Here is a 47,801-nt window from a genome sequence, read left to right on the forward strand (position 1 = left end):
CGATCGGATATGGCCTGAGCGCTGCGTTGGCACGATTGCCGCAGATCCTGGGCTGGGCTTTGTTGTCGGCGACGATCGGTTTGATCCTAAAACGCATTGAAGAGCGGTTACCGCTGGCCGGAAAAATCGTGATCGGCCTGATTGGCATGGCGTGGGCCGCGGTGACGTTCATGGTGGTGCCGATTCTGGCCGCTGAGAAGTTGGGACCGATCGCGGCCGTAAAGCGATCGGCCGGTATTCTGCGGAAGACGTGGGGCGAATCGCTCGTCGGCCAGGTATCGTTGGGCGCGGTGCAGTTCCTGTTCATGTTGCCCGCGTTTCTGGCGGTAGTGGCGGCCGGTTTTGCAACGGCCGGCACGCACAGCTTTTGGCCGCTGTTGATCGTGGGCGCGGCCGTCGCGCTGTATTTGATCGTGCTGGCGATTGCGTTCAGCACGCTGCAGCAGATTTTCCTGGCGGCCGTGTATCAATACGCGGCTCAGGGCACCGTGCCCGCCGGCTTCTCGGCGGAGCTGATCGAATCGGCCTTCCGGTCGAAGGAAAAGAAGTAAGCGGTCGACCGACGTTACAATGCGATAGCGTTTAGTTTGCCTTCGGCATCACGCGCGCCAGCCCAAGCGCGGCCCACGAGCTGGTCGCGCAATGGATCGGCGTCATTAGTTTCGAGCTGCCGGGCGAGCCGTCGGGGGTCGAACGCGAGATCATCGGCCAGGTGCCGTCGGGCAACTGCGTGGCGACCAGAAAATCGATCGCTCGTTTGATCTCAGGACGCTCGGCGGTGAATCCGGCGAGTGAGAGAACGTACAGCGTTTGACCAGTCGCGTAAGCGTCGCTCTTGGGCTCAGGGACGGTCTGGCTCCAACCGGCGTCGGGGCGTTGCAGGGCCAGCAACTGGTCGACCGTGGGTTGCAACGCTTCGCGTGGTTTGCCGGCACGCAGGCCCAACAGCACCTGGAACACTTTTTCCTGGTGCAGATCGGTTTGCCCAGCGGCGTCGAGCCAGGCGACGGCCTTCGTCAGCGCCGTGCGCTGCGGCTCGGGCGAAGCGTCGCTGGTTTCCGCCGCCAGCGCCATGATGATCCAGGCCGCGTCTGTGGCCTGGCTTTCGTTGATCGGCGGTCGCCGTAGCCCGGCGAAGAACTCCCACGATCCATCCGGCTGTTGCTTCGACACGATTTCGTCGGCGATCAATTGCAGGCTTTGCTTTTGCCCATTGGTCAGCTCAGAGAACGCACGGGCGGCGACAGCCAGAAACGGCAGTCCCATGTTCAGCCCACGCCCCTGCGGACGCGAATCGGGAGGATCGGCCGGGTTTGGGAAAATTCGCGAGGCGAGCAGCTTCTCTTTGCTTCCCAGCAACGACTCGACGGTGTCTGCAGCGAATTTCTTGTCGATCGGATAGCCGTCGCGTTCTGCTTCGGCAAGTGCCCACAGCGCGAGTGGGGCATGGTGGCAGGCGGCACACTTACGTGTGCTGAGCCAAGAGGCACTTTCGGCCTGGATATAACCGATCGCGCGCTCGACGGTCTGGTGAACTTGCTCTGCGGTCGCAGAAGGAATCGTAGCGGGAGTCTCGGCAGTAAGATTCACCACCGGAGGAGTTGCGGCCGAAGCAGTAGCGCTTGTATCCTCGGCGCAGGCAAACCGCGCAAAGCTCAGCCCGACGAGTAAGACCGTGATTGGTAATGTGCGCGCCATCGATCAAGCTCCTGCAGGCAAAGTGATCGTCCGCCCAGGCACTTGGATTCTAAACCAGGAGGGGCCATCCCGCCACGACCAGCTATCCTACACCGCCCGACGACGGATCTAGTAAGAAGTTTAGCCATCGAGCACACCGAGGCCACAGAGCGGATATTTATTGAAATCAATGGGATAGCGTTGGTTTTTGAATCTATCATGATCCCTTCTCAGTGATCTCTGTGCCCTCGGTGGCTAATTTCAATAAGAGGAAGGCCGGCCACGGAGTTCACCGAGGCCACAGAGATTTGTGGGGAAGTGATTTCGGAGGTTAAGTGTTATGCGGTGTGTCGTCTGCGTTGCGGCGATGGTCTTCGTGGCTTTGCTGGTCTCGTCGGGACTCGCGGCGGATCCTCTCCCTTCCTGGAACGAGGGATCGAAGAAGCAGGCCATCTTGGAATTCGTCGCGAAGGTTACGCGCGAAGATGGCCCCGACTTCGTCCCGAAGCCGGAGCGAATTGCCACGTTCGACAATGACGGCACGCTTTGGTGCGAGCAGCCGGTTTATTTTCAGGAATTGTTCGCCTTCGACCGTATCAAGGCGCTTGCGCCGCAGCATCCAGACTGGAAAGAGAAGGAACCGTTCAAATCCATTATCAACGACGATCGGCGTGTGCTTGCTGACGGTGGCGAGAAGCTATTGCTGGATGTCGTGGCCGTCACGCATTCCGGCATGACGACCGTCGAATTCAACGATATCGTCCGCGCGTGGCTGCGCACGGCCCGGCATCCCCGATTCGACGTGCCGTACACAAGCTGCGTCTATCAACCGATGCTGGAATTGCTGGCCTACTTGCGGGCCAACGATTTCAAGACGTTTATCGTCTCAGGAGGCGGCGCGGAATTCATGCGCAACTTTGCCGACCAGACCTATGGCATCCCGCCCGAGCAAGTAATCGGCACTACCGGCGTCGTGGAATTTGAAATGCGCGACGGTCGGCCGGTGCTCGTCCGTCTGCCGAAGTTGCGATTTGTGGATGACGGTCCCGGCAAGCCGGTGGGGATCAACACCGTGATCGGCCGCCGGCCCGTAATCGCGTTCGGCAACTCGGATGGTGATTTGGAAATGCTCCAGTACACGACCGGCGGTGACGGGCCGCGCTTTGGCCTGCTGGTGCATCACACCGATGGCGTGCGGGAATATGCGTATGACCATCCGTCGTTGGTGGGCCAGCTCGATAAGGCACTTGCCGCGGCGCCGAAGAATGGCTGGACCGTCGTCAGCATGAAGTCCGATTGGAAGGTCATCTTTCCGTTCGAGCTGGAGAAGCCTGCAGGAAACAAGTAGCGCCAAGCGGCATGTGCGCTTATTTCGCACGTAATCGGCAGCGATCTACTTCGCCATTTCCTGAACGCCCGCGATGGCGCCGGTGACGATCGTGTCCCCCAGCGTCTCGCCGTAGAAGCTGACGCTCGATTCGTAGCCGCCGCGGCGGTATTCATCGGCCGGGAGCATGTAGCTGATCCACTGGTCGGCCAGCCCACCGATCACCGGGTTTTTTGCACCGGTGATGCGGCCTGCTTCGCTCTTGATTTTCATGCCCAGCGACGCGGCCATCTCGCCCGGGACCCCCACGATCAGCAAATCCCCCAAGCGCAGCGCGATGCTATCGGCGTTGTCGGGGAATAGCACAGGGAGCATTTCCTTGAACAGTTTTTCGGTCAGGCCGTATTCCGCGCCGCCGGTTTTCATGAAGTCGGGATGCCAGGTGCGCGCGGGGAGCGGGATGGTGTGCGCGTGATAGGCGAACCGCACATCGGGCGAGGCTTTCGTCGTTTGCCATTGTTTCCAGGCGACGATGCCCAGCTCGCGGCCGTAACGCTCGGCCCGTTCCCACCGGCTGGTTCCGTCCTCCGCGCGACCGATAGGAGCCTGATCCCCTTCGGCGCCGTTGTAGTACATCACGGTAGCGCCCTCGCCGATGAGCGATTCGATGGTGCGCTGCAGATGGCCTGGCCAATCGCCCGAGAATAGCATGTCCTGCTCGTTCATGAATGTCGGATGCGCCGTGAAGTTGACTAATACCGCCAGCGGCTTTCCCTGCTTCGTATCGATGCGGGTGACGGTCAGATCACGATCCGTGACTGTGCCGCCACGACGGTTGCGATTCCATCCCTCGATCGACACCGTGGACGTACCGACCGAGACATCAACCGGCTGTTGCTCGGCTTGGTGAATTAGTTCGACGAGTCTGTCGAGCACGAACTTGTGGACGCGCGCGTTGTAGATGCCGATTTGCGGCACCTGAAATGTATTGCGCGGGTTGATCGCGTTCATCTCGATGCTGGTGTGCGAATGGCTGGGAAGGAGCATGATCTGCTCGGCGGACCAGCCGGCCCCCAACCGCTCGAGCAGCTCGGGCTTCAAGGTCGGCGGCAGGCCGACAATGTCGATCGAGACGAGCGCGAACTTCTGCTGCCCCGCGGTCAGTACAATCGCCTTGGCGAAAATGCGATCGTGGATGCCCTGCGCGGGGCGGTTCATCCGTTCGCCATAACCCCCCAGCGGCACATTGAACTCCAGCGGCGGCGTCAGATCGACGCGCGCCACGCCGGCCTTAAGCTCAGCGGCGCGGCCGACGGCAACATTACCGCAGAGCAAGACGAGACACGCCGAGGCCATCCAGAAGAATCGCGCCGCCGTTGAGATCATTTGCGCACCATTTTGGCGTGGAGATGGATTTCGAGCATTGATTCTACTTCGCGTCGTTCGCAGCGTAGCCTTGCCATAGCCATTGCAGCGCCTTGGGCAATGTCTGTTGCTTGACGCCGCCGTCGCAGTGGACGGCGTTGCGGGCGAAGACGAACTGGTAGTGGTAGCCCTTGTCGGCCAGGACTTTCGCCATGTTCTCGTTGGCCAAGACCCAATCGTGCATGTCGTCGCGCATCGAGTTGGGATTCAGCAGGTCGCGGTCGCTGATCTCGAGCCACAGACGCAGTGGTTTCGCCGGACTACTGGGAATTAGTTCTTTGTGGAATCCCCACGCGCCGTGTGGCGTCTCGGGGTTGTACGGCCATTGCTGGTTCACGTACGTGCCTGAGTAGGTGAGCACACGGTGATAAAGGTCCGGCCGGTACCAAGCCATGGCCAGCGCGCAGGAACCGCCCGAGCTACAACCCATCGTGGCCCGAGCGTCGGGATCTTTTGTGAGCTTCACGTTGCATTGCTTCTCGACCAGCGGCAGGACTTCGCTTTCGACGAATTCGGCATACAGGCCGGACATGGTGTCGTATTCCAGGCCCCGCTGGCTGCCTTGCGCGTCGCCGCTGCCGTTGCCGATCGAGATGGCGATCATCACAGGGACCTTTTTCTGTGCGATCAAATTGTCGAGCGCCGTGAACAACAGCTTGTCGGGCCCGTCCGCGCCGACAATGAACGGCGCGACCGTGCCGGACTGATATTGCTGCGGCACATAGACCGCGACGCGACGCGTGTAAGGAGCCGGGTGGCTGGTGGACACGATCATCCGCGCCGGATTGTCAGGGTCGGGCATGCCTGAGGTGTTCTTTTCGCGGGCGATGCCGGGATAGATTTTGCTATCGGTCGAGTTCATCGTCAGGTTGTGTACGGTCCCTTGCGGCACGTGGAGCTGCACGACCATTTCCGGCGCCGGCTTGTGCGTCGCCCCGATGATGAAGTTTCCTTCGGCATCGATCGGCGGCACTTCGCCATCAGGCAGCTCCTTGGCTTGGACGAAGCCAGGCGTATGCGGGTCGCGCGCGGGCGGAGTTGGCCGCTGGGCCAGGGCATGGCGACCGGTGGCGAATGTGCAGCAGATTAGCAATGCCAGGTTCAGCAGATGTCGATGCATGAGAAGCTCGTTCGGCGTGGCAGATATTAATGAAAGAAACGAAGTCCGATCTTGCGCGCGTGTTGCAGCGAAGGATAATTATTTACCCTCGAGCTTCTTGAGTTCTGCCAGCACGGCATCGTCGTGGCCATCGACCGAGACCTTTTTCCAAATCCTGGCGATCTTGCCTTCGGCGTCGATCAAGTACGTCGAGCGTTGGATGCCCATCGACTTCTTACCGTACATGTTTTTTTCGCGCCAGGCGCCGAACTTTTCGGACACCTTGTGGTCGACGTCAGCCAGCAGGGGGAAGTTCAGCTCGTACTTGTCGCGAAATTTCTCATGGCTGGCCACGTCGTCGGTGCTGACGCCCAGAACATGCGCGCCGAGCTTGGCGAGTTCTTTCTTGCGATCGCGGAAGGCGCACGCCTCCTTGGTGCAGCCCGGCGTGTCATCGCGCGGATAGAAATAGAGAACGACCGGCTGGCCGCGGAGGGCCTTGAGGCTCACTTTTCTGCCATCGTCAGCCGCAAGGGTGAAGTCTGGCGCCGCTTTCCCCTCTTCGAGCCACTCGCCCATGAAAGATTTCCTTTGCTGCAATGAAGTTTAGACCCGCCCGACACGCGCGTGATCGCGGCGTGCGGCGTCGCCGATTGTTATGGTCCTGTTTCGTCGGTCAGGCAAGACCCTGGCTGGCCGGTCAAGGGGGGATTCTCGCGGCACGCCGCCTTCCGATTCCAACGCCGGGTTTGGTCCGAGAAAGTGCGGCTGTTCGCCGTGGCGGGTGGGGTGATTTCGGCGCCCCATTCCGTAAGCTACACTCGTTTGCAGTCAGGCGGCTGTTCCAGCCGTGGCCGGCCCTAAGAATGTTGGACCGAGCATTTTGTCGCGCCGGCACTCGCGGCCGTGATCGTTCGCAGCTCTACAGTCGAAAAAGGACAAAGTTACATGGCTGGAAAAGCGCCAAGCCCGAAACGAAGCGCCGCGAAGAGCGCGGCAGTTAAGCCAGCGCCAGCAAAACAATCGTCTGCGAAGTCGGCCCCTACCAAAACAGCGTCCGCCAAGAGCGTGGCTGCGAAGGTCCCGACCGTGAACGACAACGCGAAGTCCGCGCCTGCGAAAAAGGAAGGCAAGTCCGCGAAGCCAATCGCGGCTGCGAAACCGGCTGCGAAGAAGGGGCCCATCGCGCTGCGCACTCCCGCGGCGCGCAAGAGTACGCCGGGCGGCGACTCCGGCACCTATTACATCGTGGTCGAACACGATGACTTGCGCATTTCGACCGAGAAGCCGAAAACCAATGGCCGCCTGGAGACGGCCGAGAGTTTCATCGAAGCCAAGGAAAAGGCCGTCGATCGATTGATCGATTTGATCGATAGCTTCGAGCGCCGGCTGTGGCAGGTGAAGCAATCCAACGATCACCAATCGCTGGTCGGTGGTGAATAGGCCTTGGCCTCTTCGTGCGCGGCCTATTTGTGGTCCGCGCCGGCCGGTCGACACGGACAGTAGCGCTGCCTATCATGGAATTTCCTGCGCCCGGCATCACTACGCCGGGGGTGGCTGCTCGCACGCCGGGTGCTTGTCTTCGCGTATCCCGTTCCGCGCCTTCGCGCTTCGGTCCAGTTCGCACGCTCGATGAAGAAAAAGCCTTCTCAGAGTCAGGTTTCGTCGCGACTATTCTGGCTGGCGTCGTTGATGTTCTTTCTGTCGGGCGGCACGGGCCTGGCCTATCAGGTGATCTGGTTCAAGCGCTTCGCCCATGTGTGGGGCAGTTCGAGCCTGGCGTTTGCGGCCGTCGGCGGGTCGTTTCTTTTCGGGCTTGGGCTGGGCGCTTACCTGGCGGGACGGCTGGCCGATCGCATCCTCCGGCCGTTGCGCTGGTATGGGGCGTGCGAAGTGGCGATCGGCCTGGTAGCGCTTCTGATTCCGTATCAGATTCAGTGGCTGATTCACGTTTCGGCCGGATTTTATTCGCACTTGCCGGATGAGCCGCTGGCGCGATTCCTCGTGCAGTTTGTCGTTACGCTGCTGGTCGTCGGTCCGCCGTGTGTGTTGATGGGAGCGACGCTGCCGCTGTTGACGCGCGAGCTGACGGCGCGCGACGGAGCGCTCGACCAGGTAACGGGCTGGCTGTACGCCCTCAATACATTTGGCGCCGCCGCGGGCTGTTTCTTGACCGGCTTCCAGCTTCTGCCGGCCTGGGGACTGCTGCCCACGAACAACGCGACGGCGATGCTGAACCTGGCGATCGGCGCCGCCGCACTACTTGTCAGCCGATCTGTGACGGTTCGGTCCGCAACGAGCACACCGCCGCGGCCGACGGAAACCGGCACGGATGTTCAGCAGGAGCGCCCGATCTCGCTGGCAGGGCTGTACCTGGCCGTGGCTTTGACCGGCCTGGGCGCGTTGATTCTTGAAATGACCTGGAGCCGGCAGTTGGCGCTCGTGCTGGGGGGCTCGACGTATGCTTATAGCGCGACCTTGTTTGTCGTGCTGGTCGGCATTGCGACGGGCAGTTTGCTGTTTCACTTGCGCGTGCGCGGCGTAGTCGCCGATCGCATGTTGCCGATCTTTGTGATCTTCGGTTTGGCGGTGACCTGTTTCGCGGGCAAGTTATTTCTGCCCTGGTTATCGGCCTACGCCGGCGACCACCGCGCGATGCGAGAGACTTTGATGGGCAATGCCGGCCTGTGCATCTTAGTGGCCGCGATCGTCGAGTTTTTGCCGTCGGTGGCGATGGGAATTTTGTTTCCGCTGTTTGTCGATTTGACGCACGAACGTGCTGCTCACGTCGGGCGCGCGGTCGGCAATGTCTATGCTTGGAATACGTTCGGTTCGATTGCCGGAGCAACGCTGACCGCCGTAGTGCTGTTTCCCAGAATCGGCACGGCCGGCGCGATGGGCCTGGCGATGGCGTCGTACCTGGTGGCGCTGCTGCTCGTGCTGCCCTTGGGCACCGGCCGCGAGCGAATGACCGCGGCAGGCTCGGCACTGGCGCTATCCGTGATAGTGTTCGGCATCTCGCTTCCGCTGGACCCGCTGCGCACGAATCTGGGTCTGTACATGTACGGCAGCCAGGAGGGGGCGATCGACATCATCGATTGCCCGTATTTCGTCGAAGGGCCCTCGAGCAGTGTGGCGGTCGTAACCTATGGAAGCAATGTCAGCCTGCGGGTGAATGGCAAAGTCGACGCCGGCGATCTGTCGGACATGGTCACCCAGTTGGGGCTGGCCTACATTCCGCGCATCTTTCAACCAGAAGCGCGCGACGTGCTGGTGATCGGCTTTGGCAGCGGCACGACGTCGGGCACCAGCCTGCTGTTCCCCGACACCCGCGTGACGACTTGCGAAATCGAACCGGCGGTCATTGGCGCGGAACCGTTTTTCGAACGGGTCAATCATCGTCCGCTGGCCCGCACGCGCGGCCACCTGGAGCAGCAGAACGCGACATTATCCCCGGAACGCCGCCGTAGCGAAGAGCAAATCACGGCCGAAGCCGTGTACCGCGTCGTGCTCGGTGACGGGCGAGGCCAGTTACAGGGAGGCATCGCCGAGTACGACCTGATTATTTCCGAGCCATCGAATCCGTGGCTGGCCGGCGTGTCGAACTTGTTTACGGAAGAGTTTTTTGCGGCCGCCAAGGCGCGATTGCGCCCGGGGGGTGTGCTCGCCCAGTGGATTCAGACCTATAACATCGCGCTTTCCGACTACTTGATGATCGTGCGCACGATGCGAACGGTGTTTCCGCATTGCGGATTGATAACGCTGACGTCCGGGGCGGATACGATCCTGCTGGCTTCGGACCGGCCGCTGGCGCCGGATACGGCACAGCTCGATGCCTTGCAACAGCAGATCGATACATCGGCCGATATCAGCTTCGATTGGCAGCAATGGTTCAACACCAACGATGTGCGAACGCTGCTCTTGGCGCGGTACACGATCGATCAGGAGATGCTGGATCAAATGGTGAAGAAGGACAGTTCGCAAAAGATCAACACAGATCTGAACCTGGCGCTCGAGTTCAACGCCCCGTTGCATCTGTTCAAAGAACTGCCCGACGCATTGAGTGCTCGCGTGCGACTGATGCGCTTGCCACATGCGAAGTGGAGCGCGCGGCTGGGCGAGCTGATCGGCGCGCCGCCGGAAAGCGGTCCCTACCAGGTGGCCCTGGCGCTCGAGCAATATGACTTCGAAAACTACGAGCCCGCCATCAAGCTATTGCAAGACGCGATCGCCAAAGATCCGAGCTTATCGCAGGCTTATCGCGCTCTGGCGAACGTGTACCTCAAAATGAATAAGGCGAACGAGGCGGTGCGCGTGCTCGAGGGCTGGATCAACGAACAACCACAACGCGTCGACTCGCGCGTGGCGCTGTTCAATTGCTACAAGTCACTGGGACGCAGTGCTGATGCGGTGGCCATCTTTCGTCCGGCAGTCGAGATCGATCCCAAGAACTCGCTGTTCCGCACAATTTTGGGGAGGGAATTACTGGCGCTGCATCGCAACAGTGAGGCCGCGCCCCAACTGCGCAAGGCATTAGAGCTCTCGCCCGGATTGGCTGACGCGCCGCGGAACCGCGATTGGATCAACAGCTACGCCCGGATTTTGGCGACCAGCCCCGTCGATGCCGACCGCGATGGTCAAGAGGCGTTGCGCTGGGCAATGCAACTGGCGCAAGGGGTCGATTACGATCAATGGAGCCTGATCGACACGCTGGCCGCCGCACTTGCCGAGACCGCAAACTTTGCCGAGGCCGTGAAGCAAATGCAGCACGTTTTGCGGCGGGCCGAGGCTGACCGTAACAGCACCGCCGCCGACATCGCGCGCCAGCGGCTCACGCTGTATCAGGCCGGCAAGCCGCTGCGCGAGCAGGCAGAGCCGGCGGTCTTCTCCCCCGAACCGCCGAAGGAATAGTTCCCAACTGCCCCGCGTTTTCTAAGGGACCTCCCGGCAAACTCTTTGCCGAGGTTGCGGCGATTGGCTCTTTCGACCGCTCTCACTAGCTCCGCTAAATGCCCCAGATTTCAGCCTGTACCCTCGGGCGAAGTGCGACTAGAGTATCGCCCCCCGAGTTGGAACAGATTCCTTTTTTTCTCCGCCGGTCGCGAACATCTGGGGCCCGCAATTGCGGTCGAATGTTCGCCGGCTGGCAAGCTGAGCCAGTAAGCGTTTTGTCTACCATCCACTCGTCCGATCCTGAAACGTCTTCGTCGACGCTGGCGCTCACGGCGCGCATGCTCCGGCTTGCGTGGCGCCATCGCTGGGGATGCTGCACGCTGCTTGCGCAGCAGATCGCGCTGTTGGCGCTGGCCCTGGCGGGGCTAGGGCTGACGGGACTGGCGATCGATGTCATTCGTCACGAGGTGGACACGACCAGCCCGGCGCCCGATTGGCCTCGCTGGCTTTCGCAGCCCGTGGGTTGGTCGGCGCTCGCGCAAGTCTTGGGTCTGGCGGGCCTGGTGCTGCTGTTGGCAAGTCTGCGCGCGGTGTTGAATTACTTTCATGCCGTGGCCTCGGCGCGGCTGGTGCAGCAGCAGATCGTGGTCGAACTGCGAGCCGCGATTTATGAAAAGCTGCACGACCTGAGCAGCCGCTTCTTTCGCACGAACTCGACGACCTCGATCATCAATCGCGTTACGAGCGATGCGCAATCGGTGCGGCAGTTCGTCGAGGGGATGGTCCTGCAACTGGTCATCCTGCTGCTGTCGTTGACGGTCTATCTGACCTACATGCTGCGGATTCATGCCGGCCTTTCGTTGGCCTGTCTGGCCACCATGCCGGTGTTGTGGTTCGTGGCCGCGACGTTCTGCCGCGTCGTGCGACCAGCCTACGATCACAATCGGACCTTGATGGACCGGTTGATCCAGGTTCTTTCCGAGAACGTGCGCGGGATGCGCGTGGTGCGCGGCTTCGCGCGCGAGGCGGATCAGATCCAGCGCTTTCGCCGCGCCAACGACGACGTCCAGGCACAGCAGAAATACATCTTCTGGCGGCTAAGCCTGTTCACGCCGACGAGTGAATTCCTGTCGACTTTGAACCTGGCGGTGCTGCTGGGCTACGGCGGATATCTGGTCACTACGGACGGATTGCCGTTAGGCGCCGGGCTGATTGTTTTCTCCGGATTGCTGCAGCAGTTCTCGGGACAGGTCAGCAAGATGGTGAACGTGCTGAATAGCATGCAGCAGAGCCTGGCCGGTGCGAGGCGCGTGTTCGAGGTGCTGGATGCGCCGGTCGAGATTCATTCGCCGCCGTTTCCGCGCCGGCTGCCCACGCCGCGCGGTTCGATCACTTTCGAAAACGTGTCGTTTCATTATCAGGCGGGCGAGCCCGTCTTGTCCGACGTCGACCTGCGCATCCGGCCGGGACAGCGCGTTGCCATCCTCGGCGCGACCGGTTGCGGCAAGAGCTCGCTATTGCACCTGGTACCGCGGTTTTGCGATCCTGGCGAGGGACGCGTGCTGGTCGATGGAATCGACGTGCGGGCATTGGCGCTCGAAGATTTGCGCCGCGCCGTAGGGTTGGTTTTTCAAGAGACGTTCTTGTTCAGCGATACCGTGGCGGCCAACATCGCGTTTGGCCATCCGCAGGCGACGCGCGAGCAAATCGAACGCGCTGCCAAAATTGCCGCCGCCGATCAATTCATTCGCCAACTGCCCGACGGTTACGACACCTGGCTCGCCGAGGAAGGGAGCAATCTGTCCGGCGGCCAGCGGCAACGTCTAGCGATTGCCCGGGCCGTGCTGCTCGAGCCGCCAATCCTGCTGTTGGACGATCCCACGGCCGCTGTCGATGCGCAAACCGAACACGAGATCCTGGAGGCCATTGATCGGGCCATGCAGGGGCGCACGTCGATCATCGTTACGCACCGCCCGGCTGTTTTGCAACGGGCCGACCTGGTGCTGGTCATGGACCAGGGGTGCATTGTCGAAGCCGGATCACACGACGAGCTGTCGCGCTGTGCAGGACATTATTGCCAGGTCACGCGACTGCACGCCGAACAAGCCGCGTGCTACGCCTGAAAACACTGCGACGATCACGCGCGGCGCATTCGATTGACAAATCCTTCACCTCGAACAGCAACGAACCCCACACGAATCATGTCGACAACCGCGTTAGGGCGCGAAAAACTAAAGCGGAGACACTGCCCAACACTCCCCGCTCTTGCGGGCGATGATGAGTACGATTCAGCGCCCCCTCCCGGCCTGAAAACGATGCGCTGGCTGTATGGCTTCACCGGGCCCTACGCCCGCAAGCGCAACACGCTGTTGGTGCTGGTTGTGATTCGCTCGATGCAATTAGCGGCGCTCGCCTGGGTGACCGGCTATGTGGTCAGTGGTCCGATCGCAAGGCATTCGTTGAATGGATTAGCGATCGGCGTAGCGACATACGTCGTTCTAGCGGCTGCGACGAATATCTGCTTTCACTTTCGCCAGCGCTTGGCTCTAGAGCTGGGGGAATGCGTCGTCCACGACTTGCGTGAGGCGATTTTCCTGCATCTGCAGCAGATGACCTCCAGCTTTTTCAATCGCACGAAGCTGGGAAGCGTGATCAGCCGCATGACGTCCGATACCGAGGCGGTGCGGGCCGGCGTGCAGGATGTGGTGTTCACCAGCCTGGTGGGCCTGGGTCAGATGCTGGTCGCCTCGACGTTGATGCTGTGGTACGACCCAGTGCTGTTTCTGGTCGTGGCTGCCATGGGGCCGGTGTTGGGATGGTTGAACTATCGATTTCGCGGCCGGCTGAGTAATGCGCACCGGGCGGTGCAGGAAAGCTTCAGCCGTGTCACGGCGAGGCTGGTCGAGGCGGTGCATGGCGTGCATGTCACTCAGGGCTTTGCTAGGCAGGAAACCAGCGCTCGCCTGTTCCGAGATTTGGTGGCCGATCATTCGGTCTACAACATGGAGGCGGCGCGCTCGGCGGGCGTGTTCGTGCCGCTACTGGAATTCAACAGCCAAGCGTTTCTGGCTTCGATTTTGATTCTCGGCGGCTATCGGGTCCTGACGCCGGGGATCGGCGCGCCGGCGGGCGAATTGATCCAGTTCATGTTTCTGGCGAACATCTTTTTCGCGCCCATTCAGACGCTGGGAGATCAATACAACCAGGCGATTCTGACGCTGGCTGGCGCGGACCGTGTGCGACGCTTCCTGGCCGTCGAGCCCGACTGGATTGACTCTCCCGCGGCCCGACCCGTCGCGCGGATCGCAGGCGAGGTCGTCTTCGAGGATGTGTCGTTCGCCTACCAGGAAAACCGGCTGGTCCTCGAAGAAATCAGTTTCAAGGCCGAACCAGGGCAATGCATCGCGCTGGTCGGGCATACCGGCAGCGGCAAGAGTTCGATCATCAACCTGATCGCTAAATTCTATTTGCCGACCAGTGGGCGCGTCTTGATCGACGAACACGACATACGCGACCTGCAATCCTTTTCGTTGCATCGACAGATGGGAATCGTGCAGCAGCAGAACTTCCTCTTCTGCGGCTCGGTAGCGGACAACATTCGCTTTGGCCGGCCCGAGGCGACCGACGAAGAGGTCGCCGCGTCGCTCGAAAAGCTGGGCTGCCACGATTTCCTAGAGGCGCTGCCCGGTGGCCTGCACGCGGATGTGGGGGAATGTGGACGGAATCTGTCACTGGGGCAACGGCAGTTGGTTTGCTTCGGACGAGCGATGCTGGCCGATCCGGCGATCCTGATCCTCGACGAAGCCACGAGCGCCATCGACATATTCACCGAGCATCGCATCAGCCAGGCCCTATCGCGGCTGATCGCCGGGCGAACCAGCTTTATCGTGGCACATCGCTTGAGCACAATTCGTAACGCCGACCTGGTGCTGGTTTTGGAAAACGGACGGATCATCGAGCAAGGCACCCCGGCGGAGCTGATGTCGCACAACGACCGTTACGCCACGTTAGAGCGGCAGTACAGAAGCGCCGCGTGAGAAGAGCGGAGCGCGAAGTGCTGAGCAATGAGTTCGAATCGCTGAGTAGAAAAGGCGCCTTTGCTCGGCGATTCGCACTGATCATTCTGCATTTCCGTCACTGCCCTGTGCCGACTTTGTTGCTAGGCAAAATGGTCGTCGCGGGGTGGGGCGTGCAGTTTGCCGATGCCGGCGGTGCGGCGCATCCAGGCGCTGGTTTGCCAGTTGTCGACCGTTTCGACTTCGCGATACACCGGGGGTACGGCGAACACGAAATTCGATCCCAGCGCTAAGAGAAACGGCTCGTACATCGCCCGTAATTCGGCGTACTTGGCGCGGGCTGTCTCCTCGTCGTGCAGTTGGATGCCCGCCTTCTGCAGCTCGTCCCGTAGATGTTCCAGGGCCGTGCTTGAGAGGCGACGATCGACCTCGATCTGCGGAGGGACGTGGAAGACCAGCACTAGGTCGACGGCCGCATGCCGGGACATAGCGAAGGTGAGCTGCGCCTGGTAGATGGCCACGCCTTTAACCATCGCGATCAATAGCGCGCAGGCGTCGAGAGCCGCGGTGAGGGCCGCCAGCCAGGATTGATTGTCGTGTTGCGAGCGATAGTAGCTCAGCACCGGGAACGACAAATGGCTTTCCAGAACTTCGGCCGACCATTGCTCCAAATCTTGCAGCAGCCGGCGAATCGCCTCGACGTCGTGGCTCACCGCGGCGCGCACCAACAGTGCGCCGCCTGACGGAGGCGAGCCGGCCCGGGCGTCGAGCATCGAGATGATGGTCTCGCGCCGCGAAAAGGCCTGATACAACACCGGCAAATAGCCGATCACCACGGCCAGAAAACCGAAACCAGTCCCGGCTTCGACCACGGCCAGGAAACGGCCAATCGAATTCAGCGGTACCAGGTCGCCGAAGCCTAGGGTAAAGATCGTTGTACCGCTCAGGTACAGGTAAGAGCCCAAGGTGATCGCTTCGTTGCCGGGCATGTGCAACACCGTCCCGAGAGACCAGTGCAACCAGGCGAAGGCCAGCGTCAGGCCCCCCATCCAACACGCGAACAGCATCAGGATCGACATCGGGCCAAAAACGCTGAGAAACCCTTCGCGCATCCGGCCCGGCGAAAGCCGCAGCGCGATAAAGCGCCAAGGAATCCACAGCGTGCGATAGAAGATACGCGTCAGCCGTAACCGTCGCGTGACGCGCCGCGGCAGGACCATCGTCTCGAAACCATCCAGCAGCACCAGCGCCAACAGGCAGATGCTCGCGAATACCGAGACGATCGCCATCATTAATCCTGACGGGTTACAGAGGGGTCGAGAACGGACCGCGCGCAGGCAACCGGCCAGCGTGCGCCGCCGCTGATCTTAACGCCTGGCGAGAACCAGGGAAATCGGGCGCCATCGCGCACTTTTTGAGCAAAAGCAGGCCGCGAGACCGATCGATACGCGGGCGACGCGTTATTCTGCGAGCAGGCGTTGTCGCAGCGTGTAATACAGCACGATCGGCACCGTGATCGCGAACAAGAGTACGTAGTAGATGCTGAATGCCGCTTCGTTCCACTGGTCTAACGGGCCGGTGATGAGTTGCGCGATGACGTTCTGCTGCACCAGAACCAGTGCCATCAGCCAGCCGGCGCGCGGGAAGAGATTGCCGCGGAAGTTTCTCGGGCGCGGCCAGAAGAGCGTGCATGCACAGATCGCGATCAGTATCGCCAGAAAGCACGGTCCGAAGATGCGCCACAACTGGGCGCTGTAATAATCCTCGTTGCCGTAATAAATGTTGAACCACCCCTTCAGGCCGGCGCGGAGCGAAATGCCCAGCCCGTAAAGCAGTCCCACGTACAGGCCCCAGCGTTCGAGGTTGGGATCGCCGTACGCCTCAGTATCGGGTTCAGGTTCGCGCGCGTACGCGTTTCGGCGCAGCAAGTAGTAAGCGATGCCGAATACGACAGCCGTTCCGAAGTACAACTGACCCCACAGTCGTCCTGCTGAGAGGAGCAAAAAACCGAACCACGCCGTGAGCAAAAGGTAAACGGCCAACCATTCCAGGTTCGGCCCTGTGATCGAGCGGCGCGAACGCACGATGGCTTGCTCGGCCGGTGACATGCGACCATTGACCAGAAAGTAGGCCAGACCCAGGGCCACGCCGATGCTCAGCCCACCTGACGATTCCCAACAGCGCCACCAGTTGAAACTCGCGCCCGGCCAGACGTCGGGGGCCCATTTCCAATTCTGGCACGCGGCCCAGCCTGCCCCATTGACGATGCCGACGGTCAGTATCAGCACGACGTTTTTCCAATCGCGCCGCGCGAGCTCGAAGAGCAGCAATCCGAGGTACAGCCCCACGTGGAACAGCGCCGATCCGCAATCGTTGATCAATCGGCGCAGGGTTGGATTCTGTTCGAGGTCGCGGTAACGATCGGCGAACTCGTCGTACATCGGCAAGAAGTATTGCGGGTACGCGTCGAACAGATAACGCGCGAGATACGCTCCGCCGATTCCGCAGGCCAGGCGAATGACCCAATGCCAGACGCGCGTCGTGCGTTGCGAACCGCACCACGCCAGCAGGCAGGCGCTGACGCCGGCCCATGGCACGCCGGCGATGAATAACCACAGAAAGCCATAGGCCCGCGAGATCGGTACCGATTCACCGGCGGCGGCATTGGTGACCATCTTTCCTTCGAAGAAGCTGGGCCATTGCATCCAACCGCGCGCGCCGGCGATGCCCATGCCGACCGTGACGGCCAACACGATCCAGCCCGATGCGTAGCGGCGCGTTGGCTCGCCGTTTGGGTTGCGTGCGATGAACCACCACGCGGCGCCCCACGTTACGCCGGCGAAAATACAACCGACCGAGGCACCAAAGCCGGAGCACCCACGCACGGCCCACGTCATGCCGCCGAGCGCCACGAACAATAGGGTGGGCAGAAAAAGATCTTCGACCAGGTCGCGTCGGGCAGGTGATTGCATGGGGCGGGCTTCATGCGGGCGAGAGGACTATCGGGTGGGCAGACGAGGAATTCGGCACGCAAAAGCGTTTCAGCGACAGGCGTGGCTTAGCCCGGATAGATCTGGGAGATCAGCTCGCCGCCGTTGATCGTGGCACGCTCGTGACGACCATTGTGCAGCCACGTTAACTCTTTGTGATCCAGCCCCAACAGCGCCAGTACCGTGGCGTGGAGATCATGCACGTGGGCCCGATCTTGGATGGCGAACAGTCCCATCTCGTCGGTCGCACCGATGATGCGTCCGCCCGGCAGTCGGGCGCCGGCCATCCACATCGTGAAGCCGTACGGATTGTGATCGCGGCCGTCCCCCTTCTCGGACATGGGAGTTCGCCCGAACTCGCCTCCCCAGATGACGAGCGTTTCGTCCAACAGACCTCGCTGCTTCAGATCCATCAACAACCCGGCGATTGGTTTGTCGCTGGCCCGGCATAGTCCGCCGTGGTTCTCTTCGATTTTGCTGTGGGCGTCCCAGCGGCTGCCCGATCCGCAATAGACCTGCACGAAGCGGACGCCGCGTTCGACCAGGCGCCGTGCGAGCATGCACGAGCGCCCCATGGCCTCGGTCTCGTCCTGGTCGAGGCCATACATCGCGTGCGTCGTCGCGGTTTCTTCGCCAAGGTCCACAGCCTCGGGCGCCGCGGCTTGCATGCGATAGGCCAGCTCGTAACTGGCGATGCGCGCTTCGAGATCTGGGTCGTAGTTGCGCTCGCGCGCGTGGCGCGTGTTGATATCGGCCAGCAAATCGAGCTTCGCCCGCTGCCTCGCGGAGGTAATCGCGGCCGGTGGTTCCAGGTGCAGCACCGGTTCGGCACCGCGACGAAAGCGCGTCCCCTGATAGGTGCCGGCCATGAAGCCGGTTCCCCAATTGCGCGCGCCGCCCGGAGGTTCGCGATCTCCGTCGGTCAGCACGACGAACGACGGCAGGTTTTGGTTTTCGGTTCCTAGTCCGTACGTGGCCCAACTTCCCAAGCTCGGCCGGCCGGCCAAAATCGAGCCTGTGTTCATTTGGCAAACCGAACCGACATGATTCAAACCGTCGGCCCAGCACGAGCGGATCACGGTCAATTCATCGGCGCACGTGGCCAGGTGCGGTAACCAATCCGATACGGGAATGCCGCTTTGCCCGGCCGGGCGAAAGACGCGGCGGCTGGCCAGCAGTGCATTGTTCGACACGCCCATCGGCGTGATTGGGCGTTTGATGCTCGGCGGCAAGGGCTGCCCGGCCAGCGCGTTGACCTCGGGCTTGGGATCAAACGTATCGAGCTGGCTGGGCCCGCCATCCATGAACAAGAAGATCACGCTTTTGGCGCGCGGGGCGAACATGGCGGGGCGAGCCGCGAGCGGCGAAGAGTTTGCGGTGCTCTGCGCGGTCGCGGACTCATTGCCGCGCGCATCATTCAACAGGGCCACCAGCGGTAGCGCTCCAAAGCCGGCCCCGCAGCGCAGCAAAAACTGGCGCCGCGATCGCTCCGGCATGGCCTGCGTGCTCTGGATGTCTGTCGCCCGTCGGTTCATGTCGCTTTCTGATGAAACACTTTCAATCTACGAACAAGAATTCGTTGCTGTTGAGCAGCACGTGGCAAAGGTCGACGATTGCCTCGGAGTTCGGCTTAGCGGCAGCGTCTCCTGTCTGCTCAAGAAATCTCGCGGCTGACGCGACTTCGTCAGGCTGCGCGGCACGCTGGAATACGAGCCGATAAGCCGCGCGGATTGCTCGCTCGGGATCGGCCGAGGCCGTTTGTTCGACGCGCGCTGCCAGCGCCCGGGCGCGATCGAGCGACCATTCGGCATTCCACAAGAACAATGCCTGCGGCGCGGTCGTGGTTTCCATCCGGCGCGTGCAGGTCTCGTGCGTGTCCGGCATGTCGAACACTTCGAGCAGTGGTTCGCGCAGGTTGCGCCGCACCAACAGGTAAATCGAGCGGCGATTGCGCTGCGCCGGATCGGCGTCAGGTTGCCAGGCGTAGGCCGACCTCAGCCCCTTGGGGAGTTCGCTGAGGACGCCTGGCCCACCCATTTGCAGGTTCAATTCGCCGCTGGTGGCCAGTAATGCATCGCGCAACTGCTCGGCCGAGAGCCGACGGCGCGCAAACCGGGAATAAGGAGCGTTGTCGGCATCGCGCGCGAGCATCTCGTCGGACGCTGGCGCCGACGCTCGGCGATACGCGGCCGAGGTCATGATCAACCGATGGAGCGGTTTCATCTGAAAACCGCGCGCGGTCCATTCCGAGGCCAGCCAATCCAAGAGCGCCGGGTGTGTCGGACGTTCGCCTTGCCGGCCGAAATCGCCGCTCGATGCAACCAGCCCTCGCCCGAAATGTTGCTGCCACACCCGATTGACCATCACTCGCGGCGTTAGCGGATTATCGGGACTGGTCATCCAGCGCGCGAGTACCAGACGCCGTCCGGTGCTATGCCCCTGTGGTTGGATCGACGGTGCTTGCGGCGCGAGGACGCTCAAGAAGCCGGGCTCGATCGGTTCGTCATTGCCGGGGATGGTGGTCGCCGGCGCGTCAGTACCCGTGTCACGAGCCATCGCGGCTAGTGCCGGCGGTTCAGGCGCCGCTCCGTGTTCTTCGCGTATTTGTTTGCGCAGTGCTGCGTGTTCCTTGCGCTGCGTTTCGTTCATTCGTTTTGCGACGTCGTCCGGGCCGATCACCAATTGCCGCGACGCCAGCTCGATCATCTGCGCTTCCAGCGGTGTGCGACCGGCGGCCGGAGCGTCGAAGATCTTCTGCATGTAGTCCGGAAAGACGCTGCGCTTCTCGGCCATCAGCTTTGCGCGGTGTGGCGCTTCAATCGCGGCAATCTGGTCGCGTAGCGGTGCGGTCGCGGTCTCCCAGGCGGCCTGCCGCTCGGCCAGCGCGGCGCGCTCGGCGCCGCTGGCCAGTGGTTCGTCGTCCACGAGCGCTAGCGCCGCGAAAAACGATTGCAGACGAAAATAGTCAGCCTGCAACAGCGGGTCGTATTTATGATCGTGGCAGCGCGCGCAACCGATCGTCAGCCCCAGGAAGACTTGGCCGGTCACGTCGGTAATGTCATTGAGAATGTTGCTGCGCTGATCCGCCACGTCGCGGCCGTTTTCTTCGTACGGACCGAGTCGCAGATAGCCGGTCGCAACCAGGGCGCGCGGATCATCGGGGCGCAGCTCGTCGCCGGCCAATTGCTCGATGATGAACTGGTCGAAACCTTCGTCTCGGTTGAACGACTCGATGACGTAATCGCGATAGCGCCAGGCATTGGGGCGCAGATCGTCGGACTTGAATCCGTCGCTCTCGGCATATCGCACCAGGTCGAGCCATGATCGTGCCACGTGTTCGCCGTAGCGGGGTGACGCGAGCAGCCGGTCGATCATTCGCTCGCAAGCGTCGGGAGCGGTATCCGCCTCGAACGCGGTGACTTCATCAGGCGTCGGCGGCAATCCATGTAGGTCGAACGTCGCCCGGCGAATCAATGTGCGGCGGTCCGCTTCGGGGGCTGGCGTCACGTGGGCGGCCTGGAGCCGCTCGAGCAGAAACGCATCGACCGGATGATCGCCGGCCGCATCGATCGTGGGCACGGTCGGCCGAACGCACGGTTGCCAGGCCCAGTAGTCGCGGTCCTCGGCGGTGAATGTCGTGGCTTCGGCCGCGCGCACCGTCGGCAGCGAGAAGCTGCTCGCGACGAATGCCACCAAGCATGCAAACGCGATGAGCGTGTGGTGGCGGGAAGGCATCGGACGCACCTACGGCGGGAGAACTCGGGCGGCATGCGGCCCCGCGGGAGTTTGCGCCGCCCCCGAGGCCACTGGATAGCCTAAAGGGATCGCCGGCGCAATTCAACGCGCGGTTCGAGGAATGGGCCTGATTGCTGGCAGCCGGACACGGGCAGCAGTTAGATTGCCCGGTCGCTACAATCTCTCCATGCGTGACGATGCCCGACCTGCCGCCCCTGCCGGTAATTCCGTGGCACGCGTCGTGCTGGCCAGTTTCATCGGCACCACGATCGAGTGGTACGACTTCTTCCTGTATGGCACCGCGGCGGCGCTGGTCTTCAACAAGCTCTTTTTTCCTACGCTCGATCCCTTCGCCGGCACGATGGCCTCGTTCGCCACCTACGCCGTCGGATTCTTCGCCCGCCCTGTCGGTGGGATCGTCTTCGGCCACTTCGGCGATCGGATGGGGCGGAAATCGATGCTGGTTACGACCCTGATGCTGATGGGCATGGCCACGTTTCTGATCGGCGTGTTACCGACGTACGACCAGGTGGGCAAGCTAGCGCCGATCCTGCTCGTGACGTTGCGCTTCGTACAAGGATTTGGCGTCGGCGGCGAATGGGGCGGCGCCGTGCTGATGGTCGTCGAGCATGGCCACCAGGGACGCCGCGGGCTAAACGCCAGTTGGGTGCAGGCCGGCGTGCCGGCTGGCATGGTGCTGGCCACCACGATCTTCGGTCTCTTCTCGTGGCTTCCCGACGAGGCGTTTCTTAGCTGGGGATGGCGCCTGCCATTTCTGCTGGGCATCGCGTTGTTATGCGTCGGGCTGTTCATTCGCTTACAGATCCTGGAAAGCCCTCTGTTCGCGAAAATGCGCGATCGCAACGAACAAGCGGGCATTCCGTTCTTCGCCGTGCTCAAGCGCTATCCGCGCAATATTCTGTTGGCGATGGGCGCGCGGGTCGCGGAAAATGGCAGCTTCTATATTTTCACCGTTTTCGTACTGACCTACGCCACGGTCGAATTGAACGTCTCGCGGACTTCGGTCCTGACCGGCGTACTAGTTGCCTCGGTGGCTGAGTTCTTGGTTATTCCCGCCTTCGGCTTGCTGTCAGACCGCGTGGGGCGGCGCCCCGTTTATCTGGCGGGGGCGCTGGGCCTAGCCTTGTTTTCCTTTCCGTTTTTCTGGATGATCGATACCGGCCATCCGACGATCATTGGACTGGCGATCGTGATCGGATTGGTTGTGCAATCGGCGATGTACGCGCCGCAAGCGGCCTTCTTTTCGGAATTGTTCGGCACCGAGGTTCGCTACACCGGCGCCTCGATCGGCTATCATCTCGCCACGCCCTTGGCCGGCGGCCTGGCGCCGCTGGTTTGCATGGCCTTGTTGCGCTGGGCCGACGGCAGCCCCTGGCCGATCGCCCTGTACATGATCGGACTGTCAACGATCACGCTGGTGTCGGTATGGCTGGCGGCTGAAACGCGCGACGCGCAGTTGGGCGAAGCGGGAAGCCCGACGCGACCGAAGACTTGACGCGACGGTTCCGGCCGGCGATACCTCAGCTCTCGCTGCCCAACGCGGCGTATAAGCTGGGCAGGAACGTCGCGAGGTGGGACATTTCTTGCGAGCAATGGACCAGCAGCGCTGCCGCTTCGGCTGCGCCGGGCCGCATCAGCCAACCGGCGGCCGAGGCCGCCATGTCGCCCACGATCCCGCCGCGCCGGGCGCTGGCGTGCTCGCCACCGATCCAGAATCGCGACCGCATCTCTGCACCACCGTCGAGCGCGCTAACGTAGTGCAGCAGATAGCCGAAATCGAACGGCATGTTGGCAAAGCCCACACGTGCGCAGACGGCCGTGGCCCGCGTGGCATCGGTCAGAAGCCGTTCATCGAGACCCAATTCGCAAGGGGGCAGAAAGCGAATGTAATAGCGTCCCAAGGTGCTACCGACATATTCATCGACGCAAGAGGTCTGTCCCACGTAGCGCTCGCGCCCAGTGGTTCCGGGCACCACGGGCGTGGCCCACTCGGCATGCACGTGGGCGCGCGGATGCCACAGCTTATAGCGCTGCGGCTCGTCGCTATGCCAGCCGAACCACCAGTCGACCATTGCCGGCACGACGCCGGGCATGATCGTGTGAATCGCGATATGCAGCGCGCCACCGGTGGCAAGGCAGTAACCGTTCTCCAACACACGCTCGGGCGATTCCAGCGCGCGTCCCGCCTCGCCCAGCGGAGGCAGCAGAGGTTCGGCCACGGGGCCGTGCGCGATCGCTTCGTGCGCATGCGCCGGGAGCGCTGCCATTTGCGGATTCCAGAACCGCGCATACGGCTTTCCGTCCAGTTCGCCGGGCAGCATGCCCAGGCGACGTCGGTCGGCGGACTTGGGTGTCGTCATGGTCGCCCCATCCAACTGTGGAATCGGCCTTGTGGATCGTAATCGGCGCGCACCCGGTCCAAGCGCGCCAGGTGTTCGTCCGTGACGAAGCGCAAGGGGCGTTGCCCCAGGTTTTCGTCCGCCAATTGGCAGCCCGACGCCAGGTGCTCCATTTCACGCAGGCATCGGACAGGCCAATGCGCGAAGTCGGCATCGTCCTTCTCGTGCTGCCAGACCGAATAGAGTGCGATGTAGAGATCGTCCTCCATCGAGTACGCCATGTCAGGGCGAGTTGGCGGCGGCGCCCAATTCATCCACAGCATGTGTGACGGGGCTGGCGGCAACGTGGCGGCGATGTTTCGCAGGCCGGGGAGCAATTCTTCGATCCCGGCGCCGGTCCACATGTTGTCGACGGCGTAACGATGCTCGTCCGGATAATGGCGCCTCACGCCGTAATACAACGGACCCAAGCCTGACGGCACGAAAGGGATCGTGATCTTGGCTTTGGGGCGTAGCGGGCTTTTGTTCATGAATCGCACCCATTCCCAGGCTTCGCTCAACGAGCTGGCGAAAACCGGCGCGATGACCGTGATGCCTGGCCCGCGCACGCCGGTCGTGTGGCGCGACATGAGCGCTTGCAATTCGATTCCGCCAGGAACGTCGGGCCCGACGGCGTGCAGCCAGCGAAACACTTCGTCGAACATATCGGCGGCAAACGTTTGCGCCGCGAAGCCGATCACGTTCGGCCGGTCGTAGACACGCAGGTGAAATCGGGTGACGACGCCGAAGAAGCCGGGGCCGGCGCCGCGCGCTGCCCAATAGAGATCGGCATTCTCCTCGGCGCTCGCGCGGACGATTTCTCCGTCGGCCGTGACGACATCGATCGCTTCGACGCTCTGGCACGCAGGGCCCAGCACGCGGCTGTGCCAGCCGTAGCCCCCTTGCAGCAGATAGCCTCCCACGGCGACACCGCGGCAATGCCCGGCCGGAAAAAACAATTTTTGGCGCGCGAGCTGTTTGGACAGCTCGTGTCCGGCGCGTCCCGGCCCGACGGCGGCGCGCCGCTGATCCCGATCGATGCGCACTTCGTCCAATCGCGAGACGTCCAGCAGCAATCCACCTTCGCGAATGTGGTTGCCGGACCAGCTATGCCCCCCCGAGCAAACGCCCACGCGCAAACCTTCGCGCTTGGCGAGCCGCACGGCGCCCAGCACGTCGTTCGTGTCGTTGGCCTGCACGATCATGGCGGGAAAGCGATCGGGCAATCGCTTGTTCCACAACGCTTCGCCTCGCGCGGTTTCGTATCCTGTCTCGCCCCGTCGAAAAGTGCGCCCCTGGCTTTTTCTGCCGCTCTGCATGAATGTCTGTCCTGGCTGGCGTCGGTATGGTGTATTAACTTAATCACACGTTTGATTTCTGACCATCCATCCATCGACCTTGCAGCGAACGGCATGACACTACCGCCAACGATCCGAACGGAATCCGAAGGACGCACGATCGCCGTCGTGGGCGACGTCTACCGCTTTCTGGCCACGGGCAAGGAAACCAGCGGCCGTTACGCAATGTGGGAGGCCCTGGTGCCGCCCGGCGGAGGGCCACCGCCGCATACGCACACGCGCGAGGACGAAGCGTTCTTCATCCTGGAAGGCGAGATCACGTTTTACCTGGGCGAGAAGAAGGTCGTCGCCCGGGCCGGGGCGTTCGCCAACATGCCGGTCGGTCAGCAGCATTGCTTCAAGAACGAAAGCGGGAAACCGGCGCGGATGATTATCTCGGTCGCGCCGGCCGGCCTGGAGGAGATGTTCTTCGAAGTGGGGCAGCCCGTCGCAGCGGGCGCGGATCCCGGCCCACCATCACCGGAAGAAATCGGCCGCTTGCTGGCCGCGGCCCCGCGCTACGGCGTTACGATTCAAGGGCCGCCGCACGCGCATTGAGCAAGTCGCAATTTTGTAGGGTGCTCTGTGAGCACCATTTTTTTCCGTCGCGTGCGTACACGTTTGCGAGCTACAACGTTGTTGCGCGTGGTCGGTGGTGCCCACAGGGCACCCTGCTTGAAGGCAATTCCGTGCAGCCGTGTGACATGCTTTTTCGCCGCAGGCGAATAAGCATGCATCCGAAGCAAGATCGCGGCGCAGCACACGCGTCAACGCGGCCCTATGCGAACACTTCGCCGCCGATCAGCGCCGGCGTTGGGAACTCGGTGCGGCAGTTCAGGCAGGTCTCGCGATCGCACGGGACTCGTTTGCCACAAGCGGAACAAGTTTCACGTGCCGGCCAGCGGCGGTGTACCAGGTAACCGAAGTATCCCGCCGGCCCCAGCAAGAACACGAATATGGCCCAAAACGCCGCGCCATGGTTTTCATATCGACGGTGGCGACGATAAGCGACAACCGCAAGCGCCATCGACAACAAACAAATCGGCACAAAGATCGGCCATGAGTGATTCCACATCGTGGCGCGCATCTGGGCGGCGGTATGCTCCTCGGTCGCGCTGACCCAGGGGAGGAATCCGTACAGGAATCCGCCGAGCACGCCCGGCGACGGTACGAGGCAGTGTATTAACCAAATAAACGGCTTTGATAGATCGCGCGCTTGGCTCAGCACGACCGATTCGTGCCGGGTGACGTGATTCTCGGCATCGACCCAATACAGCTCGGTACGGCGTGGCTCACTGTCATCGTCATTGGGCACCGTGCCACGACCGTGTTGGTTGTCGACAAGCAACACTTCCTTCCCCAGCGGCAGGTAGAGAGCCAGTTCTTTGTCCGCTAAATGCGAGGGAATCGCGATTTTGCGCAGCATCTGCCCGTCACGATCGAAGACGAGCAAATGGTCCTTCGTACGCGCTACGGCGCGTAACGTTTCCTCAAGATCGTCATCGGACTCGAGGGGTTCTCTGAATATACCGATCGACCCGACTGGTTCGTCAACGGGCACGTGCCGGACGCTTTGATTCCGCAGGTCGATCAGATAAAGCTGGTCGCCTGACATCACCGCAACTAACTGTGACTCACCGCGGGGGCTCCACGCATTTGGTTGTCGTCCGATGGCAACGTACACGGTGGTCGCCACGAGGTGCAGCGAGCGATCGCCCACGTCGAACTGTTCCTCTAGCGGCGGGATATCAAACCGTAAACCGCCTGTCCCGAGATAACCGATGGACTCGCGCGTTTTTGAATCGAAGCCGGCGAAATAGGCATGGGCCGTGGTTCCGGCTTCGCGTATCAGATACCAGTACTTCGCCGGAGTCTTGCCGTCGCTGTAACTGAAGATCAATCCGCGAGCAAGTTCGTCGGTCGAAGGCTTCCACTCGCCGGTGGGGAGCGATGCCGGATAAATGAAAGTTAGGAGCTCGCGCCCCGGCCGAGCGGGCAAGCGTCGTTCCGGAAATAAGTCTTGAGGCGCGATCGGTTGCCGTTCAAGAGTTTGATGGACGGGCTCCTCATTCATTTGACCGTGGGGATAAACCCTGATCATGGGGCGCCCGACGTAGGTGACATCCAGGCTTTCGTTGAGCTGCTGGCGGGACCAGGATTCGACCTGAATGATGCCGATAAAGCCCGCGGCGAAGCCCCAGACGACGAGCGCCCCTCCGCTCAGGATCGTGGCGGTCAGGAAAGCGGTCGTTCGCGAGTTGCTCAAGAAGTCCGTCATCATCCGCCTCGGTATCAGGAAAAGTCACGGGCGTAGGCCACGTGCAGAATCGCCACGACGTACAGAGCGCCGATCGCCGTCAATGCGCCGGCGGTGATTAGCCAAGCCAACGGCATTCCATGAAGAACGTACGCGCTAAACAGCGCCAGCGCGACGGGCCAGAACCGGCTGCCGTACCAGCGAGCCGGACGCAGCCCGCTGAGAAATGTCGCAAGATAAATCACCACTATGCCCAGGCAGAGCAGCCATGCGCGCCCGGTTAACGACCAGAAAAACGGGCTGGCATGAGTACCGGGCGTTGCTGCCCACACGGCGTAACCCAAAATCGGCAACACGGTCAGCAGCAGGCAAGCCGTGGCGCCGACGGCCAGCTTCACGCCGAAGATGCGTGAGCGGGCCAGTGGCCGATGCAAGAGAAAGTGAAACGTTCCCCTCATCAGTTCCGACAGCGTTTGCCATAACCCGCAGAGCACGGCGAACGCAAAACCAACGAAAATGAATAGGAAGATCACGTCGCCATCGGCGAGCGGATTGTAGAAAGGAATATTGGTCGGCTCGCCCACGATATTGACGGTCTTGGGCAACCAGCCCATCGCACTCACGAGTAGCACGAGTTGCACGAGCGCCGCCAAGGCGAACAAGGGTAATAGTTCGCGAGCTTCCTTGCGAACCAGGGGGACGATCATCGGGCCACCTCCCATTCGATGGTCGGCAGCGGTGAGGCCGCGCCGCGTGTGTACGCAATGAATGCATCTTCGAGATTCATTTCCATTACCTCGATGTTGGTCGCCCCCAGGGCGTTGGCCGTCGCAGCGTGCTGTTCGGTATAGTCGACCATCACGAGTTCCAATGTTCCGCCGATCTGCCGCTGGCTGACCAAGCCTGGACAAGCGGGGAAGCGCGGCGCGGCGCCGACGAATTCCAACACTACGCGCCGCACGGCGGACTTGAAGTGGTCCGTGGGACAATCGACGCGCAGCACGCCGTCGACCAGGATGCCGATCCGATCGGCCACGCGTTCGACGTCGGCCAGCATGTGCGAGCTGAAGAAAATGGTCCGACCCGACCGCTGGATGAGTTGAATGATCGATTCCAGAAAATCGCGCCGCACGACGGTGTCGAGTCCCAGCGTCGGATCGTCGAGTACCAGCAGATCGGGATCGGGCGCGAGTGCCAGGGCGAGCGAAACTTGTGCGCGCTGGCCGTTCGATAGTCGGCGGATTTTCGCGCGGGGCGAGATGCGAAAATGATCGAGGACCTGGCGGACGAACCGATCATGCCACACGGCCGGGAAGGGCGCGCCGACATAAAAGCTGCGCGTGAAGCGGACCGCCTCGCCCACACTCATGCCGCGGTATAACGGATGTCCCTCGGCCAGGTAGGCGATGCGCGCCCGCGTGGCCGGCGCCAGGTCGCGGCTATCGTCGCCCAAGAGCGAGGCCCGCCCCGAGTCGGTCTGCACCAGCCCCATCAGCATTTTGATGAGGGTCGACTTGCCGGCCCCATTGCGGCCGAGAAATCCATAGACGCAGCCGGCTGGCACGCGCAAGTTGACCGTGTCGACGACACGGCGGGAACCGTAGTGCTTCGTCAATCGTTCGATGACAATCGCGTCGCTCATGGCGGATCGGTCCTCCGCGGTTGCTGTCATGATGTCGTTGTTGTTTCCACCCACGCGAATTGCCTGGCCCGCTCGGCCACCAGCTCGACGAGCTCATCGGCCGTGCAACCCAAACGCACGGCCTCGACGAGCAGCGGATCCACGGCTTTGAGAAGCCGCTCGCGGCGCGTCCGCTTTGCGACAGGCGGAGGCGCCTCGGCGACGAACACGCCCAGCCCGGGTCGCGTGTAGAGCACCCCCTCGCGTTCAAGTTCGGTGTAAGCCCGGGCGATTGTATTGGGGTTAACCACGAGCGTCTGCGACAGCTCGCGGACGCTGGGGAGTCGCTCGTTAGGGCGAAGCTGCCCGCGCGCGATGCCGGCCCTGACCTGGTTGATCAGTTGCTGGTAGATCGCTACGCCCGTGGCTGGACTGATTGCGTACTGCACCGTGTGCCTCCAACTGTACTAATACTACTAATACAGTACGTCGAAAGCAAGAGCGCGTTGGGGAAAAATTTCAGGAAAGCGTGGCTCGTAGTGAGATAAGAACCGTGAAAAACCCTCGCCCTTCGGGAGAGGCAGGGTGAGGGGCTTAGCAGTTGATGTGGGCGCGTCCTCGACGCACCCCACATCTCGCTTAACAAGCTATTGTGGGGTAAACGCGCCAGCCAGAAGCGGCAGCGAAAGTTTTGTGCGTTACGCGGAAGTTTGCCTCACCCTGCAACCGCGTTATTGCCGGCCCTAGCGCGGCGCGTCCGCGGCGTTCACTTGCTCGTGTGCGGCAGCGCGCAGCGCTTCGAGAGTATGCGGCGGCGCATCGGCCGGCAGCATCGCCTCGCCGGCCGCGGCTAGAATCTTTTCCAAGTCCGCGTCCGAAAAACGCAGCGCGAGCATTCCCATCGTTCCCTCAAAGCGCGGACCGCGCAATTTAAACGTGATAAAGCCCGGATCGCCTAACGCACCGTCAGTAGCACTGATCAAGGACCAATTCCATTTGTCCGGTGAATCTGACTGATAAACCCAACTATGCGCGGGTGCCGTGCGTTGCTTTTCCTCGTCCAACTTGATTTCGAGCCGCGACAGCCAATCTCGCGAACCATCTTCTGCGGACTCGGGCTCTGAACGACGCCACAGCACGAGCGCTGATTGCTTCGATATACGGAAAGCGTGCCACACACAGATTCGCGTGTTATAACCCGTTGCACACCCATTGGCCGCCATATCGAGCGGTAGCAACGCCTGCGTACCCGGCTCATCTTTGTCTTCTGTCGGCGGCTCCAACGATCGAAAATCCGCAGGGGGCGAATAGGAAAACAAGCTGTCGTCCAACGGGACGTTCACCGCGATCTCGTCGTACTCCCTTTCACGACGAACTGTGCCGTCTTCCTGTCTCTCGTCAAACGTTACGCGGATGGGTAGCCCGCTTGTCGGATCAAACCACAAGGTCGAGATCGCGGCAGTGTTGTCGTCGGGATCTTCGACGCGACTCTCATACACGTTGCACAACCGTCCAGCATAGTTCTCGGTTCGCAGCATTTTGTATGACGAACGTGGAGGCGCAAGTAAGTCCGAGGCAAGCTGCTGCTGGATGCGATTCTCGATTTTAATCAGCGCGTCGAGAGGACTAACAAACGAGGTTTGATATTCCTTCTCGGCCGTCCTGACAAATGTTTGGCGCTGACCGTCTAAGTATGACATGTTCTGGCGGATCTCGACTGGTCCGTTGCCTTGGCCGACCATGATGACTGTATTTCGAAACTTGTCCGGACGCTTCACAAGGAGCTCAGTTGGTACTTCGACGGGCGGAAGCTTTGGATTGGCATCGTCGAAAACATATTGCGTGCCGCGAATCACGATCGATTGAACTTCGAACAAACGCTCCGGCACCGCGTCAATTCCATAGGCGTGGTCCGTCGCGGGCGAAAGAAACATGGTGCCTACGAGAGCTGCAATGATCAGGCAGGCCGCCGCCACCACCCCGGTCCAGGTGCGATACCGTCCTATGGTTCGCGCGGTCATGCCCTCGGAGCGCGCCTCTGTCACTCGGGAGACCACCCGATCTCGCTGTTTCGTATTGAATGGGCGCAGCGTCGCGTAATGTTCGTGCAGTAACTCGTCGAGCAGGCGATCATCGTGGTCTTGGCCGGTCATGAGTTGGCCTCCCGTTTCAACAACCTCGCACGCAATCCTTCCCGGGCACGATCCAGCAGCTTGTAGAAACCAGACGACGAAAGCTCGAGCGTCTGCCGGGCTACCTCGACCGGCTCGCCACATAAGTAATGAATATGCAGGGCCAGCCGCTCCTGTTCCGGTAATTCGGCCAGCGCCGCACGTACCAGGGCTGGCGTCTCGTCGTCACATTCGGCCACCGGTTGCTGTGGCTCGCTGTCAAGCGAAGTGAATCGCGTTCGCTCGCGCGCTGTGCGCCGGCGATATTCCGTCCCTTCGCGCCGCGCGATCGTCACGAGCCAGCCGGCAAGCGCCTCGGGCTGGCGTAATTGGTCCAGTCGTGTCAGGGCGCGCATGAATACCTCTTGCAGCAGTTCGTCGGCATCGGCCAACTGGCCGGTCGCATCGAGCAGGACCGCGCGCAAGAGCGGCGCGTAGCGATCGTAGATCTGCGCGACCGCCTGCTGCTCGCCGTTGGCCGCGCGAGCGACCAATTCCGCGTCGCCTGTCATCGACAACTCCTGGAACCCGGGTCTGTCAGATAACTAGACGAGCCGTGGCGGCGATTTTCCACCGAAATCTGCCGGAGCGGCGAGAAATGTCCGGTTTCGTAGGGTATGTCGGTGACACGCTGACTGCGGGCGTGCTCCACCGTTCGTGTGGCCTCACGATGCGCGGCATGCTTATTCGTCTGCGACGAAAAAGCATGGCACCTGGCTTGGTAGGGTGCTTTCTGAGCAACATGAACGCCCCAAAATCAAAGCGGTGCCCACAGGGCGCCCTACGAATACGTTACGCTACGACCATTGCGGTACGTCGACGGTGCTCAGAATTGTCGGCGGCGCCAGCGGCACCGGCACGATGAGCGCGGCCACGGCCAGACCGCCGACCACGGCTGCCAAGGTGTAGAACATTGGCGCGTACGAGCCGGTGAGTTCCTGGCATTCGGCCATCAGCACCGGCCCCAGGGCCGACGCCAGAACCGTGGCGAATTGCGCCGCTCCTTGAATGCGGCCGAGCTGGGCTCGCCCGAACAAGTGGCCGAACGCGGCGAAGAAGACCACGGTGATCAGACCTCCGCTGAGCCCGATCGCGGCGGCGTACAGGCGGGCTCCGGTTGGTCCGTCGATCGTCGGAAACAGAACGAGCGCGCCGGCCAGTAGCACTAGCCCCACGCCGAGCAGTTTCACGACGCGCGTTCTGGATGCCAACGCCCCGCCGCCCAGGTTCGCGAGCAGGCCGATGCCGGTGAGGATCGCCATGATCTCGACGGCGAACTTTTGATCCAGCCCACGCTCGGCGAGCATCGACTCGTTGAACAGCGTGACGCCGGACCAGACAAGATTGAATGCGCTCGATCCCAGTACCACGACCCAAAATACAGGCGTGGCTAGTGTTTGTCGGAACGTGAAATCCACGGCGCCGGCGGCCCGTGCGGATGTGGCGACATCCGGCCGATCCGGCTCGATTCCGCACGACTCGGGCGTGCTGCGCGTGAACAGCCAGAAGACCGGCACCAGCGCCAGCAGGATAAACCCGATTCCCTGCCACGCAGCGCGCCAGCCGTATTGTTCGACGGCCGCGCCCATGCCCAGCACGCTGGCGATGAATCCAAAAGTCAGCAGCACGGCAAAGGCCCCCATAGCCAGCCCTAATCGGCGGCTGAACCATTTGCCGATCGCGGCCATGGCGACGAGTGACAGTGCGCTTTGGCCGAACCCGCGCACCAGGATCAACATCGCCAACAGCGAGATCCAACTGGTCGACTCTCCCATTCCCAGCACCGACACGCCGAGCGCCGCGACCACCGTTGTGACCGTCACGCGAACGCCCCAACGATCGATCATCCAGCCCACCGGCAGGCAAAACGCCGCGCCGATCAGTGATGCGACGAGATTGATGTGCGCGAACGTGACGCGGTTGACCTGCAGAGCTTCGAGCAATGGCTCGGTGACCAGGCCTAGGCCGTGCGTGCGCCCGGGGAGCGTCGCGGTCATGGCCACCGAGGCGACGATCACGTTGATCCAGCCGTAATAAAACGGCAATCGGCCGGGCCAGGATCGGCGAGTGGAAATCGTTGCGGTCGAACTCATGCGGCGCGCACCTTGGGCCGTCCGCGCACGGCAATCCAGACCGTGGCCAGCCCGGCGAACATCGCCAGTCCCACCCAGCGGATTAAACCCGACTCGTAGACGACCATGCCATTGAAAACAATGAACAACATAAACGCGTGCAATGTGCGATCGATCCACACTGTGCGCGTGGCGTAACTTTCAGGCCGGGCCCACCACCACAGCATGTCGCCGGTCCACAGCCAGGTGAACAGATACGACACGTAGATCCCTTCGCCGATGCCGCTCGCCTGGCGCGTATGCTCGAAGGCATGCTCGTGCGACCAGCCGTGGTAGTAATGAAACGCCACGGCGAGGTGAATCCAAAAACAAACGATGCTCCAGGTCCAGCACCAACGGGCAGCCTGGCCGAATGTCGTTACGGCGCGCCAATCGGCCGGCGCGAGGCGCATCATCAGGCATAACGCCGCGGCGTACCATACAAGCGACAATCGCACGGTGTTGCGAGTCAGCATTTCTCCCGGATCGGCAAACAGCACGACGGTCGAGAGCCACATCGCGGCCAACAGCGTCACGCCCACGGCAACAAAGACTGCCGCGAGCGGCACAGCCGCGCGGCGCGAATTGTCGATCGTGGTTGCCATGGTTGCTGTAAGGATTACATGGAAATCGCTCGGCCGGATGCCCGCCGCGTACCGCGAGTTTTCCAAGTATACTCCCGCGATTCGGCGCTCGCTGAGCGAGTTGGTTCACGTTCGGCTGGCTCCGTGCGGCGCGGACATTTTTTCGCCACGACTCTGCCGGGGCAACTTTCGCCTGCGAGGCGATCGGTGTACCCTCAGTGAAACTTCCCGCCCGAAACACGCCTCGGACAGCCCCCTGGGAAACACTCGCATGCGCCACTCAAAACGTTCGTCCGTATCGCGTCGACAGTTTCTGGCCACGAGCGCTGTGGGGACCGCGGCGCTCGCCGGTTTACCGACCGTATTGACGGCCAAAAAGACCGATTCGCCGCTGGTCGTGGGCGAAGGGGAATATCATTACGAGGTGCAGCACGACTGGCCGCAATTGCCTGAGAAGTTCACGTGGCAAATCACGCACAACGTGGCCGTCGACAAGGCCGGCAACCTGTACGTGATTCACGAAGGCAACGCCGACCAGAAGGATCATCCGTCGATCTTCGTGTTCGATCCCGACGGCAAGTACATCCGCTCGTTCGGGCAGCAGTTTCAAGGAGGTGGACACGGCATCGAGATTCGTGAAGAGGCCGGGCAGGAATTTCTCTACGTCTGCGCTTATCAAATGCTGAAGACGTTCGCCAAGCTCGACCTGAAAGGAGAAACCGTCTGGCAAAAATACGCGCCGATGGATTCAGGTGTGTATGCCAAGGAGGAAGACAGCAAGCCGACCGGCCAATGGGGACGCGACCGATTCATGCCGACGAACTTCGCGTTCCTCGACGACGGCGGTTTCCTGCTGGCCGACGGCTATGGCGCCTTCTACGTTCATCGTTACGACAAAGAGGGGCAATGGCTCTCTTGCTTTGGCGGACCCGGCGAGGGGAAGGGCAAGTTCAACACGCCGCATGGGCTGTGGGCCGACCGTCGCGCGGGACGCGAACCATCGATCGTGGTCTGCGATCGCGCGAACAACACGCTGCAATACTTTTCGATGGATGGCAAATATCTCGAGACGCTCGCCGGCTATGGGCTGCCCGCCAATGCGGAGACGTGGAAAAACCTGCTCGTGATTCCCGAGCTGCACGCGCGAATCACGTTGCTGGATGAAAAGAACAATGTCGTGGCCCGCCTGGGAGACGACGTGGCGCGGATCACGGGCGAAGGGGGGATGAAGATCCGCGGCAATCGGGATGCGTGGCAGGCTGGCAAGTTCGTCCACCCGCACGATGCCTGCTTCGCCGCGGACGGTAGCATCTTCGTGGCCGAATGGGTCGCCACGGGGCGCGTGTCACGGTTGCGCCGCGTGTCGTGATGAGCGGCAACGCAAAACATTGCCGCCGAGGTCACAGAGAGCACCGAGAGGAATTAGATATGCCAACGACGTAGCCTGCGTCTCAGCTTCACCAGCAATCGTCACGATTGATTTTGAATTCGTATGTTTTTCTCTTTCTCTGTGCCCTCTGTGCTCTCTGTGGCAAATCTGAATCTAAATGATGAACATAGAACCGCTCGATCTCAGTAAGCTCAAGGTTTATCCGCTCAGCGAGCGGCAGAATCTCACCAAGGCCGATGACATCCTGATCGATCCGGCCGCGACGCCGAAGCCAATCGCCACCGCGAACACGGCGCTCGTCGAGCAATGTGCCGAAAGGATCCGCAACGCCAAAGAACGTGACGCCTCGATCATGTTGATCTACGGGGCACACTTGTTGCGCAACGGCGCGGCGCAGATCCTTTCGCAGATGATGGAACGCGGCTGGCTGACGCATCTGGCCACCAACGGCGCCGGTACGATTCACGATTGGGAATACGCCTGGTTCGGTGCCTCGACAGAAAGTGTCGAAATGAACGTTGCCTCGGGCACGTTCGGCACCTGGAACGAAACGGCGACGAATATCCACCGCGCTATCATGGCCGGCGCGCTCGACGGGCTAGGCTACGGCCGTGCCCTGGGGCGGCTTATTCACGAAGACGGCGTCACGCTTCCTACGACCGACGCGTTGGTTGCGGCCATCGCCAGCGAACCGGCACATCCGCTGACCGCGGCCCGGGCCGATCTGCTGCGGGCCATGCACGAGCAAGGTTGGCCGGCCGGACGCACGGAAATCAAGCACCGCTGGAAGAAGGCGTCGATCCTGGGCGAGGCCGCGCGGCACGGTGTCCCGCTGACCGTGCATCCGGGCATTGGCTACGACATTATTTCGAACCATCCGGTTTTCAGCGGCTCGGCCATCGGTCGTGGCGCCGAATTGGACTTCAAGCTCTTCGGCGGCTCGGTCGAGAAGCTCGACCACGGCGTCGTGCTGTCGGTGGGCTCGGCCATCATGGGGCCGCAAGTCTTCGAGAAGAGCGTCAGTTGCGTGAATAACATGCGGCTGCAGAACGGCCGCGAGATTCTGCAGAACCACTCGATCTACGTGGTCGACATTCAGGACGGCGGCAACTGGGATTGGACCGCCGGCGAGCCGCCGAAGACGAACCCTGCCTACTACCTGCGATTCTGCAAAAGCTATTCGCGCATGGGGGGGAGTATGCAATATCTGCAATGCGACAACGCGGCCTTCATTCACAATCTGTACGCGGCGCTGATGAAGGGACGATAAACGGCTGATATGGACCTGCGGGGCACGGACATGCGCCTCAAGATTAAGCAGCGCATTGCATTGCGAACGCCGTTTGTGTTTCTGCTGCCGGGTGAAACGGTCGAGGTGTGGCGCCAAAGCGCGTTTTCCGGGCATTTGACCTGGAAATGGATCGATGGCTCGTTCGCAAGCATGCGGTTGCCACACTTGGATAACGATAGCCTATACCACGGAGAATTTTGCGCCGGTCGCCTGGAAGTGACGTCCGGCGTATTGCACTCCCCTTTCATCGGCCCGCCGCGGGTCGATTGGCAATGCGGGGAAAAAATATTGTCCGTCGAAACGCATTGTTGCCGTGGCACGGTTGCGCTCGACGGACGTCGCGTGGCGGTGTGGCGAGTCCGATCCCAAGGAGCCGAATGTGTTCTGCGCGACTCCCTGCCAAGCGACATCCGCAATATTGTCCTGGGTGTCATGGTGGGCCACATTTTTCAGGACGGGCGGTGATGGTGTCCGGGAGAACCGGGCGGTAAACAGCTCGAATTCCATACTGGTGCGAAAAACGGGCCGATTGAACGCCCGATTTCTACAGGGCATAATGCCTGCTTCTTAAGGGAATCGATCCCGAGGGGGGATTGATTCCGGTGCGTCGTTTTCTGGATTCACTCTGACCAGGGCGGAGATTCGCATGTCCTCAAGGTTTCTTCTGACAACCGCGCTGGCACTTTTGCTTTTCTCAATCTTGCCCGTTCGTGCCGCGGACAATGTGCCGACCGCGCGCGGCGCGACCGACGGCAGTTGGAAGTATTATGGCGGCGACGCGGCCAGCACGAAATATTCCACTCTCGATCAGATCAACGCCGAGAACGTCGGCAAGTTGAAGCTCGCCTGGTCGTGGGATTCGCCGGACCTGCCGCTGCAAAAAGAAAATCGCGCGCTAGGCTCTTTCGCTTACGAAACCACGCCGCTGGCTGTCGGCAACACGCTCTATATCAGCACGTCGCTCGCGCAAGTCGCGGCCGTCGATGGTCGCACCGGCAAAACGATCTGGGTTTTCAATCCCGAAGTCTACAAGGCGGGCCGACCCACGAATCTGGGCTACGTACACCGCGGCGTCGCTTATTGGACCGATGGCAAGGAAGAACGCATTTTGCTGGCCGGGCACGACGCTTACCTGTACGCGATCGACGCCAAGACCGGCAAGAAGATCGAGAGCTTCGGCGAGGAAGGACGCGTCAACCTGGCGTCGGCAATTCCGCTGGCCGTTAACGCGCGTAACTACACGATGACCTCGCCGCCGGTGATCTGCCGCGACGTGGTGATCGTCGGCTCGAGCATTTCCGATGGTCCGCAGTACAAGGAGGCGCCGCGCGGCGACGTGCAAGCCTTCGACGTGCGCACTGGCAAGCCGGCCTGGCTCTTTCACGCCATCGCCCAGGAAGGGGAATTCGGCAACGACACCTGGGAAGATGATTCGTGGAAATACACCGGCAATGCCAATGTCTGGACGTTGATGACCACGGACGACGAGCTAGGCTACGTTTATCTGCCCATGAGCACGCCGACCAACGATTGGTACGGCGGGCATCGCCTGGGAAATGGTCTGTTCGCCGAAGCGCTGGTCTGTTTGAACGCCAAGACGGGCGAGCGCATCTGGCATTATCAGACCGTGCATCACGGAGTGTGGGATTACGACCTGCCCGGCGCGCCGGTGTTGTGCGATATCAAGGTCGATGGTCAGCCGATCAAGGCCGTTGCGCAGATTACGAAGACCGGTTTCACGTTTGTGTTCGATCGCGCGACCGGCAAGCCGGTATGGCCGATCGAAGAGCGCCCGGTGCCGCCATCGACCGTGCCGGGCGAGAAACTGTCGCCGACGCAACCGTGGCCGACGAAGCCGGCGCCGTACGAGCGACAAGGTTCGACCGAGGAAAACCTGGTCGACTTCACGCCCGAGATTCTCAAAGAGGCCAAAGAGATTCTCAGCGAGTACGATCATGGTCCGCTGTTTACGCCGCCGACCGAGCGCGGCACGGTGAACCTGCCCGGCTGGGCCGGCGGAGCCAACTGGTGGGGTGCGGCGTTCGATCCGGACACCGGGCTGTTTTACATCCCGTCGATCACGTCGCCGATCATTGTGAAGTTGAACGAGCCTGACGCGGCGCGATCGAACCTGCGTTACGTGCGCGGCGGCCCGGCGTTCGCCGGCGGGCTCGACGGGCCGAAGGGGATTCCGCTCTTCAAGCCTCCGTACGGTCGCATTACGGCCATCAATCTGAACACGGGCGAGCACGCGTGGATGATTCCGCACGGCGACGGTCCTCGCAAGAAGATCAGTGAGCTCGTCGGCCGCGACGTGGGACCGCTCGGCAGCGGCGGAGGCGGACCGCTACTGACCAAGACGTTGTTGTTCGTCGCTCAGGGTGCAGCCGGACGCGGTGGCCGCGCCGGCGGCGCCGAGCATAAGTTCCGCGCCTTCGACAAGCCGACGGGCAAGGTTGTCGCCGAGGTCGCGCTCCCCGGCTCCCCCAGCGGCACCCCCATGACGTACATGGCCGGCGGCAAGCAATACATCGCCCTGGCCACGAACGACGGGAAAGTCGTGGCCTTTGCCCTGCCGGAATAGCTCGGGCGTTGGTCGAAACAATGCGAGATCCAGCCGCGAACGAACGACGATTTCGCATCACCAGGCATCAGGTCGCGCTCTCGGTATCGCTGGCCGTGGCGACATTGGCTTTGATCTGCGCTGTGCCGATCGCCATCGGTTGGGCCTATGATCGCGATCCCCGCTGGATGCCTGTCGGACTGGTGTTCTTTAGCGGAACGATCCTGGGCTATGGATTCTCTGCCGTGGGCGTGCTATCCGGTCAGGAAGTCCGGGCGGGACTATTGGGTGCATCTACAGGCATATCGCTAGCAGTAATCGCGCTTTTGTTGCTTGGCAGTTAAATCCCGGCAATGCGACGGGCTTTGGGCCCGGATTTCTGGCAATGAAAAGCTGCCAGGGGTCGCTCTGGAACGTCTCGCTGTCGGGCGTTAACCTTTAGTTGCCGTCGCATCGCGCCCGCCCCCAACCGAAAACGCCCAAGAGGCTTTCCATGTTCTTGCGAACGATTGTTTGCTCGCTGATCACTTTGCTTGTTCTTTGCAGCGCGGCATCCGCGCAGTTGCCTGCCGATGCGGTGATGCTCGACAAGGTAAAGATTTCCGAAAAGCAGAAATCGGTGGATCTCTGCCCAGTCTATCTCGAGCCTTCGGATCCGGCACTGCCGACGTGGGAATACAAGGGGGTGAAGTATCGGGGCAGCAAGCCCGACGCGCAAGAGAAGTTTCAGGCCGACCCCGACAAGTTCGCCAAGGCGGCCGAGAAGCAGCGCTATATCAACAACTTCATGCAAGCCATGAGCATTGTCTGGTGCCCAGTGACCGACGAAATCAGCCCGGGCGGAATGACCCAGTGGAAGAAGCTGGGCTACACCTGGGAAAGCTGCTGTGCCTTTTGCGACGACAGTGTCAGCGACGATGATTTCCCCGGCGCGGTGAAGAAGCTGAAGGCCCGGGCCGAAAAGTCGTACGAGCTGGTCGGCGCCAAATACACCGAAGGGGCCAAGAGTCCCGTCGAAGGGGCGATCAAGAAGCCGAGCGCGGAAAAGAAGTAAAGGCGCTGGTTCACTGTCGCTGGCCTCTGTGAGGCCGGCTGTATGGTCAACGCACTGGGGTCGCAGACCCCGGCTACAGAAGGTGCGCGGCGCCTACGCCTTGTCTTCGACGCCACGGGCAACTCACGGCATCTCGACTGCTTCGCTGCCGGCGCATGTTGCTAGCGCTCGCCACACGTTCAGGTCGATGCCGCTGGCGATGAACCGCGCACTTCCATCGCAGGCCAACAGATTCACGCCCGAGGGATGATTGCTGCGTGCGGCCATGAATCCTTTTTGCTGGGCCAGGTTCATGCAGTCGTAGGTCGTCGAATTCGGCGCGTAGAAATGGTTGTACAGCGTGTTGCCGTAATTCCCCAGGATCCACTTTGCGCTGCGCGTGCTATACCAATCCCCGGTGGCGAGCGTGGCACACGTCGGTACGCTGACGTCGATACCGTTTCCGAGCTCCAACACGTACAGGGTGGCGTCCGACGGCCCCAGCGTCGGCACGTTCAGCGTCTGGCCTGTCCCTAACATCCGCTCGCTAAAGGCGGCCGTGTGGGACGAGCCGTCGACTAGGTCGGCGAACCGCACGGCCGATGTCAGATAGAAGACGCCATCGGCGCTGATGATCGTGCCATTCCCCACCGTGCCGCTGCCGGTGTTGGCGACGTAATTCGTGCCGCCGAAGGTCGAGCCCGGCACCTGCCCGTCAGCCGGGTCGCTGGGGCATTTGAGCACACCTACGATTTGCGAGGCCGCCACGGCATTGTTCGCTCCGCTGTACGAAACTCCGGCGATCACGAGACTCGTCGGCGCCGACTTCAAATCAAGCTGCGCATAAAGTCCGTTCTGCTCGACGTACGGCAGGATATACGCCTGGGGCGAAAACACTTGTGGCGCCGGGCCGCCGCGTCCCGGCGGGAAATGCTGCTGGACGTCATAGCACTCTAATAGTGCCAGTCCCAACTGCTTCAGGTTGTTTGCGCACGATGCCCTGCGACTGGCTTCGCGCGCGGCCTGCACGGCCGGCAATAGCAGAGCGATCAAGAAGCCGATGATGGCGATGACGACCAGCAGCTCGACCAGCGTAAATCCACGACGCCGGCGATCAACAGCGCGATGCGGCAAGGAAATTTGGCTCGAAGAACTCATCGCGTCCGCCGACTTACCCCACTCGACCAACGAAGCGCCGCCGGTGCAATTGTAGTCCGCGGGGCGCAGCGGGAACAAACTTCGCGACGTGCGCGGCTACGAGCCGTTGCGCGGTCCGTTTCCGTGCGTGTCCCAGACCTTCTTTTTGGCTTTCAGGAGCCGGCCCGTGTAGCTTTCTTCGGCCGGCGGCGCCGCGGTGGCCACGGCGACCGGCACCCGTTCAGGCGCAGCTTTTTGAGGCAGCTCAGGCTCGAGCACGGAGAGATCTTTCGGCATCTCGGCAACCGGCTCGAAGCGCGCTCCGGCGCGTTGCTGCTCCAATCGTTCGGCGATCTCGGCCTTGCGGGTCCGCAAACGATCCATGTATTCGGTCGGCGCCGCCGCCTGCTTGCGACGCAGCAGCCAATTGCGGGCGCCTGCCGCCACGCGCGGCGCCCATGAAAAACTGACCGCGACGCGCCGTAGAAATACATCGAACAGGAACAAGCAGCCGGCGGCGAACACGAGCAAGTGCCAAATGCCCTGCCGGCGCGCGGCGGGCGGCAGATCGCGGCGGAAGCTATCGGTCGCCAACAGCGACGACATTCCGCCCGCGTCGGTCAACGAGCCGGACATCAGCAAACCGTGATGTCCACCGGGCGGGGTAAGCTCGGCTATCGATTCCAAGAGCGCGACGTTTCCCTCGCGGTCGCGAAACTCGGCCGAGTAAGGAACGTTAATTCCCGCACGCACTGGCGCGAGTCCTGGGCCGGGGCTGAGCATGGCGAAGTAACTGCCGGTTTCATCCGCTTCGAAATCACCGACGTATCGCCCCGGTGAAATCTGTTCGAGCTTGATCTCGCGCGGTTCGGCATCGGGACCGACGACGCTGCCGGTCAGGTTCAGAAAGTTCAGGAACTCGTCTTGGCTATCGAGCGCCGTGACGAACACCTTGACCCGGTTTCCTTCGACATCCGTGGCGACCGTGAACTTGCCATTGTCGTTGACCGGTCGCATCGACCAGCGCACCAATTGGCTGAAGAACTTGTCGTAATCAGGCCAGGCGGTCCATTGCGTGGCCCAGCGAGCGCCGTCGTCGGTCGTAAACGCCACAGCTCGTCCTAACCCGTAAGGCCAGGTCGCCAGCACCGTGGAATTTTCGGTTTCCGAATCGACTGGCGCGACCAGCACCTGTTCGACGAGTGGGTTGCTTTTCAGCGTGGTGCGCACAAAACCGGTCAGTGGTGGCAGCGGTCCGGATAGACCGCTGACGATTTCGTGCGGGTAGCGGACGACTGGCGAAAAACCCTCGGCCTTTTCAAAGATCACCGAGCGCGAGACGCGCATCGCCTCTTTCATGAAGATTCGTGGAATCACGCGCGGGTTGTCGACCTTGTAGAACTTGCCACCACCGCGCATCGCGATGTGATCCATCAGATCGACGTCGGCCCCTTCGCCCACGGCGACGGCGCTGGTCGTGATGCGCCGCGGCCGCGCTTTCGCGGCGATTTCCGGATAACCGGTCCCTTCGGTATGCCCGTCAGTCAGCACGATCATGTGCTTGATCGCGGCATCCACTTTGTCGAGTGCGCGATATCCTTCTTGCATGCCGGGCATCAGGTTCGTACCGCCGCCGTGGCCGATGTTCGCGATTCGGGTCACGGCGCGATCGCTGTCGCCGACCTTCAACAGGGGGACGACCCATTCGTATTGACCGTCGAAGGCTATGACGCCGATCTGGTCGCGCTCGCCCAGGGTGCGCACGGCCGCGATCGCGGCCTGCTTGCTCATGGCCAGCTTTTCGCCGTTCATCGAACCCGACCGGTCGAGCACGATCATCAGCGCGCCGCTGGGGACGACCTTCAGATTCTTGACCTGGAAATCGACTGGCATCGCTTTTTCGATCGACGTGTTCGTCCAGCCGCCGGCGCCAAAGCTGCTCGGCCCTCCGAGCATGACCAGGCCCGAGCCGGTCAGCTCGGTATTGCGGACCAGCATTTTCATCTGGTCTTCGGTAAAGTGCGTCAGCTTCGCGGCCTCTTCACCGTCCGAGCGCGGCACGTTGGCCAGGATCACGGTGTCGAACGCCTGTAATTCGGCCATGCTCTGGAAAAGCTGATTGTCGGGCTGGACCGTGACTTCCAAGTTGTTCAACTTCAAGCGGTCCACCAGGTGCTGGTGCTCGCCGCGGTTGTCGAAGCTTTCGATCAATAGCACGTGCCCGCTGCCGCGGACGTGCGTGAACGTGGTGGCCCGATTGTTCTGCGACATCGCATCGTCGGCCGGGTTGTCCGGGACGAATTGCGCGTCGTAAGTATAAAAATCGGGTCGCTCGATCTGCTGGCGAATGCTGAAGAAGTTTTTGCCGGGCACCAGCGCTACTTGCTCGCTCGATAGCTCGATCGGCTGGTCGTTCGTGCGTTGTAAGACGCGCAACCGGCCATTGACCGTGCCTGTGGGATTCGTGTTGTTGACCACGACGCGCAGATCGAACGGCTGCCCCTTGCGAATATCAGGAGGCACCGTGATTTTTTCGACCAGCACTTCGCTGCGAGAGAGATAGCGCACCGGCACGACGTCGATGCCGATGCCCGCCGCCGAGGCCACTTGCGCTTCGTCAAGTGCGTTGCCCAGGTTTTGATTGCCATCGCTAACCAGCACGATCCGCTTGGCGGCGTCGTGCGGAAAAGTCGCCTCGGCCAGCTTGATCGCGGCACCGATATCGGTGAACGTCGGATCGAGCCGGCTCTCGACTCGCTGGGCAATGCGCACCTGCTCGTCCGATGGGGGAACCTCGATCCCCGCCTCGTGCCCGAACACGATCACGCCCGCCATGTCGCGCGGCGTGCGATGCTCGGCGATCGCGGCGTCGACGTATTGGATCATCGCCGCCCGATCCTCGGGCGGAATGCTCGACGATTGATCGAGCAGGTAGACCACGGCCACGCGATCGGTCGAGCGAACCAGCTCCATCTCGGCAACGGCCAAGACCAAGAGCGCCACGATTACGCTGCGTAATGCGCACACCAGCAATCGGCGCACGTTCCCCATCGCTCCCAGGCTGCGGTGCCCCAGCCACCACACCAGCGGAACCAGGAGGAGCAACAGCAGCCAGGCCGGACTGTCGAAGGAAATTCCGTAGGACATCCGTCAGGTCCGTTTGCAGAGCGAAATCAAGACGTGCGCGCCGGTGCCACCTGCTGGCCGCGACAACGCGGCATCCGGGTGCCGCAACTGGATTGTCCAGCAGTGCCTCATTATAGCGCGCCCTGACGGCACGCGGCTATTGGCCGGCAGGAACCAGACTTTTTGCCCAACGGTCGTAGTCCTGCTGGCAATCTTCGGCACTAACAAACCGTTTCCATGCCAGCCGGGCCCGAAAACCGTATTCCCGTCCTGCCTCGACATGGTGAATTACATACTGCCAGTCCCAGGCCGGTCGCGGAACCTTGGGAAGCTTGAACTTGAACAGGCTGAAGCGGATCTCGTCCACTTCCGAATAGGCCCGATCGAACATCAGAAGGAACGTCGTGTCATATCCGGCCTGGCCATAGTAGAACGGCTGCGTAAACTGCACTTGGTCGTAGCTCCATAGGTTCAGCTTGAAGTTATGATCTTCGTCGTATGCCAGGGGCGGCGCGTCGCGGTGCCGGTAGGTGCCGCCGCCGTTGTAATCCTTTGGTCCCGGTGGCGCGGCGCCTGCGATCCAACGTTCTTCCTGGTCGTCTACTTCGACGCCGCGAAAGTGCAGCGCCACATCCGGTACGTTGTTCATGTAATCGGCAAACAAGAAAACCGCGTACCCGCGCGGGCCGAACAGCGCCGCGTCGCGCGGCGTGCAGCGGAATTCCATGTCGATGTAGTGCGGCTCGACGACCGTGTACGTCATGGTGCTGTCGACGCGCCACGGATCGTCCGCGGCGCGGCGCACCAACTGCACGCTATTGCGTCCGGGCACCCAGTACAATTGGTACTTGCCGTGCCGTGGCGAGAACATGTTGTTCGGACTGGCATGGCCGGCAATGATGTGCTCGAAATTCAATCCGGCTGATGCCCCTTCTGCGTCCGGGTCAAAGGCATCGTAGAACCTTCCGTCGTGCTTGTTGAATAGCGAGTCGACGCCGCTGAGCACCCGCGGCGATTCGGCGTTATCGCGGAAATGCACCTCTAATTTGCCTGCCTTTAGCGATACGGTTGGAAATGGCGCCCCGTCGGCTGCCGGGGCCGGGCCGTGCAGGCCGAGAATCATCGCCATCGCCCCGAGCGAGCCCAAGCCGAGGCGTGCGACGCCGCGATTCATGAGATGTCCTCCCTGAGGGATGTTTGCCCGGAAAAGGCTGACAAAAACGGTCGATGCGCGCGAATTGCAAATCGGTCAGTGCGACCAATACTTTAGCGGTTCGCAGACCGCACCCGAAATGGATTTCGTGCAATGTCTGTCGTAGCTCGTTCGATCCCTAGATTCGCAAGCAACTTTCTACCTATGCCGCTAATCGCATTCTTTGTCGTCGCCGTGGCCGTGATTACTTGCGTGGGCATTCACCTGGCCACGCTGGTGATTCTATCGCGCACACTCGATCGTTGGTTCAAACGCGCGCATTGGCGGGCCATCGGTTGCCTGGTGCTGATCGCGATTCATGCCCACCTCTTCGAGATTGGCATCTTTGCGTTTGGCATCCGCTTCCTGCGGTTTCTGCATGACGGAAAAGTCTTGCAGCCAAACGAGCGCATCTTCGAGCCTTGGTATCAATCGGCGGTCGCTTATACGACGTTGGGGGGCGATACGCCGGCCCATGCCAGCGTGCGGCTGTTGATCTCGGTCGAGGCCCTGACCGGACTGATCCTGATTACCTGGACGGCGTCGTTTCTATTCCTGGTGATGCAGCGCAGCTGGGATGCCGACCGCGGCGCCTGGCGCGGCCACGGTCATCAGCACGGCCACAAGAAACTAAAAGCCACCCCGCTCGAGGATCTCGAACTCGTAGAGGCGGGCAATTTCCTGGGCTGATTTTTCCGCCAGGCCCGTGAAGCGCTGGTACAGCGCATCGACGTCGCGCACGCCGAGCCCGGCCAGCAAGCGGAATTTGTGTGCCAGCAGCTTGTCGAGGTTGCCACTGTTGTTTCGGGCGTGCCCCTCGGGGTACATCACCAGCCCACTGGCCAGTTTGCCGAGCGTGGCATGCTCGAATTCGATCGACGTGGGAATGCCGTCCGGATACTTGGCGTCGTAATCCGCGCCGCCGTGAATGAACTCGATCCGCTCCATGATCTTTCGTGTCAGCGGATGGTGCAGGCTCTTATCGTTGTAATCTTCGGGGACGAGCATCAGTTCTTGCCAGCCCGAGCGGCGCTGTTCGAAGGCCTTGCGCAACAGCGTGGCGATGATGTAGACCATCGAGTGATCGGCGCTCTGTCGCGTGTGCGGGTCGCGCTTGGCGGGGTCGCCAATAATGTGAAACGCCGGTTCGTAAATCGCAATCCGGACGCGCTTCAATTGGCTTTCGTCGGAGAGCAGTTGCGGATTCGCCGTCAACAGGTCCATTACGCCTTGCAGCGCGCCGGCCGATTGATGCTCGTACAGGCCCAGCTTGAAGTGCATTCCCATCACGGCGAAATCGTCGCCCGCGGTGGAGAGTGTCAGGTCGAACGGGCTGGTGTCGCGCGTCTTCGGCTTCTCGAACAAGCAGAAGATCGCCTCGGGGTTGCGAAAGATATCGGCCGGCCCCACAAAGCCACGCATGGCACGCCGCATCGACAGCACGGCCGCCTCGGTGCTGATCGCGGCCGAGGCACCCTTGGAATCTGACAATTGATGTCCGGCGCGAATGGCGCGAAATGGAATGTAATGCACCACGACCATGCCGATGGCCGATTCGATCTGATCGACCGTCGCGCCCAGGATGGCGCCGTAGACGGCGGCCGAGGCGATCGCCCCGTGAACGACGTGATCGATCTTGTGATCCTTGAGCGCGAAGACTTCGGCCAACCGACCGCGAATCTCGTCGAGCGCGATCATCGCCGCCAGTGTCTGCCGCCCATTGAGGCCGCGCAATTGCGCCGCGGCCACGGCCACGGGATAAAAATCGTTGTGACCGAACTCGCCGCGCGTGTAGCCGCGGGCTGGGTTGTATCCGAAGTTCGTGCCGTTTGAGTCCCATTCGCGCACCGCCGAGCTGTTGGCCAGCACTGCCTTTTCGGGCATCACGCGTTCGGTCGAACCCAGGCAGGGCACGCCTTCGCCGGCCGCGCAGCGGTATTCCAGAGCTTCGCGCCGCAGCACCGTCGGAGCATTCGTACCGCAGGCCAGCGCCGAGACGCCGCAGGCGATGCTGTCGAGATGAAATCGCTCGACCATACGAAAGACGGAATCGGCCGGACCGGCAAACTTCCCGGCCAGAAAGTCGAGCGCGTATTGGGCAATCCCGCGCGCCTGATTCTCGTTGCGCGGCAGCGTCAGGTATTCGTTGGTCACGATGTGCAGATCCTTGATCGATGGGCTCTGGAAAATGGCCGGCGAAAGGGCCGGTTGCCAAGAGAAATCCGGCGATAGTCAAGCCGGCGATTATCAGCCTGAGAAGGAAATCCCGCAAGGATCGATGTGCGGGATTCTCCGGGACGAATATGGTCTAAGTTGTTCTCTTCATGGGGATGACGATTAGATGACGTACCAGGTAGCCGCCATGAACAAAGATTGCTACCGCCAAACGGGCTGCTAGGATTGCTGCAAGGGGCTTCGATACGGCAG

At 61.6% G+C, this 47,801-nt stretch carries 37 protein-coding genes; 15 read left to right on the forward strand and 22 right to left on the reverse strand.

Features of this window, described 5'->3' with window-relative positions; translation table 11 throughout:
* The coding region (locus VGN12_16160) for a DUF6159 family protein (GenBank protein HEY4310986.1) at window positions 1-551 on the forward strand (551 nt) is incomplete at its 5' end.
* Window positions 552-582: 31 nt separating this feature from the next.
* Here the strand turns inward: VGN12_16160 and VGN12_16165 are convergent.
* Window positions 583-1,698 carry a prenyltransferase/squalene oxidase repeat-containing protein gene (locus VGN12_16165; protein HEY4310987.1) on the reverse strand — a complete coding sequence of 372 codons (1,116 nt, stop codon included), beginning with the start codon at window positions 1,696-1,698 and terminating at the stop codon, window positions 583-585.
* 319 nt (window positions 1,699-2,017) lie between these two features.
* Here VGN12_16165 and VGN12_16170 point away from each other — a divergent pair, with 319 nt between their 5' ends.
* Window positions 2,018-3,025, forward strand: a complete 1,008-nt coding sequence (locus tag VGN12_16170; protein HEY4310988.1) for an HAD family hydrolase — start codon at window positions 2,018-2,020, stop codon at window positions 3,023-3,025.
* A 45-nt stretch (window positions 3,026-3,070) separates the two neighbouring features.
* Here VGN12_16170 and VGN12_16175 read toward each other — a convergent pair whose 3' ends face one another.
* The 3 genes from VGN12_16175 to bcp all read right to left on the reverse strand — a co-directional run bounded on the left by VGN12_16175 (window position 3,071) and on the right by bcp (window position 6,107).
* A complete protein-coding gene (locus VGN12_16175) occupies window positions 3,071-4,390 on the reverse strand; it encodes a neutral/alkaline non-lysosomal ceramidase N-terminal domain-containing protein (GenBank protein HEY4310989.1) in 1,320 nt (439 codons plus the stop codon).
* A gap of 43 nt (window positions 4,391-4,433) precedes the next feature.
* Window positions 4,434-5,549: an alpha/beta hydrolase-fold protein gene (locus VGN12_16180; protein HEY4310990.1), complete on the reverse strand. Its 1,116-nt coding sequence runs from the start codon at window positions 5,547-5,549 to the stop codon at window positions 4,434-4,436.
* A gap of 78 nt (window positions 5,550-5,627) precedes the next feature.
* Entirely contained in the window at window positions 5,628-6,107 is a 480-nt protein-coding gene (gene bcp / locus VGN12_16185; protein ID HEY4310991.1) for a thioredoxin-dependent thiol peroxidase, read from the reverse strand.
* A 510-nt stretch (window positions 6,108-6,617) separates the two neighbouring features.
* Here bcp and VGN12_16190 point away from each other — a divergent pair.
* The 4 genes from VGN12_16190 to VGN12_16205 all read left to right on the forward strand — a co-directional run bounded on the left by VGN12_16190 (window position 6,618) and on the right by VGN12_16205 (window position 14,458).
* Window positions 6,618-6,971 (forward strand): hypothetical protein, encoded by a 354-nt coding sequence (locus VGN12_16190; protein ID HEY4310992.1) that lies wholly within the window; start codon window positions 6,618-6,620, stop codon window positions 6,969-6,971.
* A 189-nt stretch (window positions 6,972-7,160) separates the two neighbouring features.
* Entirely contained in the window at window positions 7,161-10,439 is a 3,279-nt protein-coding gene (locus VGN12_16195; GenBank protein HEY4310993.1) for a fused MFS/spermidine synthase, read from the forward strand.
* Window positions 10,440-10,696: 257 nt separating this feature from the next.
* Window positions 10,697-12,544, forward strand: coding sequence for an ABC transporter ATP-binding protein (locus VGN12_16200; GenBank protein ID HEY4310994.1), 1,848 nt, complete (start codon window positions 10,697-10,699; stop codon window positions 12,542-12,544).
* 78 nt (window positions 12,545-12,622) lie between these two features.
* Complete coding sequence (locus VGN12_16205; GenBank protein HEY4310995.1) at window positions 12,623-14,458, forward strand: ABC transporter ATP-binding protein; 1,836 nt, start codon at window positions 12,623-12,625, stop codon at window positions 14,456-14,458.
* A 122-nt stretch (window positions 14,459-14,580) separates the two neighbouring features.
* Here VGN12_16205 and VGN12_16210 read toward each other — a convergent pair whose 3' ends face one another.
* The 4 genes from VGN12_16210 to VGN12_16225 form a co-directional block, all read right to left on the reverse strand.
* A complete protein-coding gene (locus VGN12_16210) occupies window positions 14,581-15,729 on the reverse strand; it encodes a potassium channel family protein (protein ID HEY4310996.1) in 1,149 nt (382 codons plus the stop codon).
* 168 nt (window positions 15,730-15,897) lie between these two features.
* Window positions 15,898-17,409: a hypothetical protein gene (locus VGN12_16215; GenBank protein HEY4310997.1), complete on the reverse strand. Its 1,512-nt coding sequence runs from the start codon at window positions 17,407-17,409 to the stop codon at window positions 15,898-15,900.
* A gap of 86 nt (window positions 17,410-17,495) precedes the next feature.
* Window positions 17,496-18,962: a DUF1501 domain-containing protein gene (locus tag VGN12_16220; GenBank protein HEY4310998.1), complete on the reverse strand. Its 1,467-nt coding sequence runs from the start codon at window positions 18,960-18,962 to the stop codon at window positions 17,496-17,498.
* 22 nt (window positions 18,963-18,984) lie between these two features.
* On the reverse strand, window positions 18,985-21,162 hold the full coding sequence (locus tag VGN12_16225) for a DUF1549 and DUF1553 domain-containing protein (GenBank protein ID HEY4310999.1): 2,178 nt from the start codon (window positions 21,160-21,162) through the stop codon (window positions 18,985-18,987).
* Window positions 21,163-21,349: 187 nt separating this feature from the next.
* On the opposite strand from VGN12_16225, the gene VGN12_16230 reads away from it, so the two are divergent.
* Window positions 21,350-22,678: an MFS transporter gene (locus tag VGN12_16230; protein HEY4311000.1), complete on the forward strand. Its 1,329-nt coding sequence runs from the start codon at window positions 21,350-21,352 to the stop codon at window positions 22,676-22,678.
* A 25-nt stretch (window positions 22,679-22,703) separates the two neighbouring features.
* Here the strand turns inward: VGN12_16230 and VGN12_16235 are convergent, their stop codons facing one another.
* Window positions 22,704-23,543 (reverse strand): hypothetical protein, encoded by an 840-nt coding sequence (locus tag VGN12_16235; GenBank protein ID HEY4311001.1) that lies wholly within the window; start codon window positions 23,541-23,543, stop codon window positions 22,704-22,706.
* On the reverse strand, window positions 23,540-24,880 hold the full coding sequence (locus tag VGN12_16240) for an FAD-binding oxidoreductase (GenBank protein ID HEY4311002.1): 1,341 nt from the start codon (window positions 24,878-24,880) through the stop codon (window positions 23,540-23,542). The genes VGN12_16235 and VGN12_16240 overlap by 4 nt, the downstream gene beginning before the upstream one ends.
* 93 nt (window positions 24,881-24,973) lie before the next feature.
* Here VGN12_16240 and VGN12_16245 point away from each other — a divergent pair, with 93 nt between their 5' ends.
* Window positions 24,974-25,456, forward strand: a complete 483-nt coding sequence (locus VGN12_16245; protein HEY4311003.1) for a cupin domain-containing protein — start codon at window positions 24,974-24,976, stop codon at window positions 25,454-25,456.
* Between the two features lie 220 nt (window positions 25,457-25,676).
* Here the strand turns inward: VGN12_16245 and VGN12_16250 are convergent, their stop codons facing one another.
* The 8 genes from VGN12_16250 to VGN12_16285 form a co-directional block, all read right to left on the reverse strand.
* Window positions 25,677-27,179 carry a hypothetical protein gene (locus VGN12_16250; protein ID HEY4311004.1) on the reverse strand — a complete coding sequence of 501 codons (1,503 nt, stop codon included), beginning with the start codon at window positions 27,177-27,179 and terminating at the stop codon, window positions 25,677-25,679.
* An 11-nt stretch (window positions 27,180-27,190) separates the two neighbouring features.
* The gene (locus VGN12_16255; protein ID HEY4311005.1) at window positions 27,191-27,862 is read right to left on the reverse strand and encodes a hypothetical protein; all 672 of its coding nucleotides are present in this window, start codon (window positions 27,860-27,862) and stop codon (window positions 27,191-27,193) included.
* On the reverse strand, window positions 27,859-28,797 hold the full coding sequence (locus VGN12_16260) for an ABC transporter ATP-binding protein (GenBank protein ID HEY4311006.1): 939 nt from the start codon (window positions 28,795-28,797) through the stop codon (window positions 27,859-27,861). Before VGN12_16260 ends, VGN12_16255 begins: the two co-directional genes overlap by 4 nt.
* 26 nt (window positions 28,798-28,823) lie before the next feature.
* Window positions 28,824-29,225 carry a GntR family transcriptional regulator gene (locus VGN12_16265; protein ID HEY4311007.1) on the reverse strand — a complete coding sequence of 134 codons (402 nt, stop codon included), beginning with the start codon at window positions 29,223-29,225 and terminating at the stop codon, window positions 28,824-28,826.
* A gap of 294 nt (window positions 29,226-29,519) precedes the next feature.
* Window positions 29,520-30,929 carry a hypothetical protein gene (locus VGN12_16270; GenBank protein HEY4311008.1) on the reverse strand — a complete coding sequence of 470 codons (1,410 nt, stop codon included), beginning with the start codon at window positions 30,927-30,929 and terminating at the stop codon, window positions 29,520-29,522.
* The gene (locus VGN12_16275) at window positions 30,926-31,459 is read right to left on the reverse strand and encodes a sigma-70 family RNA polymerase sigma factor (GenBank protein ID HEY4311009.1); all 534 of its coding nucleotides are present in this window, start codon (window positions 31,457-31,459) and stop codon (window positions 30,926-30,928) included. The genes VGN12_16270 and VGN12_16275 overlap by 4 nt, the downstream gene beginning before the upstream one ends.
* 285 nt (window positions 31,460-31,744) lie before the next feature.
* On the reverse strand, window positions 31,745-33,040 hold the full coding sequence (locus VGN12_16280; protein HEY4311010.1) for an MFS transporter: 1,296 nt from the start codon (window positions 33,038-33,040) through the stop codon (window positions 31,745-31,747).
* Window positions 33,037-33,729 carry a hypothetical protein gene (locus tag VGN12_16285; GenBank protein ID HEY4311011.1) on the reverse strand — a complete coding sequence of 231 codons (693 nt, stop codon included), beginning with the start codon at window positions 33,727-33,729 and terminating at the stop codon, window positions 33,037-33,039. The genes VGN12_16280 and VGN12_16285 overlap by 4 nt, the downstream gene beginning before the upstream one ends.
* A 184-nt stretch (window positions 33,730-33,913) precedes the next feature.
* Between VGN12_16285 and VGN12_16290 the strand changes: the two genes are divergently transcribed.
* From VGN12_16290 to VGN12_16315, 6 genes are all read left to right on the forward strand, one after another.
* The gene (locus VGN12_16290) at window positions 33,914-35,011 is read left to right on the forward strand and encodes a twin-arginine translocation signal domain-containing protein (GenBank protein ID HEY4311012.1); all 1,098 of its coding nucleotides are present in this window, start codon (window positions 33,914-33,916) and stop codon (window positions 35,009-35,011) included.
* 178 nt (window positions 35,012-35,189) lie between these two features.
* A complete protein-coding gene (locus VGN12_16295) occupies window positions 35,190-36,302 on the forward strand; it encodes a hypothetical protein (protein HEY4311013.1) in 1,113 nt (370 codons plus the stop codon).
* Between the two features lie 30 nt (window positions 36,303-36,332).
* Complete coding sequence (locus VGN12_16300) at window positions 36,333-36,788, forward strand: hypothetical protein (GenBank protein ID HEY4311014.1); 456 nt, start codon at window positions 36,333-36,335, stop codon at window positions 36,786-36,788.
* A gap of 181 nt (window positions 36,789-36,969) precedes the next feature.
* A complete protein-coding gene (locus VGN12_16305) occupies window positions 36,970-38,907 on the forward strand; it encodes a pyrroloquinoline quinone-dependent dehydrogenase (GenBank protein ID HEY4311015.1) in 1,938 nt (645 codons plus the stop codon).
* A 20-nt stretch (window positions 38,908-38,927) separates the two neighbouring features.
* Window positions 38,928-39,230 carry a hypothetical protein gene (locus VGN12_16310; protein ID HEY4311016.1) on the forward strand — a complete coding sequence of 101 codons (303 nt, stop codon included), beginning with the start codon at window positions 38,928-38,930 and terminating at the stop codon, window positions 39,228-39,230.
* Between the two features lie 149 nt (window positions 39,231-39,379).
* Window positions 39,380-39,940: a hypothetical protein gene (locus tag VGN12_16315; GenBank protein HEY4311017.1), complete on the forward strand. Its 561-nt coding sequence runs from the start codon at window positions 39,380-39,382 to the stop codon at window positions 39,938-39,940.
* A 123-nt stretch (window positions 39,941-40,063) separates the two neighbouring features.
* Here the strand turns inward: VGN12_16315 and VGN12_16320 are convergent, their stop codons facing one another.
* The 3 genes from VGN12_16320 to VGN12_16330 all read right to left on the reverse strand — a co-directional run bounded on the left by VGN12_16320 (window position 40,064) and on the right by VGN12_16330 (window position 45,356).
* A complete protein-coding gene (locus VGN12_16320) occupies window positions 40,064-41,077 on the reverse strand; it encodes a DUF1559 domain-containing protein (protein HEY4311018.1) in 1,014 nt (337 codons plus the stop codon).
* A 96-nt stretch (window positions 41,078-41,173) separates the two neighbouring features.
* Window positions 41,174-44,203, reverse strand: coding sequence for a VWA domain-containing protein (locus VGN12_16325; GenBank protein HEY4311019.1), 3,030 nt, complete (start codon window positions 44,201-44,203; stop codon window positions 41,174-41,176).
* Window positions 44,204-44,339: 136 nt separating this feature from the next.
* A complete protein-coding gene (locus tag VGN12_16330) occupies window positions 44,340-45,356 on the reverse strand; it encodes a hypothetical protein (GenBank protein ID HEY4311020.1) in 1,017 nt (338 codons plus the stop codon).
* Between the two features lie 183 nt (window positions 45,357-45,539).
* On the opposite strand from VGN12_16330, the gene VGN12_16335 reads away from it, so the two are divergent.
* A complete protein-coding gene (locus VGN12_16335) occupies window positions 45,540-46,064 on the forward strand; it encodes a hypothetical protein (GenBank protein HEY4311021.1) in 525 nt (174 codons plus the stop codon).
* Here VGN12_16335 and VGN12_16340 read toward each other — a convergent pair.
* A complete protein-coding gene (locus VGN12_16340) occupies window positions 46,005-47,528 on the reverse strand; it encodes an MmgE/PrpD family protein (GenBank protein HEY4311022.1) in 1,524 nt (507 codons plus the stop codon). The genes VGN12_16335 and VGN12_16340 overlap by 60 nt on opposite strands.
* Between the last annotated feature and the right edge of the window lie 273 nt (window positions 47,529-47,801).

The organism is Pirellulales bacterium (assembly GCA_036499395.1).
Lineage (GTDB): Bacteria > Planctomycetota > Planctomycetia > Pirellulales > JACPPG01 > JACPPG01.

Excerpts from the sequence above, each read along its gene's own strand:
- VGN12_16165 (HEY4310987.1), bottom strand. The coding sequence starts at position 1,698 with ATGGCGCGCACATTACCAATCACGGTCTTACTCGTCGGGCTGAGCTTT.
- VGN12_16170 (HEY4310988.1), top strand. The coding sequence starts at position 2,018 with ATGCGGTGTGTCGTCTGCGTTGCGGCGATGGTCTTCGTGGCTTTGCTG.
- VGN12_16175 (HEY4310989.1), bottom strand. The coding sequence starts at position 4,390 with ATGATCTCAACGGCGGCGCGATTCTTCTGGATGGCCTCGGCGTGTCTC.
- VGN12_16180 (HEY4310990.1), bottom strand. The coding sequence starts at position 5,549 with ATGCATCGACATCTGCTGAACCTGGCATTGCTAATCTGCTGCACATTC.
- bcp (HEY4310991.1), bottom strand. The coding sequence starts at position 6,107 with ATGGGCGAGTGGCTCGAAGAGGGGAAAGCGGCGCCAGACTTCACCCTT.
- VGN12_16195 (HEY4310993.1), top strand. The coding sequence starts at position 7,161 with ATGAAGAAAAAGCCTTCTCAGAGTCAGGTTTCGTCGCGACTATTCTGG.
- VGN12_16205 (HEY4310995.1), top strand. The coding sequence starts at position 12,623 with ATGTCGACAACCGCGTTAGGGCGCGAAAAACTAAAGCGGAGACACTGC.
- VGN12_16210 (HEY4310996.1), bottom strand. The coding sequence starts at position 15,729 with ATGATGGCGATCGTCTCGGTATTCGCGAGCATCTGCCTGTTGGCGCTG.
- VGN12_16215 (HEY4310997.1), bottom strand. The coding sequence starts at position 17,409 with ATGCAATCACCTGCCCGACGCGACCTGGTCGAAGATCTTTTTCTGCCC.
- VGN12_16220 (HEY4310998.1), bottom strand. The coding sequence starts at position 18,962 with ATGAACCGACGGGCGACAGACATCCAGAGCACGCAGGCCATGCCGGAG.
- VGN12_16225 (HEY4310999.1), bottom strand. The coding sequence starts at position 21,162 with ATGCCTTCCCGCCACCACACGCTCATCGCGTTTGCATGCTTGGTGGCA.
- VGN12_16230 (HEY4311000.1), top strand. The coding sequence starts at position 21,350 with ATGCGTGACGATGCCCGACCTGCCGCCCCTGCCGGTAATTCCGTGGCA.
- VGN12_16235 (HEY4311001.1), bottom strand. The coding sequence starts at position 23,543 with ATGACGACACCCAAGTCCGCCGACCGACGTCGCCTGGGCATGCTGCCC.
- VGN12_16240 (HEY4311002.1), bottom strand. The coding sequence starts at position 24,880 with ATGCAGAGCGGCAGAAAAAGCCAGGGGCGCACTTTTCGACGGGGCGAG.
- VGN12_16245 (HEY4311003.1), top strand. The coding sequence starts at position 24,974 with ATGACACTACCGCCAACGATCCGAACGGAATCCGAAGGACGCACGATC.
- VGN12_16250 (HEY4311004.1), bottom strand. The coding sequence starts at position 27,179 with ATGATGACGGACTTCTTGAGCAACTCGCGAACGACCGCTTTCCTGACC.
- VGN12_16255 (HEY4311005.1), bottom strand. The coding sequence starts at position 27,862 with ATGATCGTCCCCCTGGTTCGCAAGGAAGCTCGCGAACTATTACCCTTG.
- VGN12_16260 (HEY4311006.1), bottom strand. The coding sequence starts at position 28,797 with ATGAGCGACGCGATTGTCATCGAACGATTGACGAAGCACTACGGTTCC.
- VGN12_16270 (HEY4311008.1), bottom strand. The coding sequence starts at position 30,929 with ATGACCGGCCAAGACCACGATGATCGCCTGCTCGACGAGTTACTGCAC.
- VGN12_16275 (HEY4311009.1), bottom strand. The coding sequence starts at position 31,459 with ATGACAGGCGACGCGGAATTGGTCGCTCGCGCGGCCAACGGCGAGCAG.
- VGN12_16280 (HEY4311010.1), bottom strand. The coding sequence starts at position 33,040 with ATGAGTTCGACCGCAACGATTTCCACTCGCCGATCCTGGCCCGGCCGA.
- VGN12_16290 (HEY4311012.1), top strand. The coding sequence starts at position 33,914 with ATGCGCCACTCAAAACGTTCGTCCGTATCGCGTCGACAGTTTCTGGCC.
- VGN12_16295 (HEY4311013.1), top strand. The coding sequence starts at position 35,190 with ATGATGAACATAGAACCGCTCGATCTCAGTAAGCTCAAGGTTTATCCG.
- VGN12_16300 (HEY4311014.1), top strand. The coding sequence starts at position 36,333 with ATGCGCCTCAAGATTAAGCAGCGCATTGCATTGCGAACGCCGTTTGTG.
- VGN12_16305 (HEY4311015.1), top strand. The coding sequence starts at position 36,970 with ATGTCCTCAAGGTTTCTTCTGACAACCGCGCTGGCACTTTTGCTTTTC.
- VGN12_16310 (HEY4311016.1), top strand. The coding sequence starts at position 38,928 with ATGCGAGATCCAGCCGCGAACGAACGACGATTTCGCATCACCAGGCAT.
- VGN12_16315 (HEY4311017.1), top strand. The coding sequence starts at position 39,380 with ATGTTCTTGCGAACGATTGTTTGCTCGCTGATCACTTTGCTTGTTCTT.
- VGN12_16320 (HEY4311018.1), bottom strand. The coding sequence starts at position 41,077 with ATGAGTTCTTCGAGCCAAATTTCCTTGCCGCATCGCGCTGTTGATCGC.
- VGN12_16325 (HEY4311019.1), bottom strand. The coding sequence starts at position 44,203 with ATGTCCTACGGAATTTCCTTCGACAGTCCGGCCTGGCTGCTGTTGCTC.
- VGN12_16330 (HEY4311020.1), bottom strand. The coding sequence starts at position 45,356 with ATGAATCGCGGCGTCGCACGCCTCGGCTTGGGCTCGCTCGGGGCGATG.
- VGN12_16335 (HEY4311021.1), top strand. The coding sequence starts at position 45,540 with ATGCCGCTAATCGCATTCTTTGTCGTCGCCGTGGCCGTGATTACTTGC.